Source organism: Streptomyces sp. 4F14, from assembly GCF_048159485.1.
GTDB lineage: Bacteria > Actinomycetota > Actinomycetes > Streptomycetales > Streptomycetaceae > Streptomyces.
This window is the reverse complement of the sequence record NZ_JBLRVY010000004.1, coordinates 335873-393150: the sequence shown is the minus strand read 5'-3', so window position 1 is coordinate 393150 and position 57278 is coordinate 335873. Positions and strand designations below refer to the sequence as shown.

Sequence of the window (57278 nt, the reverse complement as noted above, 5' to 3'; positions counted from 1 at the left end):
CGGGGCGTACGGCGGCGTGGTAGACGTCGAGGTGGGAGAGGTCGTGCGGGGTGAGGCGGGGGTGGGTGTGCTGGGCGAGGTGGCGGGCGTCCTCGGGGGAGGCGTTGAAGTAGATCTTGGTGCGGGCGTTGGTGCTGATGCCTTCTTCGAGGTCTTTGGGGAGCTGGCGTAGGTACTGGTGGGCGAGGGTCATGGCCAGGCGGTAGCCGCGGGCCTCGGCGAGCATGTCCTCCAGCGGGTAGGGGAGGTTGAGGAAGTTGTGGGCCTCGTCGATGTACAGCCCGGCGTCGTGGCGGCGGGAGTGGGGGATACGGGCGCGACGGGTGGCGGCCTGCCAGGTGCGGGCAACCACGATCGAGCCCACCAGCCGGGCGGTCTCGGTGCCCAGGGAGTCCTTCGCGACCCGCACCAGGCAGATCCCGCCGTCGAGGATCTGTTCCATGTCGACGGTGGACGGGCCGGCGGCGAGGGCGGAGCGGACGAACGGCCGCAGGAGCAGGCCGCGGAGCTTGTTCATCAGCGGGGCGATGACCTGGGCGCGGGAGGCGGGTGACAGGGAGTCGTACCAGGACCAGAATCCCTTGAGGACCTCGTCGTGGATCTGGTCGACCGCGCGCCGCCGGAACGCGGGGATCGACAGGAGCCGGGGCAGGTCGGTGAGCAGCGGGGTGCCGGGGAGTTCACGCAGGGTCAGCAGGCCCGCGCGCAGGATGTCCTCCGTACGCGGTCCCCAGGACGAGGCGTAGATCCGGGAGAAGATCGACACGAGGTTGTCGACGGTGCGGGCGGCGTCGGTGCCTTCGAGGGGGTTGAGGACGGGAGGGTGGGTTCGGCTGTCGGCGTCGAACAGCACCACCTTCTCGCCGAGTTCCTCCGGGAGCCGCATCAAGATGTCCGTGACCAGGTCGCCCTTTGGATCGATCACGACCAGACCGCGCCCGGCGTCCGCGTCGGCGAGGATCATGCGGCCCAGCAGCTCCGACTTCCCGGAGCCGGTCGCGCCCAGGACGTGGAGGTGCTGGCGGGTGTCGGGGACACGCAGCCCGACGGGGCGGGGGCGGCCGGAGTCGGTGAGGCCGATGGGGCGCACGGAGGGACCGGTCGTGGCGATTCCCGGAGGCGGCGGTACGGCGCTGGCTCCCGCCCTCGGCAGCGCGGGGATCGCCTCGTCCCACGGCAGATGCGCGATCGCCGCCAGCTCGGGCAGCGACAGCAAGTCCCCCTTGTCCAGGCGCCGTTCAGTCACCCGCCGGGCGGGGTGGCGGAGGCGGGCGCGGCGGTAGTAGTTGTGCTCGGTGAACGCGGCGAACGCCGACGCGATCGCATGACACCGCCCCCGCAGCCGGTCCCGCGTCACCACACGGGTCTTCGTGTCGGGGAGGGGTGCGGTGACGGCGTACCGGATCCGGGTCTCGTACGACGCGCCGCGCTCCTTCGTCACGATCGCCCGGTCCTCCGCGGCCGTGCTCAGCGCCGTCTGGCGGTCCATCACCGGGCGTGTGGTGCGGGCGCGGTGGTGCGGGCCTGGGGTGAGGAGGTCGAGGAGGCGGCCGGTCAGGCGGGTGGAGTGCTCGGCGTGGAAACGGCGGGCCGCGCGGCGGGCCTTCTTCACCCGGTGTCCGGTGACCGGGCGGGCGAGGATCTGGACGACGGCCTCCTCGCCGTGGCCGAGGCCGACGGGGGCGCCGAGGAGGGCGCGGATCGGGTCGGCGGGGAAGGCGGTGCGCAAAAGGAGGGCCTCGGTGCGGGCGAGCCGCATCTCGCCGCCCGCGCACTCGACGGCGTGACCGGGCGCGGCCGGTGCGGGCGTGGTGCGGGTGTGGGCGCCCGGCCAGGCGGCCTCGACCGCGCGCTCGACGGCTCCCTGGGGGACGGTGCCGGGGACCCACAGGCGCAGGCGGATCGTCTCGCGGTCGAAGACGTACTCCCACGCGACATGCGGCTGGCCGGTGAGATGGCGTCGCCACGCGGGGCGCAGGAGCCCGAGGAGGTTCGCCCACAGAGCCTCGGCGCCCGCCGGGTCGGCGGTGGGGGGTGGGAGCACGGCGATGAGGCGGGCGCCGGTCGCGAGGGTGCGGCGGCAGCGTCGGCGCCACCACCAGCACGCCCACACCAGGAGAACGGCGACGGCGCTCACGGCAGGGGCGCCGAGGGGCGCCCAGACGGTTGCCGTGCGGGCCAGGCCGTCGAAAAGGGTGTGGACGGCCGCTGCCGGGTCGCGCAGGTAGTCGTGGACGAAGGAGGCGAGCTGTTCGGCAGACATGGTGAGGGCCTCTCGGAGAGGTGAAGTCGGTTTCATGAGCTGTCGAGGTCGATCTCGATGTCGCCGGGGTCGGATGGGACGTTCTCTTGCCCGAGGTCGAAGAACACGCCCTGCTCGCTTGCGTTCTGCTGGGCGTGGGCGGCGAGTTCGGCGGGGTCGGTGGTCATGAGCTGGTGCTCGATCGGCGAGGCGACGGCCTGGAAGGCGACGCGGTGGGTGCCGGCGGCAAGAAGGCCCTGGCCCCGGTCGGCGGTCAGCAGGAACTGCCGTTCGCCCTGGGAGAGGTCGAAGGTGCGGGCGATCTCGTCGATGACCTGGGGTGCCTGGCGCAGGAGGATCTGGGTGGCCGCGTTGGCCACGATCGCTTTGCCGAGATCGGATGCGAGGACGTCGGCGGCGTCCTGGGTCGCCACGGTGAGCCCCGCCCAGCGTTTTCGGAACGACTTGGCCATCCGGAACAGGTACTCGGCGCCCGCGGCCGACTTCATCAGTAGCCATGCCTCGTCCACGGTCGCCAGCCGGGGGCGGCGTACGGCCGGGTTCGAGACCTGCCGCCAGACGGTGTCCAGCGTCAACAGGGTCGCTGCGGGCTTGAGTTCGTCGGCGAGGTCCCGCAGGGAGAACACGACGAGGTGCCCGTCGGGACGGGTGCTCGTGGGCCCGGCGAACAGACCGGAGAACGCGCCCTCGGTGAACGGCCGCAGCCGCGCGGCGAGGTCTGCGGCGGTGCGGTTCTTCGTACGGCGCAGGGCGTGGGCGAGGTCGGCGAGCAGGGGCGCGGGCCGGGTCCAGGTCCGTGGGTCCGTCGTGACGCCCGCGTGCTGGTAGGCGGCGGCGAGCGCCTGGTCGAGGACGGCCCGTTCGTCGGGCGTCAACGGTGCTTCGAGGAGGACGGAGACGACGGTGTGGAGGAAGAGGGCGCGGCGGGTGAGGGTGTCTTTGGGGGCGGTACGGCGGCCGTCCGGGCGGGTGTGGACCGGGAGGTCGAAGGGGTTGAGACGGACGCCTTCGGCACCGAGGCGGATGCTGGTCCCTCCGACGGCGCCGGCGAGGCGGGTGTATTCGTCCTCGGGGTCGATGACGTACGCCTCGATGCCCCGGTACAGCGACCGCAGCAACTCCAGCTTGACCAGGTACGACTTGCCCGCGCCCGAGCGGCCGAGGACGACGCTGTTGTGGTTGTCGAGGGTGAAGCGGTCCCAGTGCACGAGGCCCTGGCTGCCGAGGTTGTAGCCGTACAGGACGCCGGTGGGGGCGGTGTCGGTGGGGAGGTCGGGGCTGGTGAAGGGGAACGCGGCGGCGAGCGCTTGGGTGTCGAAGGTGCGGCGTATGCGGATGGGGTCGAGGCCGAGGGGGAGGGTGGTGGTCCAGCCCTGGAGGGTGCGGTAGGTGGTGGGCTTCGCGTCGAGGAGGAGGCTGGCGGCGAGGGCCCGTACGGCGGCAGTCTCCTCGGCGAGTTCTTCACGGCTGCCCGCGTGGACGGTGAGGTACAGGCCGAGGCGGAAGAGCTTGCCTTCCCCGCGGGCGACGCGGGCGGAGAGGTCGTACGCGTCCTCGGTGGCGGCTTCGGCGTACGGGTCGGTGAGGCGGCCGTGTTCGGAGGCGTGGCGTCGGCCTGATTCGAGGCGGGCGAGCTGGTGTTTGAGGTGGGTGGCGCTGGTGGTGGGGTCGACGGGTTCGAGGTGGAGGCTGATGTCGAGGCGGGCGGGGTGGGTGAGGAGGGGCTGGAGCCAGCCGGGGTGGACCTCGCGCGGGTAGCCGGTGATCGCGAACGAGGCGATCCAGTCACCGCCGACCTCCAGGTGACGGGGTGCGACGGTGATCGCGTCCGGGGTGAACGCACCTCCACTGCCTGGCTGTTGGATCACTGCGGTTGTCCGTCCGGTCCGGTGGTGATGATGTCGCCGGCCCTGGAGAGGTGCGCGTTCGCGGGCAGGAGGCTGTCGGGGTTGCAGGCGGAGGTCAGGACCGCCGTCGCCTGCCCGGCGTCCAGGAGCGTGACCGGGACACCGAGCGGGCCGAGGAGAGCGGCGGCCTCGTGGACGCGGCGGACGAGACGGGTCTGCGCCGCGCGCCGGGCGGCCGGGTCCACCGTGCTTACGCGGCGGCGCTCCTTGCACAGACGCGCGAGAGTGGACGAAGGAGTGCGGGCCGGGGTGGTGGGGTGGACGGGTTCACGCAGGACGAGTAGGACCTGACGGGAGAGCAGGTCGCTGTCGGAGGCGAGGTGGTCGAGGAAGTCGGCGTGCTCGCGGGCGGCGGCCTCCAGCGCCGGATGCGGAAGCGATACGGCCCGCTGCCTCAACTCGCCGATCTGGGCGGTGAGATCGAGGCGCTGGCAGCGTACGAGGAGCTGGGCGGGGGCGGTGAGGGAGTGGAGGTAGCGGCCGAACCCGGCGACCAGGGCGTCCTGTTCGGCGGGGGTACGCAGAGCGAAGTTCACGGTCCCGCACACCGCGATCGCGGCGATGCCGTCGGTGCCGAGGTCGATGACCCCGGCCTCCGTGACCCCCTCGGCCGGCAGGTGGAGCGTTGCCGGGGATGCCGAAGCGGTTGCGCGGTCGGCGAGCCAGGCGGGTGCGGGGTGGATGCCTTCCGGCGCGGCGACCTGGAGCCTCGGGGCGAGGCGTTGGCGTACGGCGGCCAGGAGCAGGCGGTCGAGAGGGAGGCCGTCGCGTTGAGTGAGGGTGATGAAGGTGGCGGCGGCCGCGAGGGGGATCGCGGGGATCAGGAACACCGGCACGGGCACGAAGGACCGTACGGCGGACCACGTGCCGTAGAGGACGATGCCGGTCACGGACAGGATCAGCAGTTGCCGGGCGGTGAGGCCCGCGAGGACGGTGTCCGGGCGGTCGACGTCGGCAGGGATACGGACGGGCTGGGTCACGGGGTACCGCCTCCTCGGGTGCGGTGGGCGCGGGGCGGGGGAGGGGCGACGAACGTCGTCGAGGGCGGTGGGCTGGTACGCGCGGGACGGGGTGGTGGAGGTGGGGGTACGGGCGGCTGGAAGACGGCCGGGGCTGGGCGCCCGGTGGTGTACCGGGGCGGGGTGTGGGGTCGTGGGGTGGGCGGCTGGAAGAGGGGCCGGGCCGGCACCGGTGCCCTGCCGGATGTCTGAACCGCTGGGGTGGGAGCGGTGGAGCCGGGCGCCTGGAACGCCGGGAGACCTGGCGGGAAGAGCGGCCGGGGCGACGGCACGGCTGGCGTCGAAGGCCCGGGAGCCTGGAAGGTCGGCGTCGGCGGAGGCCCCGCGGCACGGCCGGTCGGAGCGCTCGGCCCGGGAGAGGGGGCGTGCGGCGGGAGGAACAACGCCGGTCCTGTGCGTGGTGGTGGACCACCGGGGCGAGGCCCGGCAGGACGGCCGGAGCGCGGCGCCCAACCCGCCCCTCCCGGAGGCGGGTTACGTCGCGCCGTACCCGTGGCGACAGCGGTGTGGCGGCCGTGGAGAAAGCCGAACGTCTTGTACATGACGTACGCCCGTGCAGCGCTCCCGGCGAGGGAATGGCCGCTGCTGAGGCGTACTGACCCGAGGATCCAGAACGGGATCTTGAAGACGATGTACATCAGGGCCAACGTGACGAGGACATCGACGAGCCCGTTGGCGTCGGACCCGAAGAAGCCGCCCGCACCGAGCCCACCCGGTGTCAGGAACACCCGTACTCCCGTGATCAGGGCGAGGGACTGTGCGACCTGGATGGCGAGCACCCCGCCGAAGGCCCGCCACCACCAGCGCGCGACGGCGTCGGTCTGCGGCAGCACATGGCAGATCAGGGCCAGCGGCGCGGCGACGACCAGGATGATCGTGAGGGCGACGCGGACCACGAAGGTCACCAGCAGGGCGACCAGTACGACGATGGTGACCAGCCACATCAGGACCAGGAAGACGCTGTCCTCGCTGGAGCTGAACGCGCTCAGGACGAAGTCGCGCAGCGCGGGCCCGGCGGTGTCGGCGTCGGCGCCGCCGCTGAGCGCGGCACGAGAGAGGGCGTTGGCGAGGTCGACGGCCTGGCCCGCGAGGAACAGCGACAGCGCGGCGGCGAGGAAAGCGACCGGGACGCGCGGGGCGATGTCCTTGAGGGAGTGGCGGGTCTGCACGGTCTCGTGGCTCATGACCAGGATCCCGGCGAGAGTGACGAGCAGGGCGTAGCAGGCCAGCGCGATCTGCCAGGAGTTGGTCCACAACTCCCCGACCCGGGGCAGGGACGCGGGGTTCGGGGTAGTCAGGAGGGTGTCGCTGAGGAGGTCCAGCAGCGGGTTGAGCGCGGACTTCACGATGGACGTGAAGAACCCGGTGATCGCGCTGCTGATGCCCCTGGCGATCCACCCGGCGATCCCGCCGCCCCCGCCCGCGTCGGGGACCTCGGCCGGTGGCATCGCGCTGGCCGACGGCACCGGGGACGTCTCGGGCTGCGGGGGGCAGTCCGCCGCGATACACGGAGACGACGTACCCGACGGCGATGGGACCGGGCTCGCGGATGCGGTGGGCACTGGTGCCGGGGCGGGGCTCGGGCTGGGGTCGGCGCTGGCGGTGAACACCGAGGCGCACACCGCCGGCACCACGAACCCGAGCACCAGAACCCGGCGCCACCGGCGCCGGTCCTGACGGTTCGGCGGGAACGCCGGGCGATGTCCGGTGGACGCTGTGGACTGTCCGGCCTGTGCGGACATCAGGCGCCCACGATCCCTTTGAGGATCTGGACGATCAGCGGTGCCAGGACGACCACGCTGTAGCCCCAGCCGGCACCCCGGAAGGCGATCTTGGCCTTCTCGACCTCGCCGGGGTCGCCGCCGGCCATCATGTAGCGCAGGCCGCCGATCGACAGGAACACGGTGGCCAGCCCGGCCGCGATGCCCATGATCCAGTTGCGGATGTTGGTGAGGACCTCGTCCACGGACGCTGCCGCCCCCAGGGGTTGGCCGGGTTCGGCGGCCGACGCGGACGACGCCCCCAGCAGGCACACCACCAGCACGCTTGCGGTGATCAGCAGCCACCAGAGGGTCCAGCGCCGGTCCGCGATGAGAGCCCGGGCGGCGGTGGGCCGGAGGCGGCGGAGGGGGAATGCCCGGTGCATCAGCGCACCTCCGGAGCCGGAGAGGGACGGGAAGGGGGCGGGGAACCCCCGCACTTCAAAAGGCCGGAATCCGGGCCGGTTTTGGCCACGGCCGGCGGGGATTTCTCTGCGTGCTCCGTGCGGGGCAGGGGCAGGGCGTTGATCGCTGCGTGGGCGGCGGGGTCGTCGTCGCGGACATCAGGGGCCTCGTCGTGGAGGAAGGCGGCGAGCCGGGCTTCCGCGCGGCGGCGGGTCTTGTAGGCGGCGTTGGGGGTGGTGCGGTGGTGGTCCGCCCAGTCGGTGACGGTCGTGTCGTCGAGCCGGGTGGTCCCGATGAGGTCGGCCTCGGTCCGGGTGAGGACCGCTTCGCGGACCGCTCGGGCGAGGACGAGGTCCGGGTGTCCGTACGGGGGTCGGGGTACGGACGGCCCGAACCCGGGTGCGACGGGGGTGGGGGCGTCCAGGGCCTTGGTGAGGGCGGCGTGGCCCTGCCGGTAGGCGGCCCACCGCAGCCGGGGGAGGACCCGGGGGCGGACCACATCGACGGAGGCGAGTCCGGCCAGGAACCCGGAGACGACCTCGGCCTGGAGGTCGGACGCTTCTCCCGGGAAGCGGTCCGACAGCCGCCGTACGACTCCCGCGAGGGCGGGCAGCGCCATCCCTGCGCAGGCCAGTACCCACAGGGCGCCGTCCTGGCGGGAGCGGCGTACGAGGTGGGTCCATACGGCGTCGCGGGTGAGGCGGGGGCATGCGGGCGCCAGCAGGAGTGCGCGCAGTTCGTCGAGGGGGACGGGCCGGTGGGGCAGGCCGTGGAAGCGGCTGCCGTCGACGGTCAGCGGGGCGGGTCCGTCGACGAGCAGGGCGAAGCGTTTCCGGACGGTGTCCAGCGGCAGAACGGGGGCATTACGGCGGTGTTCATGGCGGGAGGAAGCCATGACCGGGCGCCTCCTCAGGTAGGGGAAGAGGGACCCCCTACAGGACCGGACCGGCGACAAGGAACCGCCAAACAGTGACAATTGCCGCGGCGGGAACGCGCGAGCTGACGCGCGTGTGTGAGGGGCTGATCCAGGCTTTAGTGGTGATCTAGGTCATCTGAGAGTTCTTCGGCAGTCCATGGCCAAAACAGAGTTAAATCGCGGTCTTCTGGGGTGTAGGCGACGTGTGGGCGCCTGCCGCGAGGAGACCGAGAATGCGCCCCCGACACCGCACAAGGACCAGCCACCGCGAGACCACGAAGGCCCCTCAGGACCGAAGGCCGACCCTCCCCGACCTGGTGGCCGTCGCCCACGGGTCCGCACGCCGACTCGACGCGACGCCACCCCTCTTCACGACCGCCCGCGACACCGCACCGCACGACGTCCAGGACGCGGTGAGAGGTAGACACAGGTCGGCTTGCCGCCCCTTGAACACGAGGCGAGTCATCCGACGGACACGTCGGCAAACGGGCCGGTCCGCATCCGGACCGCACCGCCACACCTCGCGTCGTAACCGTGACTGCTGCTCCTGTACGGACATGACTGGGGAAAAGCGCGGGGAGTCCCCCGAGACCGTCCGGCTGACCTTCTTGGCCGCGCGTTGCCGCGGCCCCGCAACTGCCGATCAGGAAAGCCACACCGCACGTGCCGCAGGAGTCCGGTCACACGAGCGGAAGCGCCGCAGCTCGTCGTACGGACGGGAAGTACCGGACCCTCCGGACACACAGGCATCCAGTACCCCGCGAGAGGCTCGGAAGCGATGACAGGGAACGAGGACACCGGTTCGCCCTCCGGCCGACGCACCCGCGATCTCGACACCTGGGTGCGTTCCCTGTGCGCGTTCACCGTTGCGGGAGTCGCCGCCTACGCCTCCTACATCCACCAACGGGACTTCGCCCTCCAAGGAGGCGCGGACACGGTAAGCGCCTCCCTGTGGCCGCTCTCGGTGGACGGACTGCTGCTCCTGTCCACCGCAGGGCTCCTCAAACACCCGGGTGAACTCTCCCGCCGCGCCCGCTGGTCGATCCGAGCGTCCTTCCTCCTCGGCATCGCCGTCTCCCTGGCCGCCAACGTCGCCGCCGCACCCAGCGCACAGTGGAAACCGGTCCTCGTCGCCGGCTGGCCCCCCGTCGCCCTGCTGCTCTCGGTCGAACTCCTCATCCACCGCCCCGAACCCCTGGAACCCGACCCCGTACGACAAGACCGCAGGACCACCGAAGAAACCGGCCTGCTGGAAAGAGCCAGAGGAATCGACACCCGACACAGGGAACGCCATCAACGACCCGCGTCGGCTGAGACTCTCCGCAAGGAACTGCACGTAGGCGCCCGTCGGTCACGACAATTGGCCGCATCCGTGAGAGCGGGCCACACCGATAGGTCCGGACCCGCGACGGCATCGGGAACACGGAAGACCACCGAACCAGGGCGATGACTGCCTTGTTCGAGTCCCGCCCGCCCCACCAGTGCTCACCCATGCAGAAGGCAGGTTGTGCCATGGTCTGGCGGTGCGGCCGAGCCGTGGCCCTTCGATCTGCGGATCGCCGACCCCAAGCGGGAGTGGGTCAGCGTGTACGTGGTCGCCACCAAATAATCGACAGGGGGCTGGTCCGGCCCGGGGCGAGTTCTCGGCCAGCGACGCGCCCAGCGCGGCCACCACGGACGTCGACCGCCACTCCGTGAACACCCGCTCCTGCTCGGCGTCGGGGAGCGCCGTGAGCGTCGTCGTGGCGCCCTCCGGGACGAAGATCGACCGTAGGTCGGACCAGGAGCGCTCACCGCTGCCCCGGTCCGGCATCATCGTCGGTTGCACAGTCAGGCCGACGTGGTTGTATCGCCATCACCGGTACGCGGGCGGTGGGGGAGCCGCGCCTGCACCTGCTCGGCTACGGCGACTGGACCGGACTGGTCTCCGTCACCCTCATCGGCGTCGGCCGACCCGCCCGCCAGGCGGCCCGGGAGATCGCGGACCTGTTGGCCTTCCTCAAGGGGGAGCCGGGGAGGTAGACGCGCGGGTCCGACCGGCTTCGGGAGTGCCCGTTCACCCGGCCGCTGGACGGGCCGCCGTAGGGCTGGAGCAGCCGCAGGTATCGGCCTCGGCTGTGGACGTGGGCGCGCAGCAGCCCTTCCCCCGCCAGGCGTCCAGCCCCTCCTTCACGGCAATGCCCGCGATGGCCAGGGCGGCGATCGGGTCGGCCCACGACCAGCCGAGCGTGGCGTTGAGGACCAGGCCGGCCAGCAGTACGGCGGAGAGGTACGTGCACAGCAGGGTCTGCTTGGAGTCCGCGACCGCCGAGGCGGAGCCGAGTTCGCGTCCGGCTCTGCGCTGGGCGGCGGACAGGAACGGCATCACCGCCAGGGACAAGGCGGCGATGACGATGCCGGGAATCGACCGTTCGGCCTCGCCGGAGCCGGTGAGCGCACAGACGGCGTCCACGGTGACGTACGCGGCGAGCGCGAGGAACGAGACGGCGATGATCCGCAGGGTGGTCTTCTCGCGTGCTTCGCGGGCGGCGTGGTCGCGGGCGGAGAACTGCCAGGCGACCGCCGTCGCGGAGGAGACCTCGATGACCGAGTCCAGGCCGAAGCCGATGAGCGCGGTGGAGGAGGCGAGGGTTCCGGCGGTGATGGCGACGATCGCCTCGACGACGTTGTAGGCGATGGTCGCGGCGGCCAACAGCCGTATCCGGCGGGCGAGCATGTCGCGGCGGGCGGGGCTGGGGCCGAGGGATATCGCGGTCATTCAGCAGCAGCCCTTCTCCTCGGCCTCGGCACACGTACGGTCCGTCTCGACGGCGACCACGGCGGTACGCAGGGCGTCGAGCGCGTGGCCGAGTCGCTCGTCGGCGAGTTCGTAACGGGTGCGGCGGCCGTCGGGCACGGTGACGACCAGACCGCAGTCCCGCAGGCACGCGAGGTGGTTCGACAGCCGGGTGCGGGAGATGCCGAGGGCGTCGGCGAGGTCGGCCGGATAGGCGGGGGCTTCGCGCAGGGCGAGCAGGATGCGGCAGCGGATCGGATCGGCGAGCGCGCGGCCGAAGCGGGCCAGCACCTCGATGTCGGGGGCGACTGTCAGCACATCCATGAGGGTACAGGTTTCCCTGAATTCAGGGAAACGTGTACTTGTGGTGTGCGGGGCGCCCGGGGCCTCGTCGCCGTCAGGCCGCAGCCGGTGCGATGGTCAGCAGCTTGCCCATCGCGGCGAGCACGGACGGCTCGACGCGGTAGCAGACCCAGGTGCCGCGCCGCTCGGAGGTGAGCAGTCCGGCGTCCTTGAGCTTCTTCTGGTGGTGGCTCACGGTCGGCTGGGAGACGCCGACGTCGGAGATGTCGCACACGCACGCCTCGCCGCCCTCGTGCGAGGCGACCGCGGAGAACAGCCGCAGCCGCACCGGATCGCCGAGCGCCTTGAACATCCGCGCGGCCGTTTCCGCCTCCTCGGTGGTGAAGGGGCGCTCTGTGAGCGGCGGGCAGCATGGTGTCGCGGCGGCGGGTTCCAGGAGCGGCAGCGCCTTCGTATTCGACATACGTCTATGTTGACGATGCTGACGGCAATTCATCGACGAACGTCGAACTAAAGGGGAGCCTCGTGGCTGTGCCCGTCAACAGCGTGCCCACCGCCGACCCACTGCCCGTCGTGGTGATCAGAGCGGGCCCGGTGGGCCTGGCCGCCCCCATCCACCTCGTCCAGCGGAACCTCGGCCGGCACCGCCGTCCGCGAGTGGGAGCACGTACGGCTGTTCTCTCCGTGGGCGGAGATCACCGACCCCGCCGCCGAGAAACTGCTCGCGCCGACCGGCTGGACGCGCCCCGTGGCGCCACCTACCCGACGGGCGGCGACTGGGCCGAACGGTACCTCCAGCCGCCGCCGACACCCTCGGCGCCAGGGTCCGCTACGGCACGACCGTGACCGGCGTGGCCCGTGCCGGGCGCGACCGCGTCGTCGACTCCGGCCGCGACGGGCAGCCGTTCACCGTCCACATGCGAGAACGTCGCGTACGGGGGCGGCTCGGTGTCCTGTGTGGGCAGGAACGGGACGTTGCCGTAGGCGGCGCAACCGCCGCCGGACAGATGCCGCAGGCTGAAGCCCCGGATGCGGTGGTCGCCGTACGCGTACCCGCCGTGCTGGTACGTCACCGTGTCCGGACTCCACTGGACGCCGCCCAGCGGCGCCGACGAACGGGTCGACGTACTGCGCCGGATCGTCGGGGCCGGAGGCCGAAGAGACGGCCGGCACGGTGGACGCGAAGAGGACGGCCACGGCCGTCAGGGCTCGTGGCAGAGGGAGTCGCAGCATGGACGGGAGGCTGCCGGAGCCCGCTTCCCGCGCCGGACCGCCGCACCGCGCCGGTCCGGGGAACCAGCCGATCGGGCCTGCGGGCCGTCTGTGAGCACCTGACCCGGTCAGCGGCTCCTTTTTGCTTCGCGCGTGTGCCTACGAAACCTCCCGCGTGTGCCTACGAAGCCTCCCGCGTGTGTCTATGAACCGGCCCCTCCGACCGCCGGTTTCACCGCCTCCGCCAGCAGGTGGTACCCGAGGTGGTTGAAGGGCGGTATCTCACCGAGGAAGCGTTCCATCCGGTCGACGAGGGTCCGTACGGCGTCGTCCCGCAGGACCTCGTCGGCCAGCCAGGCCGCCAGAGGCGTGTTGCCGCGCAGGCGGGTGACGGTCATGCCGACGCCGGCGAAGAGGGCCGTGAGGTCGTGCGGGCTGAAGCTGAACCAGGGGGCGAGGTACTCCTCGCCGCTGCGGGTCCCGGTGAACAGGAGCTGTTTGTTCTCCACGTCCGTGACGTCGACCGAGGCGAAACGGTCGGCGGTGAACATCTCCTCGAACAGGGAGTTCTTGACGCCGAGCAGCATCCGCCCGCCCGGCCGTAACACCCGGTGCACCTCGGCGAAGACGGCCGGCCGGTCCTCCAGGGGCAGGTGCATGAGCGCGAGCATGCTGGTGACGGTGTCGAACGAGCCGTCGGGGAACGGCATGTGCGTCATGTCCCCTTCGCGCAGATCGGCCGTCAGACCCCGCTCGCTGAGTTTGCCGGCCGCGACGTCCAGCATCGCGTGCGACAGGTCCAGCCCGGTGACCTGCGCGCCGCGTTCCGTCATGGGCACGGTGAACCGGCCGGTGCCGCAGCCGATGTCCAGGACGCGTTCGCCGGGGCGGATCGCCGCGAGCAGGAAGCGGCGCTCGGTGGTCGTGAACATCTCGTCGCACGGGCCGTGTCCGGGGATGCGCTCGTCGTACTCGTCGGCCACCTGGCGGTAGACGGACCTGACCTGGTCCTTCTGCTGGTCGGTGGGTGCGGTTCGCTCGTTCGTCGTCATGGATCCCTCCTGGGAGCCAGGGATGGTCAGGGAACAGGCGGACGGTCACGGAGCGGGGGAGAGGGCGGGGTGGCAGCGGTGCGGCCAACGTAAGGAGATATCTGCGCGGGCGTCAACTTCTCACCGCTGGAATTCCTTTGTTTTCTTTCACGGGGGCAGGGAAAGACGTCGCAAATTCACGGGTTTCGATCCTGTGTGCGGGGAACGGCGCCGTCAGAGAGGCGCACGAGGCCCTTGACACAGGGCGTGCCGCCGTCCCCACACTGGTGGAGCGACAGGAGACACCGATCGAGTGGGGATTTCCGTGTCCAGTTCACTCCCCCTGGCCGACTCCGATTTACGCGAGGAAGTACGGCAATCATTGGCCGCGTCGAAATTGCGGGAAGAACTCAACGGAATTTGGCGGACGCCACCGCACGAGGCGTGCTCGCCACCCCGGCTGACCTATCGGGAACTCGGCGCCCGCGGCCTGCTCGCCCCGCACTGGCCCCCCGAGTTCGGCGGGCGCGGCACCGGCGTGTCCGCGAGCGCCGTGGTCGCCGAGGAACTCGCCCTGCACGGCGTCCCCGACAGCGCCCGCGTGAACACGATCGACAACGCCGGGACCACGCTCCTGTCGTTCGGCACCGGGCGACAGCGCCGCCGCTACTGCCCGGAGATGGCCGCGGGCCGCGTCACCTTCGCCGTGCTGTACACCGAACCGCACGCCGGCAGCGACCTCGGCGCCCTGACCACCCGCGCCGAACGCACCGAGCACGGCTGGCGCCTGACCGGCACGAAGACCTGGAACGCCACGACCTCGGACGCCTCCTACGGCATCTGCGCGGCCCGCGTCACCGGCGCCACGGACAACGCCTACGCGGCCATATCCCTGTTCGTCGTGCCCCTGGACCATCCCGCCGTACACGTCGAGGCGTTGCCGACCGTCAACCCGGAACAGTTCTTCACGGTCCGGCTGGACGGCGCCGAGGTGGATGACGAGGCGTTGATCGGTGCGCCCGGCGCGGGCTGGTCGATGCTCACCCGGGCCCTGGGCACGGAACGGACCGGCGTGTGCTTCGCCGGCCGGGCCCGGCGCTGGCTGGACCAACTGGTGCGGGCGATCGAGGGGCGGGGTACGCCGGTCCTCGCGGCCGAACTGACCCGGCTCGATGTCGAGGTGGCCTCCGCCCGGCTGCTGGGCTGGCAGGCCGTGGCCGATCTCGCCCGGGGACAACTCGGCGCGGCTGCCGCCGCCGCTGCCAAGTGGTGGAACAGCGAACTCGCCCAGCACATCGCCCACCGGGCGTGGGACCTGCTCGGCCCGCAGGGATCCGCTGCCTTCCCCGACCTGCTGATGGCCGTCCGCGAGGCCCCCGGACTGACGCTGGCCGCCGGCACCTCGGAGATGCAGTTGTCGACCGTGGCCACCGACCTGCTCGACGGCGGCGACCCCTGGGAGGAGCAGACCTGACATGCCTCGCCACAGCGCCTGGAAACGCCAGTTGCTCCACGACTTCGCCGAGACGCTCGCCTCCTGCGACCCTGCCGACATCGACCAGGTGCGCCACGGGCTCGCCCAGGACGGCTGGAACAGCGCCTGTCTGCCCGCCGACGAGGGAGGTCTCGGGCTCACCGCCACCGACGCCGCCTGCCTGGCCGACCACCTCGGCCAGGTGCACGCCCCGAGCGACCCCCTGGACGCCCTCGCGGCGCTCCCGCTGCTCGGCCGGATCGCCCCCGAGGCGGCCCGGGACGTCCGCGCGGGCACCTGCCGCATCGGCGTGGCCGCAGGACAGGGCGGCCCGGCGTGGTTCACCGGAGGACCACCGGACCTCGTGCTGTGGCCGGCCACGGATACGCCGGATGCCGTGACCCTCCGGCGGCCCGCCGCGGTGACACGCCACCCGATCCCCGGCGATCCGCTCACGGCCGTGGACCGGCCCGACGACCTGGCCCACGCCCCTGCCGGCCCGCTCTGGACGACGTGCGCACTCCTGCGCAACGCCCACCTGCTGGGCCTGGCGGGCGCCGCGCTCAACAAGGCCGTGGAACGCGCCCGGAACCGGCCGCAGTTCGGCCGCCCCATCGGCGCCTACCAGGCCGTCGCCTTCCCCCTCGCCGAGCAGCGGATCCGGTTGGAGGGACTGCGGCTGGCGAACGACGCGCTCCTGCGCGACCTCGACGGGACCGTGCCGACCGACGCATCGGCCCTCACGGACGCGGTCATCGCGCTGGCCGACGACTGCGTCCGCCACAGTGTCCACGTCCACGGCGCGTACGGCCTCTCCGACGACAGCCCCGTCGCCGCCTGCCACCGCCGCCTCCTCACGGAGACAGCGCGCCACGGACCGTCGGACCCCGCGCTTCCCGAACCGGGCCGCCGTACCGAACCCGTCCGGCGGCAGAGCACCTTGCGTCAGCAGGCACGGCTACGGGAACCCGCCCGTGGCACCGAGGCGGTCTACCCGTCCGACCGGTGTGTCCACGAGCTGATCGAGCTGGCCGCGGCCGACCACCCGGACGCGGTCGCCGTACGCGATCACGACGGAGACCTCACGTACGCCCGTCTCGACGCGGAGGCCGGGCACCTGGCCGACGACCTCGCCCGGCGCGGGATCGGCGCCGGGGACGTCGTCGGCGTACACATGGAACACGGCGCCCCGGCCGTGACCGCCATTCTCGGCGTGCTCAAGGCGGGCGCCGCCTATCTGCCGCTGGACCCCACGCTTCCCCCGGAACGCCTCGCCTTCCTCACCGAGGACGCGGGTGCCGCTCTCGTCCTGCGCGACGCCCGGCCGGTGACACGTACGCCTGAGCGGCCCGCACCGCGTCGGCCCGCCGCCCCGGACTCGCTCGTCTACGTCCTGTACACCTCGGGCTCCACCGGCACGCCCAAGGGCGTCGAGGTCGAGCACCGCAATCTCACGAACCGGCTGTACTGGGACGCCGCCACCTTCGCGCTGCGCCCCTCCGACGTGGTGCTGCACCACACCGCCCTCGGCTTCGACATCTCCGTGTGGGAGATCTTCGCCCCGCTGGCGGCCGGTGCCACCCTCGTCGTTCCCCCGCTCCAGGCGCTGCGCGACCCCCACCGGATGCTCACCCTCATGCGGGACACCGGGGTCACCGTACTGGCGTGTGTCCCCTCGCTGCTGGACCTCCTGCTGGACGAGGACGCCCCGACACTCGCCGAGGTGAGCGGGCTGCGCTACGTCTTCTGCGGCGGCGAGACCCTGCCACCGCGCCTCGTCGACCGCTTCCACACGCAGATCGCCACGGCCCGCCTGCACAACTTCTACGGCCCCAGCGAGTGCACCATCGACGTCACCTCCTGGCGCTGCGACCCCGGCGCAGGCGACGCCCCCGTGCCGATCGGCACTCCGCTCGCGAACGTCAGCGTCCACGTCCTGGACGAGTACGGCGACGTCGTCCCGCCCGACCGGCCCGGCGAACTGTACGTCGGCGGGGCCGGCGTGGCCCGCGGCTACCGGCGGCGTCCCGGGCAGACCGCCCGCTGCTTCCTGCCCGACCCCTTCACCGACCGGCCCGGCGCCCGCATGTACCGCACGGGCGACCGCGTCCGCCGAGACCGGGACGGCGTCCTGCACTTCCTCGGCCGCACCGACCGCCAGGTGAAGGTGCGCGGCCACCGTGTCGAACTCGGCGAGATCCAGCACACCCTGGAACGCCACCCCGGTGTGCACGCCGCCGCCGTCCGGGCCGTCGAGGACCGGATCGAGGCGCACGTCGTCACCACGGACGGCCACCCGCCCGACGCCGCCGGCCTGACGGCACACCTGCGCCGCACCCTGCCCGCCCACATGATCCCCGCCGCCTACGGATTCCTGCCCGAACTCCCCGTCACCGGCAACGGCAAGACCGACTACGCCGCCCTGCCCCGCCTCGCGCCCGCGCCGCACGACCACCCCGCCGAGCCGGACGCCCTGCGGGACGCGCTGGCCCGCCTCGCGGGCCGGCTCCTCGGCCGCGAACGCCTCGGGGCGGACGACGACTTCTTCGCCGCCGGCGGCAGCTCCCTGCACGCCGCCCGCCTCGTCGCGCGGGCCCGCACCGAACACGGCCTGGACGTCCGCCTGGAGCACTTCCTCGCGGCCCCCACCGTCCGGGGCCTCGCCGACAGCGCAGCACACGCAAGGGAAGGCGACCCTCCCGATGACCGTTGACCACGACGACCCGCGGATCCGCCTCTTCTGCTTCCCGCACGCCGGAGCCGGCAGCGGCGCGTACCGGGCCTGGATCCCCGCCCTCGCCCCCGGCATCGACGTCCGCCCCGTGGAACTCCCGGGACGCGACGGCCGCTGGGCCGAACCACCCCGCACCAGCGTGAGCGAACTCGCCCACGGCTGCGCCGCCGACGCCCTGGACGCCCTCGGAACCGAGGCGCAGCCCCGGCCGTACGCCCTGTTCGGGCACAGCCTCGGCGCCGTCGTCGCGTACGAGACCGCCCGCGTCCTGCTGCGCCGAGGCCGGCCCCCTGCCCTGCTCGTCGTCTCCGGCAGCGAACCCCCGCACCGGCTCACCGCACCGGCCCGCCCCTGCCACCGCCTGCCCGACGACGCGTTCCTCGGCGAAGTCGTCCGCCTCGGCGGCACCCCCGCCGGGATCCGTGAGGAAAGAGAGCTCCTGCGCGTCCTGCTGCCCGCGCTGCGCGCCGACTTCACCGCGGCCGAGACCTACCGGCACCGCCCGGACGGCCTCCCGCTGCCGGTGCCGATCGCCGTCTATGCCGGCGCGGACGACCAGACCCTCGTACAGCGCCGCCTCGACGACTGGGGCCAGCTCACCCGCTTCCCCGCCGTACGCCACCGGCGCTTCCCCGGCACCCACTTCTACCTCGACGCGGGCCGCACGCTCGTCCTCCAGGCGCTGCGGCACGACGTGACACAGGCGGCCGCCCCGCTCCCCAGGAGGCCGCGGTGACCTCGACGGCCGTACGCCACCGGCACCCCCTCGAACCCCTGACCGCCGACGAGATCCGGCTCGCCGCCACCCTGCTCAAGTCCCGGCGCGGGCTCACCCCCGACACGCGCTTCGTGATGATGGCGCTCAAGGAACCGCCCAAAGGGGCACCCGGCGCCCCGCCGCGCGAGGTGTTCGTCGTGCTGCGCGACCGCCGCCACCGCCGCACCTACGAGGCGGTGGTGTCCCTGACCGCCGAGGACGTGACGTCCTGGCGCGCGCTGCCCGGGGCCCGTACCGCCGTCACCGAGGAGGACTTCGCGCAGTGCGACGCGGCGGTCCGCGCGGACGGGCGCTGGCAGGACGCGATGCGCCGGCGCGGAGTCACCGACTTCTCCCTCGCCATGGTGGACGCCTGGCCGACCGGCCACCCCGGACACCACACCGACTGGCCGGGACGACGGCTGGCGTACGCGCTGACCTTCGTCCGCGCCCACCCCCGCGACAACGGCTACGCCCGCCCGGTGGAGAACCTCGTGGTCCTCGTGGACCTCGACTCCCTGGAGATCCTGGACGTCCTCGACCGGGGCGTGGTGCCGCTTCCCTCGCTCTCGGGGAACTACGACCCCGACGAACGCGGCGACGACGACAACTGGCCCCCCGCCGTCGAGGAGCGCACCGACCTCAAACCCATCGAGATCACCCAGCCCCAGGGGCCGAGCTTCGACGTCGACGGGTACGCCGTCCGCTGGCAGAAGTGGCGGCTGCGCCTCGGCTTCACGGTCCGCGAGGGACTGGTCCTGCACCAGGTCGGCTACCAGGACCAGGGCCGCGTCCGGCCGATCCTCCACCGCGCCTCCCTCGCCGAGATGTACACGCCCTACGGCGACGCCGGATTCACCCACCGCCTCAAGAACGCCTTCGACGAGGGCGAGTACGGCGCCGGGTTCATGGTCAACGCCCTGGAACGCGGCTGCGACTGCCTGGGCGAGATCCACTACTTCGACGCCGTCGCCCACGACCAGGACGGCGAGCCGGTCACCCTGCCGCACGCGATCTGCCTCCACGAAGAGGACATGAACATCGCCTGGAAGCACACGGACTTCCGCACCGGCCGGGTCGTCACCCGCCGCCAGCGCCGGCTCGTCATCTCGTCGTTCGCCGTGCTCGGCAACTACCAGTACGGCTACTTCTGGTACCTGTACCTGGACGGCACCATCGCCTTCGAGGTGAAACTCACCGGGATGATCTCGACCGGCGCCTACACCGGCACCTGCCCGCCCTCCGGCACGGCCGTCGCCCCCGGCCTCTACGGCCCCCACCACCAGCACTTCTTCTCCATGCGCCTGGACATGGCCGTCGACGGCCCGCACAACTCCGTGTACGAGGTCGACTCGGTGCCGCTGCCCGTCGACGACCACAATCCGTACGGCAACGCCTGGCGTACCGAACCCCGCCTGCTGGCCTCGGAGACCCAGGCACAGCAGCGCCTCGCCCACCCGGCCACCGGCCGGCACTGGAACATCGTCAACCCCCACCGCCGCAACGGCCTGGGCGAACCGACCGCCTACCAACTGGTCCCCTCCTCCGGCCTGCTGCCCATGCAGCCCGCCGGCACCCCGGCCTGGCACCGCGCCCGGTTCTGCTACGGCCACCTCTGGGTGACCGCCCACGACCCGGCCCAGATGTACGCCGCCGGCGACTACCCCAACCAGCACCCCGGCGACGCGGGCCTGCCCGCCTACGTCCAGGCCGACCGGCCGACCGCCGACGCCGACATCGTGCTCTGGCACACCTTCGGCGAACACCACGTCGTACGGCCCGAGGACTGGCCGGCCATGCCCGTGGTGGCCACCGGCTTCACCCTGCGGCCCAACGGCTTCTTCGACGGCAACCCCGCACTCGACCTGCCCGCGCCCAACGCCTGCCACGCAGCGAAAGGCACCCAGCACCATGACGACCCTCACTGACCGCTACCCGACCCGGCTCACGGAACCCGCCCCTCACCTGCCGCGGCACGACCCCGTCGTGTGGGGCGACCCCTCCGGCGGACCTCTCGGCCCGTACGAGGCCGTGAACTACGCCGACCGGGGCCACCACCACACCCCGCACCCCCTCTTCCGCCCCCACGAAGTGGACGCCTTCCGCCAGGAGGCCGCGCGGCTGGCCGCCGACCCCGCGCTGCGCGCCGACGAACGCACCGTCGTCGAAGAGACCGCGCAGGAGGTCCGCTCCGTCTTCGAGGTGCACCGCATCAGCCCGCTCTTCGCCCGCCTGACCGCCGACCCACGCCTCGCGGACGTGGCCCGCCAGCTCCTCGGCTCCGAGGTGTACGTCCACCAGAGCCGCGTCAACTACAAACCGGGCTTCACCGGCGGCCCGTTCTACTGGCACTCCGACTTCGAGACCTGGCACGCCGAGGACGGCATGCCCCGGCCCCGCGCGCTCAGCGTCTCCGTCGCCCTGACCGAGAACTTCCCCTACAACGGCAGCCTCATGGTCATCCCCGGCTCCCACCGCACGTTCGTCCCCTGCGTCGGACGGACCCCGCCCGGCCACCACCGCACCTCGCTGCGCACCCACGCGCCCACCGTCGGCATGCCCGACGAGGACGCGGTGCGCGCACTCGCCGGGCAGGCCGGAGGAATCGACCAGTTCACCGGGGAGCCGGGAGGCGCGACCTTCTTCGACGCCAACTGCATGCACGGCTCCAACGGCAACATCACGCCCTACCCGCGCGCCAACGTCTTCATCGTCTACAACAGCGTCGACAACACACTCCGAGAGCCGTACGCCGCGCCCGAACCCCGGCCGCCCCACATCGCCGCCCGTGACTTCACGCCCGTGGGGGAGGTCCGGTGAACCCCCCGCTGGGCAACTTCGTCGGCGGAGCCTTCCGTCCGGCGCGGACCGAGGAGACCGTCACCCTGGTGAACCCGGCCACGGGGAGCCCCGCCGGAACGGCACCCGTCTCGGGCGCCGCCGACGTCGACACCGCCGTACGCTCCGCCCAGGACGCCTTCGACCGCTGGAGCCTCACCCCGCCCGGCGAGCGGCAGCGGGCCCTGCTCAGGATCGCGGACGCGCTGGAGCGGCGGGCCGAGGAGTTCGCGGCGGCCGAGGTCGTGCACACCGGCAAGCCGCTGCACCTGGTCACGGGCGACGAACTGCCCGCCATGACCGACCAGATCAGGTTCTTCGCCGGCGCCGCCCGCCTGCTGGAGGGCAGGGCCACCGGCGAGTACCTGCCGGGCCACACCTCGTCCGTACGCCGCGAACCCCTCGGCGTCTGCGCCCAGGTGATGCCCTGGAACTACCCGCTCATGATGGCCGTCTGGAAGTTCGCGCCCGCCGTCGCGGCCGGCAACACCGTGGTCCTCAAACCCTCCGACACCACACCGCTGACCACCCTCATGCTGGCGGAACTGGCCGCCGAGTTCCTGCCGCCGGGCGTCCTGAACGTCGTCTGCGGCACCCGCGAGACCGGCCGCGCCCTCGTACGGCACCCCGGACCCGCCATGGTGGCGATCACCGGCAGCGTCCGCGCGGGCACCGAGGTCGCCTCCGCCGCGGCCGGGGACGTCAAACGCGTCCACCTCGAACTGGGCGGCAAGGCACCCGTGGTCGTAGCCGCCGACGCGGATCTCGACGAGGCCGCGCGAGGCATCGCCGCGGCGGGCCTGTACAACGCCGGACAGGACTGCGCGGCGGCGTGCCGGATCATCGTGGACACGGCGGTGCACGACGCCTTCGTGGAACGCCTGGCCGCCGAGACACGCAAACTGACGCCGGGACCGCCCGAGGACCCCGGCTCCGGCTTCGGCCCGCTCAGCAGCGCCGCCCAGCGCGACCGGGTACGCGGCGTCCTCGACCGGCTGCCCGCCCACGCCCGGACCGTCGTCGGCGGAACCGTCCCCGCCGGCCCGGGCTTCTTCCACGACGCCACCGTCGTGACCGGGCTCCGGCAGGACGACGAGGCCGTCCAGGAGGAGATCTTCGGCCCCGTCCTCACCGTCCAGGCGTGCGCCGACGACGAGGAGGCCCTCACCCTGGCCAACGGGGTGCGCTACGGGCTCGCCGCGTCGGTGTGGACGCGGGACCACCGCCGCGCCACGACGATGGCCCGGCGCATCGACGCCGGCATCGTCTGGATCAACTGCCACATGCCCACGGTGGCGGAGATGCCGCACGGTGGCTTCAAACGGTCCGGGTACGGCAAGGATCTGTCGGTGTACGCGCTGGAGGAGTACACGCGGGTCAAGCACGTCATGACCTGTACGGGACCGTGAGGTCCCGCACGTGATGGTGAGGTGCCGCCTTCAGCGCAGGGCGATCAACGCGATGGCGGCCACCGCGCACACGAGCCCGGCGGCCTGTCGACGCGTGATCCGCTCACCCAGGAACACCAGCGCCAGCAACACCGGAATCACCGGATACAACGCGGACAGCACAGTCGCCACCGCCATCAACTGCTGCTGCGTCGCGGCCAGATACAGCACGATCGCCACCGTCCCCACCGCACCGGCCCCACCGGCAGCCGCCGCCAGCCGCCCCGGCATCCTCACCGGAGCCCCGTACACAAGCAGCACCCCACCGATCACCACCACGGACACGACCCGGCTGACCACCACCGGCCACAACCCCCCGTCCACCTGAGCCATCGCCAGAAACTGCACCCCGAACCCGGCACTGGCGACCAGCGCGGCGGGCACCCCGGCGGTCACCGACCCGCCCCGCCCCTGCCCCGCCCCCTGCGAAACAAGCCACAACGCGGGCACGGCAACCACCACACCGACCCACGCCACCACGGCCAGATGCTCCCCCAGAAACACCACCCCCACCAGCACGGGAAGCGCAACCGCCCCCACATCGCTGACCGGCACCACAACACTCATCTGCCCCCGCGACATCGCCCGATACAGAAACGCGACCCCCACCCCCGTACCCACCCCCGACAACGCACCGAACCAGTAGTCACCCCCCGTCCCCCCACCACCGGAATCCACCACCGCCCACAGAACCGCCACCCCGCTCCCCGCGAGCTGCGCATACAGAGCGACAGCGATCCCGTCGACCCTCCGGGACACCAGCCCGTTCGCAAAGTGGGTCACACCGAAACAGAGCGCGGACGCCAGCGCGAGAACCTCACCCACAGCCCCTCCCGACAGCCGGTACGTCTGTCCGGGATGGGGAGGCTTCAGCGCACAAGAACATATGGGCGGGCCTACCCGGGATCCCGGCGATGATGACAACGACCGCCGCCCGCTTGGTCCGCGCGGGTGGTTCAAGAACGGCGTCCTGGCCGAGCGAGAGGAGGGCAGCCGCGTGAGTGAGACCCCGAACCCCTCTGCCTCCCTGGCCTCGGCGACGATGGCCGCGGGGCTGCTCTCGATCCGCGCGTCGCGGATCCGGCCGACGGGGATGGCCTGAAGCGCACGGCACCCCCGGGCAGAGCGACCGACTCCGGCAAGGGCGTCCAGGTAGGCGACCACCTGGTCGGCTGGCTCCTGGACGCTCCGCCCCCGCTTCACCGTTGCAGGGCGCTCTCCACGAGAATCCAGGGATGTTCGAAGATCGTGTACCGCACCATGTGGCCATCACCCCGGACGGCAACGGCAGATGGGCACAGCGACGGGGACTGCCCCGGAGCGAGGGCCACCGCCGGGGAGCGCGTGCGCTTCAGGACGTCATCGGTGGCGCCCTCGGACTCGGGGTCCGCTTCCTGAGCCTGCACGCCTTCTCGACGGAGAACTGGAAACGGCCGGCGAGCGAGGTGGCGGACCTCATGGACGTCTACGCGGACTACCTCGCCGCCCACCGCACGTACTTCCAGAACCAGGGAGTGCGGGTTCGGCTGCTGGGCTCCCGGCACCGGATACCGGACCGTCTCGTACGCGAGATCGAGACCGCAGAGCAGGTCACGCGGAGCAACGACCGGCTGACGTTCGTCATGTGCGTCGACTACGGCGGCAGAAGCGATCTCCTGCGCGCCGTCGACCGGATCGCCGAGGACGCCCGCAACGGCACCCTGCCGGACGCCCCTCTCGACGAACGGACCTTCGCCCGGTACCTGAACCGGTTCGACCTCCCCGACGTCGACCTCCTCCTGCGGTCCGGCGGCGAGACGCGGACCTCGAACTTCTACCTCTGGCAGACCGCGTTCTCCGAACTGGCCTTCCTGGACAAACCCTGGCCGGACGTCACGGCGGAGGACCTCCGGCAGGCGGTCTCCCGCTACGCCTCCCGGGAACGGACCCTCGGGGGACTCGGCCGACAGGGACGCTGACAGAGAACGTCACCGAACGCCGGGGCATTCATGCGGACCGCGAGGTCAAGGCCGACGGTGCCCGTGGAGACATACAACGGCCGGTCCCCGACAGCGCCCACCTCCTCGACTGAGAGGGGCGCACCGAACGGGCGGTGGGTCGGCGGCCGGTGATCGCCGCCTCCTTACGCCGTTTCGAACCGCAGCGGCAGCCTCCGGTATCCACCCCGCACCGCGCTGCCCGACCCGGTGGGAGGGCCGGCCGCGCTCAGGTGGGGGAACCGGGTGGCCAGGGCGGTGAAGAGGGTGGTGGCCGTCTGGCGGGCCAGGGGTGCGCCGAGGCAGTAGTGCGGGCCCGCGCCGAAGGCGAGGAGTGCGGGGGAGGGGCGTCGGCCGGGGAGGAAACGGTCGGGGTGGGGGAAGGCCAGGGCGTCGTGCTGGCCCGCTTCGAGCATGATCAGCACCAGCGAGCCGTCCGGCACCGTGACCGTGCCGAGGTCGACCGCGCCCCGGGCATAGCGCGAGGTGACGCGCACGGGCGGGGTGGTGCGCAGGATCTCGGTGACGTACGCGTCGGGGTCGTGGGCCAGCCGTGACCACAGGTCCGGATGGCCGGCGAGGGTGGCGAGGCCGGAGGCGATGAGATTGGCGGTCGTGTAGGTACCGGCGATGAGCAGGAAGACCAGGTGGAGCGGGAGTTCGTCGAGGTCCTGGGGTTCGGTCAGGGAGGGGAATCCCACCGCCGACTGCTGCATGTACGCGTGCAGTTGGGCCGTCGCACGATCGGCGGCGGGGGTGGCGACACCGGGCCGGTCGATGGCGGGCAGGAACTCCGCGACCCACCGTGCGAGCACCGGGCGGTCGCGGGGCGGAATCGCGAGGATCTCGCCGAGGACGTCCACCGGAAGGGGCTCCGCGAGGACCGGTACGGCGTCGACCTGGCCGCCGGCCTCCGCGACGGCGTCCACGTAGCCGTCGACCAGCTGCACCAGGCGGGACTGCCGCGCCCGGCACGCCCGCACGGCGAAGTCGGGGGCGAACGCCTGCTGGAGACGGCGATGCCTCGCGCCGCTCGCGTGCATGACCGACGTGACCATCACCTGCTGGGCGACACCGGGCGCGGGCGCGGCGTACTGCTCCTGCCAGTCCGTGTCGCGTTGCGCGAGCGCCGGGTGGGCGAGGGCCCGGCGGCAGTCCTCGTAGCGGCTGAGCACCACGAGGTTGTCACCGAGCCTGAGCGGCCCCGCCTCGTGCAACGCCCGGTACAGGGGGTAGGGGCTGGTGCCCGGCGGCGGCCCGGTGTCGAGGAGGACGGCGGCGGCCTGCCGCGCCGTACGCAGGTCGTTCACCGGCCCCGCGCGGCCAGCACCGCCGGGGTGTTGTCGTGGACGCCGAAGACGCGGTCGATCCAGCGCGCGGTGGTGGGCAGGGACGCGGTGAGGATGCCGGTGTGGTCGACGTCGGGGAAGCCCTCCCAGGTCGTGTCCGTGCCGGCGGCGGTGAGGTCCGCCGCGAGCCGGGCGGTTGCCGCGGGGTCGGCGATCGTGTCGGCGAGGCCGTGGGCGATCAGGACGGGCTGGGGGAAGCGGCCGACGGGCGCGTCGAGGGCGGCCAGCATCGACTGGAACTCGGCGTCGGTGCTGAGGTCGGAGGCCAGGACCTCGGCGGGGCTGTGGACGATGGCGTCCCGCAGCAGCGCGTAGTACGTCGCCTCGTCGGCGACCCGGGTGAGGGCCCGCCCGCGCGGGGTGAGGTGGATGTCGGAGTCGAAGCCCCGGTGGACGGACTCCAGGCCCTCCAGGATCAGCAGGAGCAGCGGGGACAGCGGGGCGTCCGGGTCGGCGGTGAGGCGGGCCCACATGTCCTGGAACCGGTGCGGCGGCGCCAGCGCGAGGGTGCCACGGAAGTCCAGCTCGGGGGCGTAACCCGGGGCGACGGCGGCGGTGTTGAGGGCCGCGTGGCCGCCCTGGGAGAAGCCGCAGACCAGCCAGTGCCGTCCGAACGGCAGATCCAGCTGGCGGGCGGCGCGTACGACGTCCGTGACGGCCCACGCCTCGGACTCGCCGTGCAGGTACGGGTGCCGGCCACCGCCGCCCACGCCCTGGTAGTCGGTGACGGTCACCGCGTAGCCGAGGCCGAGCCAGTGGGCGAGGTAGTCCCGCTCGAAGGGGAACAGGCCCTTGCGGGAGGGCGCGCAGGCGTCGTCCAGGCCGGCGGTGCCGTGGGCGTAGCTCAGCACCGGCCAGCCCTGGCGCAGCGGGGCGGCGGCGGGGGTCAGGACCATGCCGGTGACGGTGCGGATGCGGTGGTCGTGGCCGGTCGAGTGGTAGGAGACCCGCCAGCCGCCGCCCGCCCCGTCCGGGAGGAGCGCCGCCGGCAGGGGAGCGGCACGGCGCAGGGCGCCCGGCGGCAGGTTGGCGGCGGTCCGGCTCACCGGAGGGCTCCTTCCAGGGCGAGCACCTCACGGGGCTCCAGCGCACGGTGCTCGGGACGGGACCCGGGACGGGCGGCGACCACCACGAAGTGCCCGGCGTACAGATGCGGCCACGCCCGCAGGACGCCCTCCTCGTGCAGCACGTCCAGCCGCCCGCGCCCCGGGCGCACCCGGTACCGCTCCAGCCGCCAGACACTGTCGCCGTACGCCTTCACCGCGGCCTCCTGACAGGCGAACTCCAGCATCGGGTCGAGGTGTTCGGCACCCGGGGCCCGGCAGCGGGGCAACGGATGCGGGCCGCTTCCCGCGCGCTCGACGTCGACGCCGAGCGGCCCGGCCGTACCCGCCACGGCCGTCACGACGTCCCCGCAGTGCGCGATGGAGACGACGGCCCGCGCGCCCACCACCCGGGGAGCCCCCGACGGATCGCGCAGGACACTCCACGCGCGTCCGTGCAGCAGGCGCAGCGAGGCGTGCGCGGTGATCCGGCCGAGGGCGGTCTCCCGGCGCCGCCACGCGGGCAGCCCCTGGAGCAGGGCGAGTTCACCGGGGGCGAGCAGGTCCTCCGGCGGGTCGGGGCACCCCGTCCAGCAGGCGGTCACGGCGACGGACCTCACCGGCCCGCCGCCTCCGACACCGCGTCGACAGCGTCCCCGACGGTGTGCCAGGGCGCCGCGCTCTCGCTGATCAGCGTCACCCCCATGCTTTCTTCGAGGTACGCAGCGACCCGGATGACCTTGGCCGACGTCATGCCCTCCAGATCGAGCAGCCGGGTGTCCTCGCCCAGCTCGGCGACGGACACCGGCACCACGGCGGCGACGGCCTCACGGACGGCGGCGAGGACGCCGGCGCGGGGCAGCGAAGGGGAGACGGTCATGTCAGGTACTCCTTGATCGAGCCGGCCGCCGGAGGTCGCCCGGCGGAGTCCATGAGGTCGGCGGAATCCATCAGGTCACGCGCGCGCAGCCGCTGCCACTTCCCGCTCGTCGTCCGCGGCAGCGCACCCGGCGGCAGCACCCGCACATCGAGGCACCCCACCCCGAGCGCATCGCCGATCCGCCCGCGCAGCACGTCCTCCAGCACAGCAGTGTCCGAAACCCCCTCGGCGAGCAGCGCGATCCGTTCCTCACCACCGTCCCCGACGGTCGCGACCGCCATACACCGCCGCCGGAACACCCCGGGCACCTCACGGGCGAGCGCCTCGACGTCCTCGGGGAACAGATTGCGCCCCTCGCAGACGATCATCTCCTTGCACCGGGCGGCCCAGTACAGCTCCCCGTCCACCCGGAACCCCAGGTCACCGGTCCGCAGCCAGGGCCCGTCGAAAGCGGCGGCGGTCACCTCCGGGGCATGCAGATACCCGGCCATCATGCCCGGCGCCCGCACCTGCACCTCACCGAGCGACCTGTCGGGAACGACGACGCCGCCCCGGTCCACCAGCCGCAACTCCACCCCCGGACCGGCGACGCCCACGGACGTCACCGGCTTGCCCCGGGGATCGCCCGCCGCCCGGGGCACGACGACCCGGTCGTCACCCAACAGCGCCCGGTCGACGTACCGCACCCGTGGCACGGCGGACACCGGCGTCGCCGTCACGAGCAACGTCACCTCGGCCAGCCCGTACGCCGGACACAGCGCGGCCGGTGCCAGTCCGTACCGGGCGAACGCGCGGGTGAACCGTTCCATCGTCCCGGCCCGCGCCTCCTCGGCGGCGTTCACCGCGACCCGCAGGCGGCTCAGATCCAGACCGTCGTACGACTCCGTCCCCGCGTCGGCCATCAGGGCGTACCCGAAGTCCGGCGACGGCATGACGGTGCAGCCCGTCGCGGAGAGGTAGCGGACGAACCCGCCGGGGTCACGGACGAAGGAGAGCGGGGCCACCACGTGGGTCTCGGCGCCGGCCAGGAGGTGTGCCAGCGTCATCACCAGGCCGAAGTCGTGGTGCAGGGGCGGCCAGTTGACGTGGACGTCGGCCGCGTCGATCTCCAGCAGACCGGTCAGCGAGCGAACCCCGGCGAGGAAGGCCCGGTGCGTGAGCGCCACCCCCTTGGGAGCCGAGAGGCTGCCCGAGCTGAACTGCACCACCGCCAGGTCGTCCGGGTCCGGCGTCGGGAGGTTCACCGGCCGGGCCTCGCCCCGGACGCCGTGCAGCCGCAGGCCCGCGCAGCGTAGGCGCAGGGCGTCGCCGAGTCCGGAGTACGGGGGCGTGTCGTCCACGACGACATGGCGTACGGCGGCGGTGGCGACGATCCGCGCGAGGTGCTCGCTCTGCGCCGCCGGCTCGCGCCCCATCGGCCGGACCGGCAGGACCGTGACGGCCGCGCCCGCTCTGACCACCGCCAGCACGGAGACGAGGGCCGGGGCGGTGGGGGAGGCCAGCACGGCCACCACGTCTCCCGGGCGCACCCCGGACGCGAGCAGGTGAGCGGCCCGCCTGCGCACCGCCGTACACAGCTCGGCGGCGGTCAGCCGGGTGTGTGATCCGGGGTGCACGAGGACGACCTTGCGCCGCTCCCGGCGGCCCATGGCCTCCAGTTCCTCGGCGAGGGTGCCTGCGTTGCTCACCCTGTCCAGCCTGGGGGGCCACGGGCGCGGGACAACTCCGACAGGGCCGAACGGGGGAACGATGCCCCGACCGCCTGGACGGGCGCCTCTGAAGTGCTTGGTGGTCCGGAGGCGCATCGTGGATCCGCCGGGGAGTCGTCCTCGTCTCCGTCACCAGGCGACGGGGAGGGACATGCGTGCCCGGAGAACGAGGTTGGGGAATGAGCGCGGTTCGGCTTCGGGGACCGCGAGTTCCAGGTGAGGGAAGCAGTCGAACAGCGGCGGCAGCGGTCCTGAACAGCCGGGCGAGGGCTGCGTCGAGGCAGGCGCGCGGGGCTTTGGCCGAAGACGACGTGGGATGCGGGGGTGTGTGCGGCGGTTGGTGAAGTCCGTGGCGTCCCGGTTCGCCGAATCCGGTACGGGGACGACGTCACGGAGCGTGGTCCCGGGGAAGGCGCCCGAGGCCACGAAGCGGCTCGGCAACTTCCTTGTCGCTCCTCACCGGTGGCGTCTCACGCGGTGCTGGGCCGGCGGGTCGTGGGTGCTGCGGTCTCCGGTAGTTGCTGCCACCACCAGGCGATCGAGGTCAGCGCGGGCGGCGGGCCGGGGGCGACGTCCGCAGGGGTGGTGTCGATCCAGATCCGCTTCAGCAGCTCCTGGTGTCCGGGCTTCAGCCCCCGTCGGTAGTGGGGCATGTGCAGGTGGTATTCCACGTTTCCCGAGATGAGGCGCCCCAGGTCACGCAGATAGTGCCGTAGTCCGTCCGAAGCCTGTTCCTGAGTGTGGTCCCTCAGCCGTACGAAAAGTGCCGTGACCTGGTTGCTCAGGGCCAGCGCGCGGGCCAGAGCCTCTTGAACGTCGCCGTCGGTCTCGCGGGCCAGCACCGTGACGGCGTTGATGCCGGGCGTGTGACTGGTCTCTTCCTTGGCCCATGTGTGGACGTCGTTGTGCAGGCCGATCAGCAGCCAGGCCATTTCCGTGAGTGCTCGCGCTGGCGGTGTGGCCAGTTCCTTTGCGCCAAGGCGGTAGCCGTGGATGATTTCGTACAGCGCCGAATAGGGCGGAACGAACGAAGCACCCAGCCGCAGGGTCGCATATTCGTTGAGATCATGTTGCTCACCGTCGTCCAGCAGCGAGCGGTGCCAGGCCACGCAGAGCATCCCACGGCGAAAGCTGTCCGCGAACCGGGCGAGCTGCGAGGGCGTCGCGCACCGTGACAGCCTGGCCACAAGGTCGGCCAGGGCCACGCCCAATGGCGAGTTGTCCAGTGGTGCCGCCTCAGGCGCCTCGACAGGCCGAACCAACTGGGCCAGCCGTACGGTCGCCTTCGCAGCGTCTCCGGCACCGCCGGGCAGGTCGACGTAGTCGTCCATCGCGAAGAACCAGGCGTTGAAGTCCGCCGCGAGCTGGAGCCGCTCCAGCGGAGCGTCCGGGTAGAGCATCGACGTACACCGGCAGATCCACACCGACCAGGCCAGCCGGTCTTGACCCGACGTCACGCTGTCCAGCCGGTGCCGGCGAATCCATGCCGCTGTCCGCTCTTCGACCTCCGGGCCCAGGGGGTTGTGCTCTGTCGGGATCGGACACCACAACCGTAGCCGTGTGTCGCGGACGTCGGTCTCGCTGAGGGACGGGGAAGTGCTGTTGACCATTCCGTTGTCTCCTTCAGTTGGGTGTTCTCGCAGCACCCGGCACCTGCCACGTCATGGTGTGGTGAGGTCGGCCCGGGCGTCTGTCAGGGCTGATTCGGCTCGGTGGTTGTGGTGCGCAGGGAGCCGTGGAGTTGGGTGAAGGCGTTCAGGACATGGACGTCGGCAAGCACTGGGTAGTCGAAGGGCAGGGGGCGTGGGCCGACCTGGTCGGGGACCGATGTGTATCCGCCGTCGGCGCTCTGGTGGGCAAGGAGGTAGCGCAGCCCTCGTCCGAGGGTGTCGCGGTCGCGGGTGTGAGCGATGACCGGCAGGGCGTGCGCGGTGGAGACGACGTCGCTGTCCTTGCCCGGGTGGCAGCCCCAGCCGCCGTCGGGATTCTGGGTTCTGGCGAGGTAGCTGGTGCTTGCGGAGGTGGCGTGTGCGATGCGTGAGTTCTGGGCCGCCGGGGCTGGGGGTACGTGGCGAAGGGCGTTCAGAACTCGGTGGATGGCGCTGGACCGGCTGCGGGTCCAGCTGGTTTCGAAGGTGCCGTCGTCTCGCTGAGTGGAGAGGAGGAAGTCGACGCACTTCTCCAGGAGTGGGGCGTGGTCTTGCCAGGATGCGGACAAGGCCGTGACGGCTCCGGCGGTCACATCGGCCTCGCGTTCATGGCCGGGCAGGTAGGTGGGAAATCCTCCACGGGGGTCGGCCGTCGCGCTCAGATACTGTTCTGCCCGGGCGAGTCCCTGCCGGTAGCGGGCTGCGTCGGTCATACGCAGGAATTCGACGCAGACAGCTGTGTCGTCGACGTCGGTCTGGGATGTGGTCTCGGTGTACCCCCAGCCACCGTCGCTCTGCTGCAGGCCGGAGATCCGGTCGCCCATCTTGATCAGGAGCGGTTGCGGGGCCCGGGCTGCGGCGAGTGCTCTTCCGGCCAGGGCGGTGACAAAGATCTCCTGGCCCGCGATGAAGGGCATGCCGCCGTCGCTGTTGCGGATCCGGCACAGAGTGGTGATGCCACTGTGCAGGAGGGGACTGTCCGGTCGGCAGGCGTGCAGGGCGTGCAGGGCGATCAGGTGTGCGAGCGCATTTCCCTCCCACACCTGATCGGGGTCGGCGGATGCGAGTCTGCCGGCCAGGTAATTCCGGTCTGCGGTGCTCACACCGGCGTGTCCTGCGCGCGTGTGGTCGTGGAGGATCTTGATGGCACACAGGGACAGTTCGGTCCATGTCGCGTACCCCTGGTAGCTGAGGGCGCGCGCGTCAGCGTTCGTGTCGATGGGCGTGACGCCGGTCAAGGACAGCAGCGTGCTGAGCATGAGGCGTTTGCGGGCACCGGTGTGGTGCCGGAACTCCTCCAGATAGGCCACTGCCCCGTCGTGGCGTCCGGGGTGCCCCATGACCGCTTCGACGATCATCGTGTCCATGGGGTCGTCCGGGCAGGTGCCTCGCAGGTAACCTGCGAGGCCGTCGTGGACGATGGGCATCGTGCGTGTCTTGCGTAGCAAGGACAGCAGCAAGGCCGACTCCAGCACCCGGCTGCCACACCGGTCGCGTACCAGGCCGTCCTTTTCGACGTGGCTGGTCAGGTGGTCACGCAGGTGTTGTGCCCGGGCCCGGATGTGTGGTGGGAAGCGATCCACGTCCGGCTGTGTGCTGTTCATGGACGCGGCGAGGTTGCTGCCGTCGTCGTAGGAGGGTGCTTCGCGGCCGGTGGTGATGCTCATGAGGCCGTCCTTTCGGTAATGTCCGTGGCCGAGCGGATAGGGGTAGTCGGTTCACGAGGCAGTGCGTAGTGCTGGTGCGCTTCGGCCGTTTCGACGAGCTCGGTGTCCTTCTCGTAGCCCGTGTGCGGCGAGTCGGCGCAGCACGCCGTTCACCAAGGCGACGGAGGTGATGCCGGCCGGGGACACCGCCTGAACCCAGTTCGCGTCTGCGGCGCTGATCTGCTGCACCGCTGACTGGCGGTTGTGCGTCGCACAGCGGACAACGCCGCTGAGTGGACCGCTGACCTGGGGAAACCTGGTATCGAGCGCCTCTACGGTCTCCATCGTCCAGTTCACCGACCGTGTGGTCTGCGAGAGCCGGACAACCTTCGACTTGTCCCGGACCTCGATGGCGCTGGAAGTGGACGTGACGATCACCGGGACCGGGGACTTCGCCGTGATCCGCGGCAGGGCGTCGGCATCGTCGGCGGACGGCACGGCGACCCGGACGATGTCACAGCCGGCGGCGGTGACCTCGGCGATCTGCCGGAAGGTGGCGTCCACGTCGGCGGTGCTGGTGGTGGTCATCGTCTGCACCGAGACGGGCGCGTCCCCGCCCACCGAGACCGTGCCGACGCGCGGTCGGCGGCTCCTGCGGCGATTCGGGACCGGAGGAGGGGTGGGCAGGCCGAGATCGACGCTGGTCATCGCGTCACTCCCCGGTGGCCCGGCAGGCCGGTGCGTACGGCGTCGGCGATGCCTCGCTGATCGAGTCCCGCTTGGGCGAGCAGCGCGGGCGCGCGAACCGTGCGGGACGAACGAGCACGGCAGGCCCAGCGGCAGGACGGGGGTGCCGGTGTTCCGGGACCGGCACAGCTCGGCGAGAACCCACCCCACCCCGCCGGTGGTGACGCCGCCAGCCGGTGCCGGCCGGCCGGCACCGCAAGGGTGGGGTTGGCCGGCAGCACCCAGCGGGGGTCGGCGACCGTGCTCCCGATGCCTTCGCTCTCCAGAACCCGGGCGGCTCCCACCGCCGCCTCGGCGAGCGGGCCGACCGGTACGAGGAGCACGTCCGGGCCCCGATGCCGGGAACGGTGGAGGATGTCGACGCCGTCCATCCGGGCCAGCGCCGTGACCGGCGGCCCGGCGGTGGCCTTGGGGATCCGCAGCGCGGTCGGCCCCGCGTCAAGGGCGGCCGCCTCGCGCAGCAGAAACCCCAACCGCTCGGTGTCGCGCGGCGCGGCGACGCGCATACCGGGTACGGCGGCGAGCAACGACAGGTCCCACATGCCGTGATGACCCGGCCCGTCCGGGCCCGTGATCCCGGCCCGGTCCAGGACGAACGTGACCGGCAGCCGGTGCAGCGCCACGTCCATGAGCACCTGGTCGAACGCGCGGCCCAGGAACGTGGCGTGGACCGCGACCACCGGGCGCAGGCCCCCCGTCGCCAGCCCCGCCGCCGAGGTGACCGCGTGCTGCTCGGCGATCCCCACGTCGAAGACCCGATCCGGGAACGCCTGCCGCATCACGTGCGGGCCGGTCGGCCGCGGCATGGCCGCGGTGACCGCCACCATCTCGGGACGCTCAGCGGCGAGTTCGGCCAAGGTGCGGGCGAACACGTTCGTCCACGACGGCCCGGAAGAGCCCGCCCCCTGCCCGCCGACCGCGTGCAGACAGTCCGCCTCGTCCCGCTCGGCGGGCTCGTACCCCTTCCCCTTGACGGTCACCACATGCACCACCACGGGACGGCCCAGGTGTCGGGCCCGCCGCAGCGCACCCTCGATCTCCCCGGTGCGGTGCCCGTCGACGGGCCCGACGTAGGCGAACCCGAGATCGGTGAACAGATTCCGGCCCGCCGCGCCGCTCCTGAGGACGTCCAGGTGCCGGGCGAGGGCGCCGTGGGTGGGTTCGTACGAGCGGCCGTTGTCGTTGAGCACGACGACCACCGGCCGGTCCCGCACGGCGCCGAGGTTGTTCAGCGCCTCCCGCGCCATGCCGCCGGTCATGGCCCCGTCGCCGATGACCGCGACCACCGACCGGTCCTGCTCGCCGGACAACTGGCGGGCCTTGGCCAGGCCGTCCGCGTAGGAGAGTGCGGTGGAGGCGTGCGAGTTCTCCACCACGTCGTGCGCCGACTCGGCCCTGGACGGGCAACCGGACAGGCCGCCTGGCTGCCGTAGGGTCGCGAAGCCGGCGGAGCGGCCGGTGAGCAGTTTGTGTACGTACGCCTGGTGGCCGGTGTCGAAGACGAGGGTGTCCCGGGGTGAGTCGAACACCCGGTGCAGAGCGAGAGCCAGCTCGACCACGCCCGGATTCGGTCCCAGGTGCCCGCCCGTCGCGCACACGCTGTCGACCAGGAACGATCTGATGTCGGCGGCCAGACGGGAGAGTTGCGGTACCGGAAGGCTCCGTAGTCCGGCGAGGTCGGGGAACCGGTCCGCGCCTTCGTCCGCGACCGGCGTCATGGATGGGCTCGCCATCGCGTTGGCCTCCTCCTGAGAAGAGCGTGCTTCCGAGTCGACGTGGCGCGTTGGGAGGTCAGTTCAGCACCCGGCGCGTGGCCGGGCCATGACGACGGCCTGCGGGCATCGAGCACAACACGCCACTTGGTGAATATGTGAAACAGGGCTGTCGGGCGTCCCGCGGTGCGGAGTTCCTCGTACCGCCCGTGTGCGCGGATTCGCGCGGGGTGTGCGCGGCCCGCCGGGGGTGGGTGAGCACTCCTCGCATATGCCGTGCGCACACGGTTACTTCCGGCTGGAGTGCCGACTTGACTGACCGTCAGTCGCCGCGGCACGCGTTTGCCGGCGGTGAGGTGCGGGAGGGGGGCTGACGCCGTGCAGGATCCGTTGACCCTGGCCGAAGTCCTGTCGGCATGCCGGCCGCCGGCAGCCCGACGGAGCTGGTGGAGTTCGGTCCGGCGCAGGGCCGGTTCACGTCGGCGTACGGCGGTGGAGGCCGTCCACGCCGCACCGCCCGTGGACGCGACGCGCACCGCGGAACGACCCATGTCCCGCACGCCCGGCACATGACCGAGTCACGTCTTGTTCCCGGAAGACCGCGAACGCACCATCGCAGCGAGTTCCGTTTCCCGGCCCATGGACGCTGATGCGGGACACCCCGTCCACGGGCACCTGCCCGGACTCTTGGGAGGCCGCCATGCCGCGCACCCCCAACACGCGCCTCGCTCTCCTGCTGGAGGCGGCCGGCTGGAGCCCGGCCCGCCTCGCCGCCGAAATACGGAAGGTCGCTGCCGAGCAGGGCCTGACCCTGACCATCCACCCCACCACCGCACGGCGCTGGCTGGACGGCACTCATCCCCGCCCGCCGGTCTCCGGCCTGCTCCTGGAATGCCTCTCCCGCCGCCTGGGCAGACGCATCACTGCGTACGACGCCGGCCTCACCCGAGCCCCGGCCGTCGTCGTGGACCCTGCCTGGGAGGCCGACCCCATGCGCAAACTCACGCAACTCGCCCAGGCGGAGACCGACCCCCACCGCCGCGCCCTGCTCAGCGCCGGGGTCTTCACCGCCACAGCCCTCGCCCTCCCCGACCACGCCGAGAACCGGAAGCCGTCAGGGCTCCTCGCGAGCCCACGGGGCGTCGGACGCCGGGCCGGACACCACGACATCACCCAACTGCGCGCCATGACCACGGTGTTCGCCGCCGCCGACCAGCACGGCGGCCGGCACATCCGCTCCGCGCTGGCCGCCTACCTCGCCCACGAGGCCACCCCCCTCCTGCACCGCCCCGCCGACACCGATGTGCACGGCGGCCTGCTGTCGGTCACCGCCCAACTCGCCCTGCTGCTCGGCTCGATGTACGCCGACAGCGGCCACCACGCCACCGCCCGGCAGTATCACCAGATCGCCGCCCGCCTCGCCGCCGACGCCGACGACCGCACCACCCTCGCCATCGCCCTGCGGACCATGGCCACCCACGCCCACGACCTCGGCCACCACACCCCCGCCGTCCTCCGCCTCGCCGAACAGGCCGACAGGTACGCGCACCGCGCCCCGCCGGCCGTGCGCGCCTACACCCGTATCCATCTGGCCGTCCTCAACGCGCACCACGACCGCCATGCCGCCGTAGCCGCCCTGACCGGCGCCGAAACCCTCTACGCTCGCACCCCCGCCGAACCGGGACCGTTCAGCAGCTACCCGGCGGGCGCCCTGCACTACCAACGTGCCCAGGCCCTCGCCACCCTCGGCGACCACGCCGCCGCCCTCACCGCGCTGACGACGTCCCTGCGCCTGCGCACCCCGACCGAGCACCTCCCCGCCGCCCTCACCCGCGCCCGGCTCGCCGAGACCCACCTACGCCTCGGCCACCTCGAACCCGCCCTCACCCACTGGAACGTCTTCGTCGACACCTACCCGACTCTCCAGTCCACGCGTGCCGACACGTGCCTGACCGGGGCGGTTCAGTGCCTGCGACCCCACGAGCGCAGCGCCGAGGTCGCCGAACTCCTCAGACGCATCGGCGAGTTCACCGGCACGCTCCGCTGAGCCCGAGTCCGCAGGAACAGGACGAACGAGAGCCAGATCGAAAGGATCTTGCATAATCGAGATTCTGCACGAATGCGACTGGCCGTCACGCTCCGAAACACGGATCCGGCGAGTATCACTCCGATAGCTCCGCTGTTCCGCGAGGCTGGTGGCGGTCGGCAAGCATCCGGACGGCCCGCACGAACTGCCCGAAACGGCTGCGATGGACCTCGTGCGGTACCCCCGGCAGATCCAGCACCCTGCCCCCGGCAGGCAGATACCGCCCGACGAGCGCCCGGTCCTCCTCCGGCGGTGACCCTCCGCACTCCGGATCGGCCGCGAGGAGGAGGACCGGCGCGAGCAGGGGAAGGAGCGGTCCCGATACGGCGCCGCCGCTCACCACACTCGCCGAGACCTCCGGATCCGCCCGCCGCACCCCCCACCAGGCTCGCGGTGTCGGTCTCGTGCCGGTCGGGGTGGGCGAGAGCGAGGGTCTCGCGGAGTTCGGTCTCCGACAGGGCGAGCGCGCAGAGGAGTTCGCGCAGCGGGGCCGTGGGGGAGAGGCGGGCAGGCGGGTCCTCCAGGACGAGGCCGGAGAGGCGGGGCGCGGCCCTCGTCGCCAGGACCAGGGCGACGGCCGCGCCCCAGGAGTGGCCCACGACCAGGGGGTCCCTCAGGCGAGGGCGTCGAGGAAGCCGGCCATCGGCGTCCTCTTCGCGCTGGACCGGTCCGGCGAGATCCTCACCCGGCAGGCCAACCTGCCGGCGAAGGCGCTGTACTGGCCGCTGCTCGGGGTGATCGTGCTGGCGGCGACCGTGGGGGTGTTCTTCGGGGTCGGCTGGTGAGACCCACCCCTCACCCCAACCGCGCGCCCACCTTCCGCAGCGCCGTGACCAGATCCGCGCAGTCCGCCGGCGTCACGTTCGGCGACAACGGGATGTCCACGGCCTCGCCGAGATAGCGTGCGGTCGCCGGAGCCAGTTCCTTGGCGCGCTCGGGGTCGTCCCCGACCAGGTACCGCCAGTTCCAGAAGGCCCGCGCGTTGGGCCGCTCCGGATCCGTGAACCGCCGCGCGGTGATGCCCTCCGCGCCCAGCGCCCGCGTCACCCACGCCACCCGCTCGGCGTCGGCGCCGGGCAGCCGCAGGATCAACTGGGCGCCGAGCAGGGCACCGGGCGCCCCGGGCCGGCGTACGACGAAGCCCGGCAGATCGCCGAGCCGGTCCGTGACGAAGCGGTAGTTGCGGTGCTGCGCGGCCAGGCGCAGCCCGATCCGGTCGAACTGGGACAGCGCGAGGGCCGCGCGCACCTCGTCGAGCCGCCAGGCGAACACGGGGTACGCCATCTCGTCGACGCCGGGCGCGTCGGCCCCGTCGGTGAAGTGCCGGCCCATACGCCCCTCGTACGAGCCCGCGTACACGATCGCCCGCGCGTAGATCTCCGGGTCACGGGTGACGAGGAAGCCGCCCTCCCCGGTGTTCACGGTCTTGTCCGACTGCATACTGAACGCGCCCACGTCCCCGAACGTCCCCGCGCGCCGCCCGTCGATCTCGACCCCCACGGCCGCGCAGGCGTCCTCGACGACCGGCACCCCGAACTCCGCGGCCACCGCGCACACTTCGCGGATGTCGCAGGCCATCCCGCGCATGTGGACGGCGACCACCGCGACCGCGCCGTCGGCCAGCACCTTGCGCAGCCGGTCCGGGTCGAGGTGCAGGTTCTCGTCCGAGTCGACCAGGACGGGCCGGTGCCCGGCGAGCAGGATCGCGCTCGGCGTCGCGGAGAAGGTGAACGACGAGCACGCGACCGGCGAGCCGGGCGGCAGGTCGAGGGCGCGCAGCGCGAGGGCGATCGCGGTGGTGCCGCTGGTGCAGGTCAGCGCGTACGGGACGGCGAAGAACTCCCGCAGCCGCGCCTCCAGCCGGCCGTTGCAGGTGTCGGCGACCGCACGGGAGTCGTAGCGGTAGTACCGCCGGGCCCGCACCGCCGCCTCGGCCGCCGCCACGTCCCGGGTGCTGAGGAAGGTGTCCCCGATGTCGTACGTCGGCCAGGGCGCCGTCCGTACCGGCGTCCCGCCGTCGACCGCGAGCGGGGCGGTGACGGGCGGCGCGGGTTCGGGCACGGGGAGGGAGACGGCCGTGCCGAAGAGATGGTTGCCGGGGGCGTCGGGGTCCTCGCTGAGGTGGAAATCCAGGAAGGCGGCGCGCAGTTCGTCGACGGAGATCTGTCCGTCGCCGTCGAGGTCGAGGCGGTGGAAGGCGTCCACGGCCTGCCGCTCGGTGCGGCCGTGCTGCATCAGCGCCCAGGTCAGTTCGGCGGGGGAGACCGTGCCGTCGTCGTCGACGTCCAGCACCGCGGCGAAGGCGTTGCCGGCCAGGGACAGCGCGGCCTCGAACCCGGCGGAGCAGTCCTGCGCGAGCCGCCGCAGCGTCCGTCGGGCGTCCTCGTGGGAGAGGGACCCGGCGCGGTCGATCCCCGCGAGGTCGGCGAGCTGATTCCAGACCTCCTCGTACGCCGCGAGCAGCGCGCCCGCCTTCTCGCCCTCGGGCCGTTCGCCGATCACGTCGAGGATGCTGAGGGCCAGGGCCGTGTAGTCGGCGAGGGAGACGACCCCGTCGCCGTTCGCGTCGAGGCGGGCGAGGACGGTGTCGTACTTGTCATCTCGGAGAGGGTTTGTCATGGATAACGATGTTTACGCGTATCGGGTGATCGCGCGACCGGTGGGAGGAGGAGGGCAGGAAGCGCCCGTGAGCAGCTCGGCTGCTGTCAGGCGTCGCGGTTCGGGGCCAGCACAGTGAGTGTCGCGATGTTGTCGGTCTGGTCGGGGTCGACGTCCTCCGGGCTCACGGGGGCGATCAGCGCGGGACCGAGGAGCAGGCCCACCGCGTGCGCGCCTTCCGCCCTGCGCAGCGGGATCGTGACCGTCCGCTGCTCCTCCACGGCGAGAGCGGAGAGTCTGCACACGACGATCTCCGGGGTGCCGATGAAGGGGTCCTTGAGGACCAGGGAACAGCCTTCCGGGAGCGGCTTGGTCTCATCGACGTTGAAGGTGAACGGCGTGACCGCGCTGATCTGCACCTGCCCGCGGCCCTGCGCCGGACCGACGTTGCCCGGGACGAGAGCCGTATCCGCGGTTCCCTCCTCCGTGAGCACGGAAACAGGGCCGGCCAGGTAGAGACCGATTCTGTCGCCTTCCGGAGTGGCCGGCGTGGGGCGGGTCAAAGAGAGGTAGGCGGGCACCCAGTTGTCGTTGACAGCGGCTTCGACGTCGGTGGAGTCCGCTGCGGGGACTACAGTGACCAAACCACGCACCATCCCGGTGATCCGGGCCCGCTGGGTCACGGCGAGCGGAATGGCCAACTCCTGCCGCTCTCCCGTACCGAGCCCTTCAGGTACGACACAGGTGACCACTTCGGGAACGGTCGGGTCGGGGTTCTCGTACCGCATCGCGCAGCCGACGGGCAGAGCGGTGGCACGGTCGACGTTGGTGTACGGCGGTGTGACGTAGGTCAGGAGCGCCTTGCCGGTGGTCACGCTGCCCTGGTTGGTCACGGTGAGCAGTTGCCGGCCGGTCGTACCGGGTGCCTGCTGGACCATCTCGGCCTTGACGGACAGGTCGACGGATCCGGCGGGGCTCGCGTACGAGGACGGCGTCGGCACGGCGGCCGCGAGGGCGGCGACGGCGCAGACGAGGAGACGGGATCGAGGGGAGAGGTGGCGCACAGTACTCCTTGGAGTGACGAAGGATTGTGACGCACAGTAGCCGAACGTACTCGCTTTCGCGGTACCGACAGGCGGGGAGAGGACACCGTCGACCGCGCACCGAGGGGCCGGCCGCCGGTACGAAGCTTCGGTGCGGCCCTGGTCAGGCGTGCCGGCCGTGATGCGTCAGCCGTGTGCGACCGACCGGTACACCTCACGGACCCCGCTCGCCCACGCCTGCGCGGTGAACGTCGAGGCGACCCGGTCCAGGCACGCCTGGTGGAAGTGGGTGCGGCCCTTGTCGAGGATGCCCAGCAGGGCGTTGCCGAGGGCGGCGGAGTCCCGGGCGGGGACGAGGGCGCCGACCCGTTCGTCCCCGACCGACCAGGCCAGACCACCCACGCGGGTCGCGGCGACCGGGGTTCCGCAGGCCATGGACTCGACGGCGACCAGGCCGAACGGCTCGTAGCGCGAGGGGACGGCCGTGACGTCGGCGGCGTTGTAGTAGAGCGCCGTCTCCTCGTGCGGCACGGATCCCCGCAGGTCGAGGCCGGCCAGGACACCGAGGTCACGCGCGAGCGCGACCAGGGCACCGGTGCCCTGCCCGTGGCTGTCCCCGCCGACGACGACCAGCCGCGCCCGGGGCAGCCGCCTGCGGACCAGGGCGAACGCCTCGACGGCCTCCTCCCACCCCTTGCGCTGTTCGAGACGCCCGAGGAACAGCACGACGGGCACCCCGACAGGCAGGCCGACGGCGGCACGCGCCTCCTCCTGCGGCACGGGGCGCAGGACGGAGGTGTCCACCCCCGGCGGCACCAGCCGCACCCGCTCAGGGGGCGTCCCGCACAGCCGGTACGCGTCGTCCGCCTCGGCCGGACAGTTGACGACGAGGGCCGAGGCCCGCCGCCCGATCCGGCTCTCGGCCCGGTGCCGCACATCGAAGTGCTCCTGGGCATGAGGCGAGAGACGTCCGCCCAGGGCCGTACGGCGTACGGCGCCCAGGGAGTGGTGGGTGTGCACGACCGGCACGCCGTGGCGTTCGGCGAGCGTGAGCGCCGTCTCACCGGAGTACCAGTAGTGGCTGTGCACCACGTCGTAGGGGCCGTTCGTCCGGAACACCTGGTCGACGGCCTGGGTGAACGCGTCGAGCACCTCGCCGAAACGGTCCCGGGGCAGCGGCCCGCACTGACCGGCCGGGACCCGGAGGACGCGCGCTCCGTCGGTGATCGGCTGCTGGTGGGGGAGCGCGGCGGACTCCTGGCGGGTGACGACGTCGACGGTGCTGCCCATGGCCGCCAGGCGGGCCGCGAGGTTGCGTACGTAGACGTTCTGTCCGCCGCTGAAGCCGCTGCCCGGCTGGGCGAGCGGGTCGGCGTGGTCGGAGATGAGCAGAAGACGCATGGTGGTGCCGGTCGTCCTTGTTCAGAGGGTGGTCGGTACGGGCTGGGTGAGGTGGGCGGTGTCGTTGTGGGCGTACAGGTCCCAGCGCAGGCCGAGCGCGGGCCGGTGCCGGTCCCACGGCTGCTCGCGCCAGCGGGTGACGGCGGTGTTGTCCACGGTCACGGGCAGCGGCCCGGGCCAGTCCGGCGGCAGGCCGAGGAAGACGTGGTGCGCGGCGTTGACCGCCTCGCCGTGGGTGACGACCAGGACACGATGGCCTCGGTGGGCCTCCGCCAGTGCTGTCAAGGCGGCGGAGATACGGGCCACGTAGGCGGACCAGGACTCCGCGCCGGACGCCGGGACGCGCCACGGTTCGAGGACGGGGTTGCCGTCGAACCCGTTGTGCAGGACGGCCCGTGACAGGCCGTCCGCCGCGCCGAGGTCCTGTTCGCGGAACTCCGGCAGGAACCGCACCGGCAGGTCCAGCGTGCGGGACATCGCCTCGGCCGTCTGCGCCGCACGCCGCCGAGGGCTGGCATACAGCACATCCACCCGCCCGGCACCGGTGTGCCCCTCGCCCAGCCGGGCGGCGAGCAGCCGAGCCTGCTCGTGTCCGCGCGGTGTCAGCCCGCGGCATCCGCGCGGACCGCCCACGGTGTCGTCGATGTTGCACCACGCCTCGGCGTGGCGGATCAGGAGGAGTTCGGTCGGTGTCATCGAGCCACATCCCGTCGGCGGGTGGTGAGCGTTCCCGCGCCGAGCAGGACCGCCATGGTCAGGAACAGGCTGGGCACCAGGGCGAACGCGGCGTGCAGCCCCGCCCGGTCGGCCACCGTGCCCAGCAGGAGGGGGCCGGTCAGAGTCGCCGCTCCGACCAGCAGGTGCAGGCCGGACATCGCCTGGTCGCTCGCCCCGGGCGCCCGCGCCGACACCACCGAGGCGCCGATCGGGAAGAAGTTCGCGATCCCCGCGCCCGCGGCCACGAGACCGGCCAGCCGCACCCCGGTGGACGCCGCCAGCCAGAAGGCGCCGAACCCGCCCAGCGCCAGCACCAACGAGCCCGCCAGCAGCGGACCCTCGGCACCCGGCCGGAACGTGACCCCGTAACTCACCGCCCGGCCGCACAACTCCCCGGCGTAGTACAGGAGAAGCACCGACCCGGACGAGACAAGACCGGCCACCGGAACGGCCCGCGGCGAGAAGAAGACCACGCAGATCTCACCGGCCACCCCCGCCGTCACGCACCAGTACGGCAACGGCAGCCGGCCCCTCTTCCGCTCCCTGGAGGGGGCGCCACGCCCGTCGGGTACGGCCGAGGGCAGCAGGACGGCGAGCACGACGAACACCACGGCGAGCCACCACCACGCACCCCGCCACCCCAGCCCCGTGTGCACGGCGACCGTGACCGCCAGCGGACCGGTGAGCGACGCCAGACTGGCGCACAGACCGTTCAGCGCCAGCCGACGCGCCTGATGCCCCGCACCCCGGTCGACATGGGCGGACATCACACCGGCCTGCACAACCGTCGTCGACAGACCGAGGCCCGCGACGGCCAGCAGCAGCACCGGCGGCGAGGGCGCGAGCGCGGCGGCAACGGCACCGAGCGCCACCGCGCCCGCCGCCACGGACAGGACGAACGCCCGCCCCTTGCGCGCGGCCCAGCGCGTGTAGCCGAACCCGGACACGATCATCGTCCCGGCCAGCAGCGACGGATACAGCCCCATCGCCGTGTTCGACATCGGCCACGTCTTCTGCGCCTCGGCGAGCGTGGGGCTCACCGCGGAGAGGACGGCGCTGTAACCGCCCTGGGCGGCGTACAGCACGGTGTTGCCCGGCGGGCGGTCGAGGAGTGTGCCGTCTTTCGCTTTCACTAGCTGATCGGTCACTGAAGAAACGCCTCTCCGGTGAATTCTGGGCATCCGGGAAATCGGGCGATAATCAGAACGGGACGGCGTTATGGTCCCGGTGAAAAATAGTGGTCGATATCCGCAGAGGGAGTCAAAGGGCTGTAGGCCACCCGGGTGGGGGTACTTTTATGTGTCTTTTCTTCGACGGCCGACAGTTATCGGGACCAGGTCGCAGATCGGCGCCATAATTCCGGAGTGATTATCGAAATCCTCGACTTCGAGAAAGAGGACAGGCATGGGTGATTCTGTTCGGCCTGTCGCGGTCTCCCGCCGCACGGCCGTCGCCGGACTGCTGACCGCCGCCCTCACCGCGTCACCCCACGCGGTCGCGGCCCCCGGAACGCGCCGGGCGGCGGACGGTCTGGAGCCGTTGCGTGTCGGCGTGCTCCTCGACACGAGCGGACGCGGCCGGGTCCAGGGCGCACGGCAGTTGCTCGGCGTCCGGCACCAGGCTCAGATGGTGAACGCGGCCGCCGGTGACCTGGTGGAGCTGCTGGTCAGGGACACCCGGGGCCGTACGGCCGAGACCCGTTCGCTGGCCCGGCACCTGGTGGAGACGGACCGGGTGGACGCCCTGCTGGGGACATCGGCTCCCGCTACTGCGGCCGTAGTCGGTGAGATCGGCCAGGCTGCGGGCGTCCCCGTCGTCATGCCGGCGGCGGGCGGCCGGGCGACGCAGCCGTACGTCTTCCGCAGCGGCGCCCCCATCGCGCTCACCACCACCCGGATGCTCCAGGCCATCGCGCAGGCCGGACTGCGCCGGGTGGCCGCGTTCAGCACGGAGTCCAACTCGCCGCCGCAAGCCTGGGACGAGATGCGGCAGGAGATGGCCGGCCTGGGACTCGAACTCGTCGACCACAAGGAGTTCGTCCCTCCCGCCGACAACCTGGAAGCAGGCTTGAAGCCGCTGATCGAGGCCGGACCGGACGTGCTCGCGGTGTTCACGACCCCGCCCTACAACGGCATCGTCGCCCGCGACGCCCGCGCGCTCGGCTGGAGCGGGCCGATGTACTTCAGCCCCGCCGCCGGCCACCCCGGCTTCGCCGAAACAGCGGGTCCCGCCGCGACGGGAGCCAGGGTGATCGCCCCCTGGCTCCTCGCCCACCAGCAGGCCCCGGCGACGCTGCCCAACGGCTACGCCGTGCGCGCGTTCGCCAAGAGCTTCGAGGCCGCGGGCCACGGCCCGGTGGGCACGTACGTCGGCTACGGCGCCGACGCCCTCTCCCTGCTCCACCAGGCTTTCTACGGCCACCGCGACCGGGTCCGCGCCCGCACGGAGCTGGAGAACATGACGCACGTGGGCACGACCGGCGTGTACCGGATGAGCCCGGACGACCACAGCGGGCTGGACGCCGACGCGCTGACCGTCGTCGAATGGCGTGACGGAGGCTGGAAGCCATTCACCACGGCGAGCCGGCAGGAGGGGCGCTCGCAGGCCCGACGACCCTGAAACTGCGGACAGGGCCGTACTGCTCGTGCGTCGGTCCGAGGACGAACGGCTTTCCGGCGCAACGGGGTTCCGCGTGCATTTCCACGTCGTACGGAGTGTCGTTGCGCGTCGCGAAGGCGCTCTCGCCGCTGGTGAGTTGAGCGCTGCGGCATACGCCGGCGGACGGGCGTTCGGCGCGGAACGTGTCGTTGTCCTGCGGTGACCGGGTCGGCCCGTACCGCAGGACGACGGCTCCGGGAGCCGACGCGGGGATGTACGGGGCGAGGGCGTTCGCCCGGCGGCGGTAGTCGCGGCCGGGCCGCAGCTCCAGACCTGCGAAGAGCTCGGGGACGGTCACCAGGGTGTAGCCGCGTGCGGTGAGCCCCTCGATCAGGGCGTGGACGGCGGACGCGGACGGCGCCTCGCCGTACATGCCCGGGTGGGCGGAGTAGGTGTTCTGCCAGTGGGTCCGCTGTGTCTCGGTCAAGTCCCGAATATCGATCGTCATTTCCCTCATGCCTTTCCTTTCGTCACCCGACCGCGCGAGTGACGAGCATCGGGAGCGACTGGTCCCAGGTGCCTTCGCGGGCGACCATGTTTCCGTACGGTCGCGTGGACCAGCCGGACCTTCCGGCAGGCGCGGATCAGCCGGCCGCTCGGCGCGAGCGGTTCCTCGGCCATGAGATAGAGGATGAACTGGAACGTCTCCGCCGTCCGGCGGGCCGGCTGCCGCAGCCGCTGGGTCTGGGTCATCACCCGCGCTGCGTGCGGGGAGGCGTACGAGCCGGGTACCCCGCTCAGGCACAGGGCGGCGGCGAGCTGCACGCCGTCGTCCTTGAAGGAGTCGTACGCGCCCGCGATGCGGTCGGGGTCGGCCCAGTCGGGAACCGTCCCGGTGGCGTGGTACTCGGTGAGCAGGGGCGGCAGGCCGTCCGGGAAGGGATCTCGAACGGTGCTTCAGTTCCCTGCTTCGGGGCAGATGCGAGGGAAGCGATGAGGTCGCGCGGGAACAGGGCGCATGGCCATCGTTCCCCGAGTGCCGGCCGAGCGACTGGAGAAGGAACAGGCCCGGACCGAGACGTCGTCGGCGGTCCGGGGAGAAGCGTCGGCGCGCTTGGGAATGATCTCCGGGAGCGCGGCCCGGCGCACGCCGTCGGACGCGGGTGAGTGGGCCGTGGTGCTGGAGCTGACGAACGGGGGCAGGCGGGCGAACGCCGTGGCCAGGCCACCCACCTGGCCGAGGCCGTGCCCGAACCGGTCACCACCAGGCCGTCACAGGTGTTCACCCGGGACCTCGCCGGGCCCGCACACGCCCGTGAGCGTTCGCTTCGGCCCCGCCGACGAGATCCGCGACCGGCGGACCACAACGTGCTGTGCCCCCCGGACAGTCCCGGTTGCGGGTCGTGACCTTCTGCAACAGCCTGAGTGTACGGAGTGGAGCCGCTTTTCGGGGGGCGCTCGCGCTCTGCTCCCACTTCAAGGAGAACCAGAGACATGACTGCTCAGCCCTATGCCATGGAGAAGATCCGCGCCGGCTTCGACCGTATCGACGCCGACGGCGACGGCACGCTGACCGAGCACGACCACGTCCTTCAGGGACAGCGGGTCGCCACGGCGCTCGGCCACGCGTCCGGTTCGGCACAGCTGAGGCAGGCGTACCACGACTGCTTCACGAGCAACGACCCGACAGCGCACGGCAGTTGGGCCTTCGGCCGGCCGAAGGCGACGGCCTGACCGAGGCCGCCTGTGCCCCGTCTCGCCCCGTCCCCTGTCCCGACCCCACCTTCCACTCGCGCAAGGAACTCCGTGTCGACCCTGACCAACCCAGCCGTCATCTCGCCCGCGTTCCCGCTGCTCCCCGGCCATCTGGAGCGGGCCGCCGCCCCGGTCGCCGTCGGCATCGGCGCGGAGGTGCGGGAGCGGGTCGCCGCGTGCCACGCGTTCATGCTCGGCTGTCTCGCCGAGAAGCGGCCGGTGTACGGGGCGTCCACCGGTTTCGGCCCCCTGGTGGTGTTCGACGGCCGGGACAGCGCGGCGGCGCAGTGCGACAACGCGCTGGCCCATCTGGGCGCCGGGCAGGGCCCGGACCTGGCCCCGGCCGTCGTGCGGGCGGCGATGCTCGTCCGGCTGCACTCCCTGTGCCAGGCCCGGTCCGGGGTCTCCCTCGCCGTCGTCGACAGCCTGACCGCCGCCCTGCGCACCGACTTCGCCCCGGCGGTGCCGAGGCTGGGATCCCTGGGCGCGAGCGGCGATCTGATCCCGCTCTCCTACATCGCGCGGGCGCTGCGCGGCCAGGGCGACGCCTATGCCGGGGGCCGCCGGATGCCCGCCGCCGAGGCCCTGCGCCGGACCGGCCTCGACCCACTGGAGCCGGCCGGGCGGGACGGGCTCGCCCTGGTCAACGGGACGTCGCTGACCGCGGCGGCGGCCGGACTGGCCACGCTCTCGCTCGTACGGTCCCACCGCGCCGCCCTCCTGCTGAGCGCGCTGCTCACCGACGTACTGGGCTGTGCGCCGGCGTTCCTGGCGGCGCCGCTGCTCGACGCCTTCAACCACCCGGGCGCGACAGCGGCCGGCGCGATTCTGCGGGACCGGCTCGACGGGCTGGTCCCCACGGACACACGGGCGCTGCAGGAGCCGTACAGCATCCGCTGCACGCCCCAGTTGATCGGAGCGGCCGGTGCCGCGCTGGAGTTCGCGTCGGGTGTCGTCGGCGACGATCTGAACGGGGTCAGCGACAACCCGCTGTTCTTTCCGGAACGGGACCTGGTGGCGCACGGCGGCAACTTCTTCGGGCAGCCGGTGGCGTTCGCCGCCGACCTGCTCTCGCTGGCGGCCACCCAGTTGGGCAACCTGGCCGAGCGCCAGCTCGACCTGCTGATCGATCCCCGCCGCAACGGCGGTCTGCCGCCCATGCTGACGCCCGAGCCGGGACGCCAGCACGGCGTGCAGGGCGTCCAGTTGGCGGCCACGGCGATCGTCGCGGACATGCGCCGCTCGGCCACACCCGCCTCGATCCAGAGCCTGCCGACCAACTGGCACAACCAGGACGTCGTCCCCTTCGGCACGCAGGCGGCGCTCAATGCCCTGGACCAGGCACGTTCACTGCGTCTGCTGCACGGCTCCCTCGCCGTCGCCCTGCGCCAGGCGGTGCACGTCGGCGCCCGCCGCCCCACGGCCCCCCACTGCGCGGACCTGTACGACCGGCTGGCCGACCTCATCGCCCCGGTGGACACGGACCGGCCGCTCGACGAGGACGTACGGCGGGCCGCCGATCTGCTGGACCGGGCGGCCGACCGGACGACGAGCGGACTGTCGTAGCTGCCATGGCGCCCACTGCCCGGAAGAACGGCCTCCGCACCGCACCGCCCTGCCGCCACGTCGAAGAGCCGTGGCAGGAACCGGAGCCGGCCGTCGTGGTGCTCCCGCTGCCCGGGACGCCCGCCGCGGTCTGCGACACCTGCCCCCAGCCTCTGGCGAGCGACCTGCTCCTCGTCCGCCGCGCCGTGTCGGGCCTGCCGCCGCTGACCCTGCTCGCGCCGCGCGACCTGGACGAACTCGCCCGCTACCGCTGGCTGGTGGGCCATCGCGCCGCCTTCGCCGTATGGCACCTCCAGACCCATGCGCTGCGTTCGCTCGCCGACTCCTCCGCCCCCAGCCCTCTCGCCGTCGAGCACACCGCCTTCTTGTACGACGTCTACTGCGCCCTGCTGCGCCACACCGGAAGTTGCTCGGCACGGCGCTACGCGGCCACCGTGCGGGCCGACATGACGGCCTGCCACCCGGCGTTCAGCGGCGAGTGGGCCCGCGACCACGCTCCGGTGCCGGAGCTGCTGCGGGCGGTACGGGCGAGGCACCCCGCGCCGGCCGTCGCCCCGCTCACCCGGGCCGCCCGGCGCAGCCATCGGGTCCACATGGAGGTGGCCGAACGGCTCGTGCCCGGTGGACGCTCCCTGCTGCAGGAATCGGGCCGATGCCCGGGCGGCACGGCCACACCGGTCGAACTCGGGCTCCACGACGCCTTCTTCGGGGTCGTACGACACCCCGTGTGCGAGCGGTTCTTCGCCGCGCAACTGCTCCGGCTCGTCACCCGGATCCTGTGCGATCCCCTGCCCGGGGGCGATCCGGACGCCGTGCGCCTCCTGTCGAGGCTCGCCGAATCCCTCGTACCACCGCACTCTGGAGGACCCCATGGCCGATGACGCGCTGCCGGTGATCCTGCTGGCCGATCCCGATCCGCTCCGCCGTCATGAGATGGGCGAGATGGTGCAACGGTGGTACAGGGCGACGTTCCACGTCCTGCAGGCAGGCGGACAGGAGGAGACGGCCGCGGCGATGCGTTCACTGGCCGAGCGGCATGTCCCCGTGGCCGCCGTGGTCACCGACCGGGCTCCCGAGCCGGCCGCCGCACAGCACCCGGGCGTGCGCTGGCTGTTGCTCACCGAGCGCGGAGACACGCGGGACGACGTCGGCGTCAAGGTCGTCGATCGTGACGGCGACGGCCTCGCCGACCGTCTCCGGGCCGCTCTCGACGACGCCCTGTGCGGATGGAACACCGACCGCCATGGCGGCCTGCCCACCGCCGAGGTGCGTGGGAGCCGCTTCTCTCCCGCCGCCTACGAGGTGCGGGACTTCCTCGGCCGCAGCGGTGTGATCTTCCGCTGGCTGCCGGAGGAGAGCGCTCAGGACCGTCCGGTGACCGTCCGGCTCGGCGACGGCACCGAACTGACCGATCCGCCGATCAGCGAGCTGGCGGACCGTCTCGGTCTCATCCGGCCGGCCGAGCGGACGCACTACGACATCGCGGTGATCGGAGGTGGCCCCGGCGGGCTCTCCACGGCTGTGTACGCCGCTGCCGAAGGCATGAGCGTGGTCGTCATCGAGGACGACGCTCCCGGCGGGCAGGCGGGTTCGACCTCCCGGATCGAGAACTACCTCGGCTTCCCCGTCGGGCTCACCGGTGGCGATCTGGCCCAACGAGCCCTGCAGCAGGCACGGCGGGCCCGTGTGGAGTGGCAGCCGACCCGTGTGGCCACGCGACTGACGCCCGACGAAAGCGGGGACCACACCATCGACTTCGTCAAAGCGGGCACGGACGAGACGGACTCGATCTCGGCGGCGGCCGTGGTGGTCGCCACCGGCGTGGCATGGAACCGGCTGGCGGCCTCAGGCGTCGACCGGTTCCTCAACTCCGGTGTCTACTACGGCGCCTGCCTCTCCGATGCCCCGGCGACCGCTGGGGAGGACGTGTACATGGTGGGCGCGGGCAACTCCGCCGGACAGGCCGCCCTCTACTTCGCGCGCTACGCCCGCACGGTCACCCTGCTCGTCCGCGGCACCGGCCTCGGCGCCTCCATGTCGAACTACCTGGTGCAGCGCATCGAGCAGACCCCGAATCTGAGGGTCCTGCTCGGAACCGAGGTGGCCGAATGCCTCGGCGACGAGTCCCTCACCGGCCTCCGGCTGCGTGACCGCGAGGGCGGCGAACAGACCGTCCCGGCACAGTGCCTGTATGTCCTGATCGGCGGCCGCCCCTCGACCGACTGGCTCAGCGGGGTCCTCCGACTCGACGACCGGGGATACATCCTGACCGGCAGCGGCGGACCCGGCCCCGACGCGCTGCCGATGGAGACCAGCCTGCCCGGGGTCTTCGCCGTCGGCGACGTACGGTCGGGCTCGGTCAAACGGGTGGGCGCCGCCGTGGGCGAGGGGGCCGCCGCGGCCCAGTGCCTGGCCGAGTACCGGCGACGGCATCCTGAACGGTTCCAGGACGCGAGGGCGGTGTGCGGATTCTGAGGGCGCAGGGGCTGGTTCACTCCGGAGGTTCGGCAGTCCAGGACGGGGTGCGGGAGAACGGCTGGTCCAGAGGGCCGAAGAGCCAGTTTCCGGGAGCGTCCGGGTCGTCCAGGCAGAGGTACTCGATGACGCGCTGCTGGTACTGCTCGCGGGTGAGAAAGCCGGAGCCGTCCGTGTCCAAGTGGGCGAACGCCTGGCGGGTGACCGTTCGCGGCAGGCCGAACGCGCCGTGGTACAGGCGGCTGAACTCCGTCTCGCTGAGCAGGTCGTCCCCGTCGCGGTCGGCGAGGGTGAAGTAGAGGTCGGCCGCCGGTCCCACCGAACGCCGGTAGTTCTCGGGGGAGTCGGCCAGGCCGCTCGCCAGGGCGTCGCGGAACTCCTCGAGGCTCACCCGGCCGTCGTGGTCGGTGTCCATGGGCGCGAGCAGCGTCTCCCACATGTGCCGGCAGGCGGCCGTGATACGGGCGGCCTCCGGGGAATTCGGCCCGTATCGGTCACGGGGACGTGTCGCGGGAGGGTTCGGTTCGCTCCCCCTGGGGTGGTGGCGGACCGGCGATGGTGTATTCGAGGTCGTCGAGGGCGCCGCGCGCCTGGACGAGGTACTCCCGTAGCTGTCTCTCCTTCCCGGCGGTTTCGCCGGCGGCGCCGGGGGTCTCCAACCGCCGTGCTTCCTCAAGGGAGTTGATGACGACCCCGATGAGGACGTTCACCAGCACGAAGGACGTGAGCAGGACGTACGAGGCGTAGTAGAGGATGCTCCACGGCGAGATCGCGAGGCCCGCGCGGACCGCGTCGCTCAGGCCGTCCAGCGTGGCGAGGAGGAAGAGGTTGAGGATCGCCCGGCCGAGGGTCCCGTAGTGCTCGGGGTCGCGTTCGGCGAAGAACATCCAGCCGAACATGGCGTACATGTAGAGCAGCAGGGCGCCGGCCAGGACGAACGCCATCGCGCCGGGGATGCTCCGGCCGATGGCGACGAAGATGATCCGCAGCTGCGGGAGCATCCGCGCGGCGCGCAGCACCCGGCCGAGCCGCAGCAGCCGCAGCGCGGTGGCGTTCTCGCTGAGGAACGGAAGGCCGATCAGGACGAGGAGGGTCAGGTCGAAGAGGTTCCACGGGCTGCGGAAGTAGCCGCTCGGACGCTCGGCGTGCGCCCCGGCCCGCACGGCGGCCTCGATGGTGAACGCGGTGAAGAAGGTGTATTCGGCCGCCTTGATCCTCACCTGGCCGGCCTCGACGGCTGCCGGGTACGTCTCGACGCCGAGGACGACGGCGTTGGCGAGGATCAGCCAGCAGACCCCCGTGGTGAACCAGCGGCTCTCGGTGGCACTGCGGCAGATCGACGCGACCACCTCCCGACGGGTGCGGGTCGACGGCTGCCGAGGAGAGGTCACGTTTGTTCCGTTCAAAGTGAGCAGGGTGATCAGAGGCGGCGGGTGGCGGTCCTCAGCGCCTGGACGAGGAGGTCGACTTCGTCGTGGGTGTTGTAGAAGGCGAAGGACGCCCGGACGGCGGCCGTCAGGCCGTACCGGCGCAGAACGGGCTGGGCGCAGTGGTGGCCGGCGCGGACCGCGATCCCGGCGGTGTCGAGGGCGTCGGCGACGCGCGCGGGATCGGTGGCGCCGATGACGAAGGTGCACACCCCGACACCGTCCCCGGGGCCGAGCAGCCGTAGCCCCGGTACGTCGTCGGTGAGCCGTCGCCGGGCGTATGCGACCAGGGCCTTTTCGTGGCCGTGCGCCGCGTCTAGGCCGATGCACTCCAGATAGTCGACGGCGGCGCCGAGCCCCACCGCGCCCGCGATATGCTCGGTGCCGGCCTCGAACTTCTGCGGCGGCGGCGCGTACCGCGTGTGCTCGAAGGTGACCGACGCGATCATCGAACCGCCGCCCTGCCACGGCGGCAGCTCCTCCAGCAGCTCCGTACGGCCGTACAGGACACCGATGCCCGTCGGGCCGCAGAGCTTGTGCCCGGAGAAGGTGTAGAAGTCGGCGCCCAGCGCGGTGACGTCGACCCGCAGATGGGGTACGGCCTGGGCGCCGTCGACGACCACCACCGCACCGTGGGCGTGCGCGGCGTCGGCCATGGCCCGCACCGGCAGGACGGTGCCCAGCACGTTCGAGGTGTGCGCGAGCGCCACGATCCTCGTCCGCGGCCCGAGGAGGCCCAGATAGGCGGCCAGGTCCACGGTGCCGTCGTCGTGCAGCGGGACCACCCGCAGCCGGGCGCCCCGCTCGGCGCACAGCATCTGCCAGGGGACGATGTTGGCGTGGTGTTCGAGGGTGGTGAGCACGATCTCGTCGCCGGGCCCCACCCGGGTCCGGCCGCAGGTCTGGGCGACGAGGTTGATGCCCTCGGTCGCGCCGCGCACGAAGACGATCTCCTCGGCCCGCGCCGCGCCGACGAAGGCACCGATCCGCGCCCGCGCGCTCTCCAGCAGCTCGGTGGCCTCGCGCGCGAGGGTGTGCGCACCCCGGTGGACGTTGGAGTTGTGGCGGGCGTAGAAGTCCCGTACGGCGTCAATCACTTGACGGGGTTTGTGCGCGGTGGCCGCGCTGTCGAGCCAGACGAGCCGCCGACCGTGCACGGTCTGGGCCAGCGCCGGGAAGTCGGCCCGCACGGCATCGACCGGGAAGAACCGCGCGGGCCGCTCCAGCCAGTACCGGGTGGGTGCGGTGGGGGGCCTGGTCACGCGTACTCGTGGTAGTGCGCGACCTGGACCCGCTCCAGCATGCCGATCGCGTCGTCGACGAGCACGGCCGCCGAGAAGTACGAGCTGACCAGGTGTGAGGCGACCGCCCGCCGGTCGACTCCCATCGGCTGTACGGCGATGCCGGGGGCGTGTTCGTGCGGCAGCCGGTCGGGGCGCAGTCCGACCACGCCGCGGTTGTCCTCGCCGGTGCGCAGCAGCAGGATGCTGGAGGTGGAGTCGACCGGGTCGACGGGGATCTTGTCGGTGGGGACGATCGGGACACCGCGCCAGCTCAGGAAGGGGCTGCCGTACATCTCGAAGATCACCGGAGGTACCCCGCGCCGGGTGCACTCCCGGCCGAAGGCGGCGATGGCGCGGGGGTGGGCGAGGAAGAACGCCGGCTGTTTCCAGACGACGGCGAGGAGTTCGTCCATGTCGTCCGGGGTGGGCGGGCCGGTGCGGGGGCGGACGCGGAAGGCGGGGCCGACGTTGTGCAGCAGTCCGAACTCCGGGTCGTTGAGCAGTTCGCGCTCCTGCTGTTCGAGGATCAGCTCGATGGTCAGCCGGAGTTGTTCCCGGTGCTGGTCGAGGGGCACGTTGTAGAGGTCCGAGACCCGGGAGTGCATGCGCAGCACGGTCTGGGCGACGGAGAGTTCCCGTTCGGGCGGTTCGGCGTCGTAGTCCACGAAGGTCTCCGGGAGTTCCGCCTCGCCGTGATGCCCCGAGGCCACGGCCGGCGTCGCTTCGGACCCGGACCCTCGACCGCGCCGGTACTGCTCCAGGGCCCGGGCCAGTTCGGGGTGGCCGTTCTCCAACTCGCGGATCCGGTCGGGGTCCAGGGCCAGCAGCGTGCTGTTGGTCAGCGCGACCACCGTGTGCGCCCAGGCGTCGCCGCACAGCGCCTCGTCCTCGCCGAAGAACTCCTCCTTACCGAGGATCCCGAGGACGGTCGGCTCCCCGGAGTACCCGGTGCCCCGCCGCTCCAGGCGGCCCTGCGTGACGATGTACAGACCGTCCGACGGACGCCCCGCCTCGGCGAGGACCGTCCCGGCGGCGACATGGCGGGTACGGAACGCGTCGGCGACCGCGGCCAGGACGGTGCTGTCCGCGATCTCGTGCAGGGCGACGAGTTCCCGCAGGTCCTCCACCAGGATGCGTGACCCGTCGGCGCCGGCGCGCAGGGTGATCCGGCCGTCGCCGACGGCGTACGCGACGTAGCGGTTGACGCGGTAGGCGCCCGCTTCCACGGCGACCCAGGGCAGCAGCCTGAGCAGCCAGCGTGGGGTGGTCAGGGCCAGTTGGGCCGGGATCTTCGTGGTGCTGGCGATGGTCCGGGCCGCACGGGTGCCGAGGCTGGAGGGGGTGGGTGAAGGGTCGTCGAGGGTCTCGCTGGCCAAGGATTCCTCCCGGGTTCGTACTCGGTGGATGCCCGCGGTACAGAGGCCGTAAATCACCTTTTTGTGCGCTTGACAGGGCGAATCGGATTACCGCTCACCGGCGTTGGCAAGAAACCGGGCGTCGCTGTCGGCACGGCCGAAGGGGAAGGCATGGAGATCACCGGAACCACACGCACCAGTTGGGAAGGCTCCCTGAGTGAAGGGCTGGGCCGCATGGACTTCGGTTCCGGCGCGGCGACCCTGGACCTGCGCTACCCACTCAGCCGCATACCGGCCCAACAGGCCACGTCCCCCGAGGAGTTGATCGCCGCCGCGCAGGGTGCCTGCTTCACGATGATGCTCTCCCACGTGCTGACGGAAGGCGGCACCCCGCCGAGCAGCGTCACCACGGACTGCGAGGCGACCCTCAGCGTCGGCACCGGCTTCACAGGCATCACCATCCGCGTACGCGCCGAGGTCCCGGGCATCACCGACGAGGACCTCCGCCGGGCCGCCACCACCGCCGAGCAGCGCTGCCCGGTCAGCAGGGCACTGAAGGGAATCCCGTCGACCCTGGAGACCGTACTGATCTGAGCCGGCGCCACCTTTGTCCGCTCCGAGTTGCCGCACACCCCGACCCGTAGTGCCCTGAAGCCGGGGGCGAGCGCGAGAAAGGGCCGGTACCCCATGGCGGACCAGCAGTCCCGGACAGTCCCCGAGACCTTCGTCTTCACCTGCGGCGACTGCGCCACGACCTGGGAAGCCACCTTCCAGGTCATGTTCTTCACCGACCCGATGGACACCACGGGCCTGACCACCCAGGAGTACGTCGACGCCGACGGCAAGGCCCTCGCGACACCCCTGGCGGACGCCGTATGTGCCGTGTGCGGCAGCCGTCGCGTCCGCATCGCGTCACCCTCCGGCGAGTAGCCGCACCCCGCGCACCACCGCCACCACCTGCCGCACTTCCGGCACGGCGCACCGCACGACACCTGACACCTCACCCGTCCGGGCCAGTGCGCTGGTGGACCCGGCGGGCCGGTGATGCCGTAGGGAGGACCGGACCACCACATCGTGCCCGCCCCGAGGCCGGCCGACAGGAGCTCCCGATGCCCCGCCCTCCCCGCCGCACCGCCCGGGTCCTCCCCCCGCTCCTGGCCGCGACGGCCGTGCTGGCCCTGGGCGACTGCTCCACGGGCGACGACGCGCAGGCCGAGGAGGTGTCCGCGGCACCCGTGGCCGAGAGCTCCGCGACGCCCCGCATCACCCAGCGGCTGACCGAGGCCCAGGCGAAGGCCGCGCTCGTCACCGCGACCGACCTGGAGGACGACTGGACCCAGGTCACGAACGCGGCGACCTGGCGCGACACTCTGCTCCTCGGGAAGGTCGACGTCGCCGCCTTCCTCGCCGGCTGGGCGGG

At 72.2% G+C, this 57278-nt stretch carries 51 protein-coding genes and 1 pseudogene (2 of these 52 running past the window's edge); 20 read left to right on the top strand and 32 right to left on the bottom strand.

The window, feature by feature from the left end; genetic code table 11:
• The 4 genes in view from ACLZOT_RS08885 to ACLZOT_RS08870 are tightly spaced (at most 32 nt apart) and all read right to left on the bottom strand, a layout consistent with a single transcriptional unit that may run on beyond the window.
• Window positions 1-2263: the 5' portion of a type IV secretory system conjugative DNA transfer family protein gene (locus ACLZOT_RS08885; protein WP_416968215.1), read on the bottom strand. 173 nt of this gene lie to the left of the window's left edge; 2263 of the gene's 2436 nt are visible here — the first part of the coding sequence; it begins with the start codon at window positions 2261-2263; its stop codon lies off the left edge, out of view.
• 32 nt (window positions 2264-2295) lie between these two features.
• A complete protein-coding gene (locus ACLZOT_RS08880; protein WP_416968214.1) occupies window positions 2296-4131 on the bottom strand; it encodes a VirB4 family type IV secretion system protein in 1836 nt (611 codons plus the stop codon).
• Window positions 4128-5150: a PrgI family protein gene (locus ACLZOT_RS08875; RefSeq protein WP_416968213.1), complete on the bottom strand. Its 1023-nt coding sequence runs from the start codon at window positions 5148-5150 to the stop codon at window positions 4128-4130. Before ACLZOT_RS08875 ends, ACLZOT_RS08880 begins: the two co-directional genes overlap by 4 nt.
• A complete protein-coding gene (locus tag ACLZOT_RS08870) occupies window positions 5147-6535 on the bottom strand; it encodes a hypothetical protein (RefSeq protein WP_416968212.1) in 1389 nt (462 codons plus the stop codon). Before ACLZOT_RS08870 ends, ACLZOT_RS08875 begins: the two co-directional genes overlap by 4 nt.
• On the opposite strand from ACLZOT_RS08870, the gene ACLZOT_RS08865 reads away from it, so the two are divergent.
• Window positions 6519-6866, top strand: a complete 348-nt coding sequence (locus ACLZOT_RS08865) for a hypothetical protein (protein ID WP_416968211.1) — start codon at window positions 6519-6521, stop codon at window positions 6864-6866. The genes ACLZOT_RS08870 and ACLZOT_RS08865 overlap by 17 nt on opposite strands.
• A gap of 64 nt (window positions 6867-6930) precedes the next feature.
• On the opposite strand, the gene ACLZOT_RS08860 is transcribed toward ACLZOT_RS08865, so the two are convergent.
• Window positions 6931-7335 (bottom strand): pilin, encoded by a 405-nt coding sequence (locus tag ACLZOT_RS08860; protein WP_416968210.1) that lies wholly within the window; start codon window positions 7333-7335, stop codon window positions 6931-6933.
• Window positions 7335-8249 (bottom strand): hypothetical protein, encoded by a 915-nt coding sequence (locus ACLZOT_RS08855; RefSeq protein WP_416968209.1) that lies wholly within the window; start codon window positions 8247-8249, stop codon window positions 7335-7337. Before ACLZOT_RS08855 ends, ACLZOT_RS08860 begins: the two co-directional genes overlap by 1 nt.
• 799 nt (window positions 8250-9048) lie before the next feature.
• Between ACLZOT_RS08855 and ACLZOT_RS08850 the strand changes: the two genes are divergently transcribed.
• Complete coding sequence (locus ACLZOT_RS08850; RefSeq protein ID WP_416968208.1) at window positions 9049-9720, top strand: DUF2637 domain-containing protein; 672 nt, start codon at window positions 9049-9051, stop codon at window positions 9718-9720.
• Between the two features lie 347 nt (window positions 9721-10067).
• A pseudogene (locus tag ACLZOT_RS08845) lies at window positions 10068-10292 on the top strand (hypothetical protein); the annotation flags it as partial.
• Between the two features lie 34 nt (window positions 10293-10326).
• Here ACLZOT_RS08845 and ACLZOT_RS08840 read toward each other — a convergent pair.
• The 5 genes from ACLZOT_RS08840 to ACLZOT_RS08820 form a co-directional block, all read right to left on the bottom strand.
• A complete protein-coding gene (locus ACLZOT_RS08840; protein ID WP_416968207.1) occupies window positions 10327-11028 on the bottom strand; it encodes a cation transporter in 702 nt (233 codons plus the stop codon).
• Complete coding sequence (locus tag ACLZOT_RS08835; protein ID WP_416968323.1) at window positions 11029-11364, bottom strand: ArsR/SmtB family transcription factor; 336 nt, start codon at window positions 11362-11364, stop codon at window positions 11029-11031.
• A gap of 79 nt (window positions 11365-11443) precedes the next feature.
• On the bottom strand, window positions 11444-11812 hold the full coding sequence (locus ACLZOT_RS08830; RefSeq protein WP_416968206.1) for an ArsR/SmtB family transcription factor: 369 nt from the start codon (window positions 11810-11812) through the stop codon (window positions 11444-11446).
• A gap of 295 nt (window positions 11813-12107) precedes the next feature.
• On the bottom strand, window positions 12108-12422 hold the full coding sequence (locus ACLZOT_RS08825) for a hypothetical protein (protein ID WP_416968205.1): 315 nt from the start codon (window positions 12420-12422) through the stop codon (window positions 12108-12110).
• 342 nt (window positions 12423-12764) lie between these two features.
• Entirely contained in the window at window positions 12765-13613 is an 849-nt protein-coding gene (locus ACLZOT_RS08820) for a class I SAM-dependent methyltransferase (protein WP_416968204.1), read from the bottom strand.
• A 292-nt stretch (window positions 13614-13905) separates the two neighbouring features.
• Between ACLZOT_RS08820 and ACLZOT_RS08815 the strand changes: the two genes are divergently transcribed.
• From ACLZOT_RS08815 to ACLZOT_RS08790, 6 genes are read left to right on the top strand one after another with little or no spacing between them, the layout of a single operon-like run.
• Window positions 13906-15066, top strand: a complete 1161-nt coding sequence (locus tag ACLZOT_RS08815) for an acyl-CoA dehydrogenase family protein (protein ID WP_416968203.1) — start codon at window positions 13906-13908, stop codon at window positions 15064-15066.
• Between the two features lies 1 nt (window position 15067).
• Window positions 15068-17779 (top strand): amino acid adenylation domain-containing protein, encoded by a 2712-nt coding sequence (locus ACLZOT_RS08810; RefSeq protein WP_416968202.1) that lies wholly within the window; start codon window positions 15068-15070, stop codon window positions 17777-17779.
• Complete coding sequence (locus tag ACLZOT_RS08805; protein WP_416968201.1) at window positions 17769-18536, top strand: thioesterase II family protein; 768 nt, start codon at window positions 17769-17771, stop codon at window positions 18534-18536. Before ACLZOT_RS08810 ends, ACLZOT_RS08805 begins: the two co-directional genes overlap by 11 nt.
• Window positions 18533-20485 (top strand): primary-amine oxidase, encoded by a 1953-nt coding sequence (locus ACLZOT_RS08800; protein WP_416968200.1) that lies wholly within the window; start codon window positions 18533-18535, stop codon window positions 20483-20485. Before ACLZOT_RS08805 ends, ACLZOT_RS08800 begins: the two co-directional genes overlap by 4 nt.
• Window positions 20469-21377 (top strand): ectoine hydroxylase, encoded by a 909-nt coding sequence (thpD, locus tag ACLZOT_RS08795; RefSeq protein WP_416968199.1) that lies wholly within the window; start codon window positions 20469-20471, stop codon window positions 21375-21377. The genes ACLZOT_RS08800 and thpD overlap by 17 nt, the downstream gene beginning before the upstream one ends.
• A complete protein-coding gene (locus ACLZOT_RS08790; protein WP_416968198.1) occupies window positions 21374-22804 on the top strand; it encodes an aminobutyraldehyde dehydrogenase in 1431 nt (476 codons plus the stop codon). The genes thpD and ACLZOT_RS08790 overlap by 4 nt, the downstream gene beginning before the upstream one ends.
• Before the next feature lie 30 nt (window positions 22805-22834).
• On the opposite strand, the gene ACLZOT_RS08785 is transcribed toward ACLZOT_RS08790, so the two are convergent.
• Window positions 22835-23668, bottom strand: coding sequence for an EamA family transporter (locus ACLZOT_RS08785; protein WP_416968197.1), 834 nt, complete (start codon window positions 23666-23668; stop codon window positions 22835-22837).
• Window positions 23669-24078: 410 nt separating this feature from the next.
• On the opposite strand from ACLZOT_RS08785, the gene uppS reads away from it, so the two are divergent.
• A complete protein-coding gene (gene uppS / locus ACLZOT_RS08780; RefSeq protein WP_416968196.1) occupies window positions 24079-24801 on the top strand; it encodes a polyprenyl diphosphate synthase in 723 nt (240 codons plus the stop codon).
• A gap of 164 nt (window positions 24802-24965) precedes the next feature.
• Here uppS and ACLZOT_RS08775 read toward each other — a convergent pair whose 3' ends face one another.
• The 9 genes from ACLZOT_RS08775 to ACLZOT_RS08735 all read right to left on the bottom strand — a co-directional run bounded on the left by ACLZOT_RS08775 (window position 24966) and on the right by ACLZOT_RS08735 (window position 35575).
• Window positions 24966-26129, bottom strand: a complete 1164-nt coding sequence (locus ACLZOT_RS08775; RefSeq protein ID WP_416968195.1) for a cytochrome P450 — start codon at window positions 26127-26129, stop codon at window positions 24966-24968.
• Window positions 26126-27214, bottom strand: a complete 1089-nt coding sequence (locus tag ACLZOT_RS08770) for a lipase family protein (protein ID WP_416968194.1) — start codon at window positions 27212-27214, stop codon at window positions 26126-26128. The genes ACLZOT_RS08775 and ACLZOT_RS08770 overlap by 4 nt, the downstream gene beginning before the upstream one ends.
• The gene (locus ACLZOT_RS08765; RefSeq protein ID WP_416968193.1) at window positions 27211-27831 is read right to left on the bottom strand and encodes a hypothetical protein; all 621 of its coding nucleotides are present in this window, start codon (window positions 27829-27831) and stop codon (window positions 27211-27213) included. Before ACLZOT_RS08765 ends, ACLZOT_RS08770 begins: the two co-directional genes overlap by 4 nt.
• Window positions 27828-28091: a phosphopantetheine-binding protein gene (locus tag ACLZOT_RS08760; protein WP_416968192.1), complete on the bottom strand. Its 264-nt coding sequence runs from the start codon at window positions 28089-28091 to the stop codon at window positions 27828-27830. The genes ACLZOT_RS08765 and ACLZOT_RS08760 overlap by 4 nt, the downstream gene beginning before the upstream one ends.
• Window positions 28088-29779: an AMP-binding protein gene (locus ACLZOT_RS08755; protein WP_416968191.1), complete on the bottom strand. Its 1692-nt coding sequence runs from the start codon at window positions 29777-29779 to the stop codon at window positions 28088-28090. Before ACLZOT_RS08755 ends, ACLZOT_RS08760 begins: the two co-directional genes overlap by 4 nt.
• Before the next feature lie 491 nt (window positions 29780-30270).
• On the bottom strand, window positions 30271-31410 hold the full coding sequence (locus tag ACLZOT_RS08750; RefSeq protein WP_416968190.1) for a terpene synthase family protein: 1140 nt from the start codon (window positions 31408-31410) through the stop codon (window positions 30271-30273).
• Window positions 31411-31493: 83 nt separating this feature from the next.
• Window positions 31494-33116, bottom strand: a complete 1623-nt coding sequence (locus tag ACLZOT_RS08745; protein ID WP_416968189.1) for a prenyltransferase/squalene oxidase repeat-containing protein — start codon at window positions 33114-33116, stop codon at window positions 31494-31496.
• A gap of 51 nt (window positions 33117-33167) precedes the next feature.
• Window positions 33168-33803: a flavodoxin-dependent (E)-4-hydroxy-3-methylbut-2-enyl-diphosphate synthase gene (locus ACLZOT_RS08740; RefSeq protein WP_416968188.1), complete on the bottom strand. Its 636-nt coding sequence runs from the start codon at window positions 33801-33803 to the stop codon at window positions 33168-33170.
• On the bottom strand, window positions 33800-35575 hold the full coding sequence (locus tag ACLZOT_RS08735; RefSeq protein ID WP_416968187.1) for a 1-deoxy-D-xylulose-5-phosphate synthase: 1776 nt from the start codon (window positions 35573-35575) through the stop codon (window positions 33800-33802). Before ACLZOT_RS08735 ends, ACLZOT_RS08740 begins: the two co-directional genes overlap by 4 nt.
• Window positions 35576-36254: 679 nt before the next feature.
• Between ACLZOT_RS08735 and ACLZOT_RS08730 the strand changes: the two genes are divergently transcribed.
• Both ACLZOT_RS08730 and ACLZOT_RS08725 read left to right on the top strand, forming a co-directional pair.
• Window positions 36255-37601 carry a tetratricopeptide repeat protein gene (locus tag ACLZOT_RS08730; protein ID WP_416968186.1) on the top strand — a complete coding sequence of 449 codons (1347 nt, stop codon included), beginning with the start codon at window positions 36255-36257 and terminating at the stop codon, window positions 37599-37601.
• Between the two features lie 443 nt (window positions 37602-38044).
• Window positions 38045-38425, top strand: a complete 381-nt coding sequence (locus ACLZOT_RS08725) for a hypothetical protein (RefSeq protein ID WP_416968185.1) — start codon at window positions 38045-38047, stop codon at window positions 38423-38425.
• 10 nt (window positions 38426-38435) lie between these two features.
• Here ACLZOT_RS08725 and ACLZOT_RS08720 read toward each other — a convergent pair whose 3' ends face one another.
• From ACLZOT_RS08720 to ACLZOT_RS08700, 5 genes are all read right to left on the bottom strand, one after another.
• Window positions 38436-40259 carry an aminotransferase class I/II-fold pyridoxal phosphate-dependent enzyme gene (locus tag ACLZOT_RS08720; RefSeq protein WP_416968184.1) on the bottom strand — a complete coding sequence of 608 codons (1824 nt, stop codon included), beginning with the start codon at window positions 40257-40259 and terminating at the stop codon, window positions 38436-38438.
• A gap of 86 nt (window positions 40260-40345) precedes the next feature.
• On the bottom strand, window positions 40346-41302 hold the full coding sequence (locus ACLZOT_RS08715) for a hypothetical protein (RefSeq protein WP_416968183.1): 957 nt from the start codon (window positions 41300-41302) through the stop codon (window positions 40346-40348).
• Window positions 41303-41467: 165 nt separating this feature from the next.
• Window positions 41468-42682 (bottom strand): glycosyltransferase, encoded by a 1215-nt coding sequence (locus ACLZOT_RS08710; protein WP_416968182.1) that lies wholly within the window; start codon window positions 42680-42682, stop codon window positions 41468-41470.
• A gap of 21 nt (window positions 42683-42703) precedes the next feature.
• A complete protein-coding gene (locus tag ACLZOT_RS08705; RefSeq protein ID WP_416968181.1) occupies window positions 42704-43378 on the bottom strand; it encodes a histidine phosphatase family protein in 675 nt (224 codons plus the stop codon).
• Complete coding sequence (locus ACLZOT_RS08700; RefSeq protein WP_416968180.1) at window positions 43375-44532, bottom strand: MFS transporter; 1158 nt, start codon at window positions 44530-44532, stop codon at window positions 43375-43377. Before ACLZOT_RS08700 ends, ACLZOT_RS08705 begins: the two co-directional genes overlap by 4 nt.
• A gap of 271 nt (window positions 44533-44803) precedes the next feature.
• On the opposite strand from ACLZOT_RS08700, the gene ACLZOT_RS08695 reads away from it, so the two are divergent.
• A complete protein-coding gene (locus tag ACLZOT_RS08695; RefSeq protein WP_416968179.1) occupies window positions 44804-46018 on the top strand; it encodes an ABC transporter substrate-binding protein in 1215 nt (404 codons plus the stop codon).
• Here ACLZOT_RS08695 and ACLZOT_RS08690 read toward each other — a convergent pair.
• Entirely contained in the window at window positions 45969-46505 is a 537-nt protein-coding gene (locus ACLZOT_RS08690) for a hypothetical protein (protein ID WP_416968178.1), read from the bottom strand. The two genes, ACLZOT_RS08695 and ACLZOT_RS08690, sit on opposite strands and share 50 nt — an antisense overlap.
• A gap of 5 nt (window positions 46506-46510) precedes the next feature.
• The gene (locus ACLZOT_RS08685; protein ID WP_416968177.1) at window positions 46511-46822 is read right to left on the bottom strand and encodes an oxygenase MpaB family protein; all 312 of its coding nucleotides are present in this window, start codon (window positions 46820-46822) and stop codon (window positions 46511-46513) included.
• Between the two features lie 669 nt (window positions 46823-47491).
• On the opposite strand from ACLZOT_RS08685, the gene ACLZOT_RS08680 reads away from it, so the two are divergent.
• The 4 genes from ACLZOT_RS08680 to ACLZOT_RS08665 all read left to right on the top strand — a co-directional run bounded on the left by ACLZOT_RS08680 (window position 47492) and on the right by ACLZOT_RS08665 (window position 51793).
• Window positions 47492-47731 (top strand): hypothetical protein, encoded by a 240-nt coding sequence (locus ACLZOT_RS08680; protein WP_416968176.1) that lies wholly within the window; start codon window positions 47492-47494, stop codon window positions 47729-47731.
• A 72-nt stretch (window positions 47732-47803) separates the two neighbouring features.
• A complete protein-coding gene (locus ACLZOT_RS08675; protein ID WP_416968175.1) occupies window positions 47804-49318 on the top strand; it encodes an HAL/PAL/TAL family ammonia-lyase in 1515 nt (504 codons plus the stop codon).
• Between the two features lie 5 nt (window positions 49319-49323).
• Window positions 49324-50199, top strand: coding sequence for a hypothetical protein (locus ACLZOT_RS08670; protein WP_416968174.1), 876 nt, complete (start codon window positions 49324-49326; stop codon window positions 50197-50199).
• On the top strand, window positions 50189-51793 hold the full coding sequence (locus ACLZOT_RS08665) for an NAD(P)/FAD-dependent oxidoreductase (protein ID WP_416968173.1): 1605 nt from the start codon (window positions 50189-50191) through the stop codon (window positions 51791-51793). The genes ACLZOT_RS08670 and ACLZOT_RS08665 overlap by 11 nt, the downstream gene beginning before the upstream one ends.
• Before the next feature lie 16 nt (window positions 51794-51809).
• Here the strand turns inward: ACLZOT_RS08665 and ACLZOT_RS08660 are convergent, their stop codons facing one another.
• From ACLZOT_RS08660 to ACLZOT_RS08645, 4 genes are all read right to left on the bottom strand, one after another.
• A complete protein-coding gene (locus ACLZOT_RS08660) occupies window positions 51810-52208 on the bottom strand; it encodes an EF-hand domain-containing protein (RefSeq protein ID WP_416968172.1) in 399 nt (132 codons plus the stop codon).
• Between the two features lie 79 nt (window positions 52209-52287).
• The gene (locus ACLZOT_RS08655) at window positions 52288-53184 is read right to left on the bottom strand and encodes an ion transporter (protein ID WP_416968171.1); all 897 of its coding nucleotides are present in this window, start codon (window positions 53182-53184) and stop codon (window positions 52288-52290) included.
• 29 nt (window positions 53185-53213) lie between these two features.
• Window positions 53214-54482, bottom strand: a complete 1269-nt coding sequence (locus ACLZOT_RS08650; RefSeq protein WP_416968170.1) for a SufS family cysteine desulfurase — start codon at window positions 54480-54482, stop codon at window positions 53214-53216.
• Window positions 54479-55879, bottom strand: coding sequence for a family 2B encapsulin nanocompartment shell protein (locus ACLZOT_RS08645; RefSeq protein ID WP_416968169.1), 1401 nt, complete (start codon window positions 55877-55879; stop codon window positions 54479-54481). Before ACLZOT_RS08645 ends, ACLZOT_RS08650 begins: the two co-directional genes overlap by 4 nt.
• Window positions 55880-56029: 150 nt before the next feature.
• On the opposite strand from ACLZOT_RS08645, the gene ACLZOT_RS08640 reads away from it, so the two are divergent.
• The 3 genes from ACLZOT_RS08640 to ACLZOT_RS08630 all read left to right on the top strand — a co-directional run.
• Complete coding sequence (locus ACLZOT_RS08640) at window positions 56030-56452, top strand: OsmC family peroxiredoxin (RefSeq protein WP_416968168.1); 423 nt, start codon at window positions 56030-56032, stop codon at window positions 56450-56452.
• Window positions 56453-56545: 93 nt separating this feature from the next.
• Window positions 56546-56788 carry a hypothetical protein gene (locus ACLZOT_RS08635; protein WP_416968167.1) on the top strand — a complete coding sequence of 81 codons (243 nt, stop codon included), beginning with the start codon at window positions 56546-56548 and terminating at the stop codon, window positions 56786-56788.
• A gap of 179 nt (window positions 56789-56967) precedes the next feature.
• On the top strand, window positions 56968-57278 hold the start of the coding sequence (locus ACLZOT_RS08630) for a hypothetical protein (protein ID WP_416968166.1). It continues 481 nt past the right edge of the window; the window shows 311 of its 792 coding nt (coding positions 1-311); the start codon lies at window positions 56968-56970; its stop codon lies beyond the right edge, outside the window.

What these genes read in the sequence shown, in the direction of transcription:
- ACLZOT_RS08860 (WP_416968210.1), bottom strand. Translation starts at nt 7,335, where the DNA reads ATGCACCGGGCATTCCCCCTCCGCCGCCTCCGGCCCACCGCCGCCCGG.
- ACLZOT_RS08855 (WP_416968209.1), bottom strand. Translation starts at nt 8,249, where the DNA reads ATGGCTTCCTCCCGCCATGAACACCGCCGTAATGCCCCCGTTCTGCCG.
- ACLZOT_RS08850 (WP_416968208.1), top strand. Translation starts at nt 9,049, where the DNA reads ATGACAGGGAACGAGGACACCGGTTCGCCCTCCGGCCGACGCACCCGC.
- ACLZOT_RS08840 (WP_416968207.1), bottom strand. Translation starts at nt 11,028, where the DNA reads ATGACCGCGATATCCCTCGGCCCCAGCCCCGCCCGCCGCGACATGCTC.
- ACLZOT_RS08830 (WP_416968206.1), bottom strand. Translation starts at nt 11,812, where the DNA reads ATGTCGAATACGAAGGCGCTGCCGCTCCTGGAACCCGCCGCCGCGACA.
- ACLZOT_RS08820 (WP_416968204.1), bottom strand. Translation starts at nt 13,613, where the DNA reads ATGACGACGAACGAGCGAACCGCACCCACCGACCAGCAGAAGGACCAG.
- ACLZOT_RS08810 (WP_416968202.1), top strand. Translation starts at nt 15,068, where the DNA reads ATGCCTCGCCACAGCGCCTGGAAACGCCAGTTGCTCCACGACTTCGCC.
- ACLZOT_RS08805 (WP_416968201.1), top strand. Translation starts at nt 17,769, where the DNA reads ATGACCGTTGACCACGACGACCCGCGGATCCGCCTCTTCTGCTTCCCG.
- thpD (WP_416968199.1), top strand. Translation starts at nt 20,469, where the DNA reads ATGACGACCCTCACTGACCGCTACCCGACCCGGCTCACGGAACCCGCC.
- uppS (WP_416968196.1), top strand. Translation starts at nt 24,079, where the DNA reads ATGTTCGAAGATCGTGTACCGCACCATGTGGCCATCACCCCGGACGGC.
- ACLZOT_RS08760 (WP_416968192.1), bottom strand. Translation starts at nt 28,091, where the DNA reads ATGACCGTCTCCCCTTCGCTGCCCCGCGCCGGCGTCCTCGCCGCCGTC.
- ACLZOT_RS08750 (WP_416968190.1), bottom strand. Translation starts at nt 31,410, where the DNA reads ATGGTCAACAGCACTTCCCCGTCCCTCAGCGAGACCGACGTCCGCGAC.
- ACLZOT_RS08745 (WP_416968189.1), bottom strand. Translation starts at nt 33,116, where the DNA reads ATGAGCATCACCACCGGCCGCGAAGCACCCTCCTACGACGACGGCAGC.
- ACLZOT_RS08740 (WP_416968188.1), bottom strand. Translation starts at nt 33,803, where the DNA reads ATGACCAGCGTCGATCTCGGCCTGCCCACCCCTCCTCCGGTCCCGAAT.
- ACLZOT_RS08735 (WP_416968187.1), bottom strand. Translation starts at nt 35,575, where the DNA reads ATGGCGAGCCCATCCATGACGCCGGTCGCGGACGAAGGCGCGGACCGG.
- ACLZOT_RS08730 (WP_416968186.1), top strand. Translation starts at nt 36,255, where the DNA reads ATGCCGCGCACCCCCAACACGCGCCTCGCTCTCCTGCTGGAGGCGGCC.
- ACLZOT_RS08720 (WP_416968184.1), bottom strand. Translation starts at nt 40,259, where the DNA reads ATGACAAACCCTCTCCGAGATGACAAGTACGACACCGTCCTCGCCCGC.
- ACLZOT_RS08710 (WP_416968182.1), bottom strand. Translation starts at nt 42,682, where the DNA reads ATGCGTCTTCTGCTCATCTCCGACCACGCCGACCCGCTCGCCCAGCCG.
- ACLZOT_RS08705 (WP_416968181.1), bottom strand. Translation starts at nt 43,378, where the DNA reads ATGACACCGACCGAACTCCTCCTGATCCGCCACGCCGAGGCGTGGTGC.
- ACLZOT_RS08695 (WP_416968179.1), top strand. Translation starts at nt 44,804, where the DNA reads ATGGGTGATTCTGTTCGGCCTGTCGCGGTCTCCCGCCGCACGGCCGTC.
- ACLZOT_RS08690 (WP_416968178.1), bottom strand. Translation starts at nt 46,505, where the DNA reads ATGACGATCGATATTCGGGACTTGACCGAGACACAGCGGACCCACTGG.
- ACLZOT_RS08680 (WP_416968176.1), top strand. Translation starts at nt 47,492, where the DNA reads ATGACTGCTCAGCCCTATGCCATGGAGAAGATCCGCGCCGGCTTCGAC.
- ACLZOT_RS08670 (WP_416968174.1), top strand. Translation starts at nt 49,324, where the DNA reads ATGGCGCCCACTGCCCGGAAGAACGGCCTCCGCACCGCACCGCCCTGC.
- ACLZOT_RS08665 (WP_416968173.1), top strand. Translation starts at nt 50,189, where the DNA reads ATGGCCGATGACGCGCTGCCGGTGATCCTGCTGGCCGATCCCGATCCG.
- ACLZOT_RS08660 (WP_416968172.1), bottom strand. Translation starts at nt 52,208, where the DNA reads ATGGACACCGACCACGACGGCCGGGTGAGCCTCGAGGAGTTCCGCGAC.
- ACLZOT_RS08640 (WP_416968168.1), top strand. Translation starts at nt 56,030, where the DNA reads ATGGAGATCACCGGAACCACACGCACCAGTTGGGAAGGCTCCCTGAGT.
- ACLZOT_RS08635 (WP_416968167.1), top strand. Translation starts at nt 56,546, where the DNA reads ATGGCGGACCAGCAGTCCCGGACAGTCCCCGAGACCTTCGTCTTCACC.